The 54,538-nt window shown below is 67.3% G+C and carries 57 protein-coding genes and 1 tRNA gene (2 of these 58 only partly in view); 29 read left to right on the top strand and 29 right to left on the bottom strand.

The features are described 5' to 3' along the window. The 5 genes from mltG to DFO63_RS13955 form a co-directional block, all read left to right on the top strand. Positions 1-964, top strand: the 3' portion of a protein-coding gene (gene mltG, locus DFO63_RS13975) for an endolytic transglycosylase MltG (protein ID WP_101765031.1). 98 nt of this gene lie to the left of the window's left edge; only the last 964 of its 1,062 coding nucleotides appear in the window; its start codon lies beyond the left edge, outside the window; it ends in the stop codon at positions 962-964. Continuing rightward, complete coding sequence (gene tmk / locus DFO63_RS13970) at positions 961-1,626, top strand: dTMP kinase (protein WP_119007215.1); 666 nt, start codon at positions 961-963, stop codon at positions 1,624-1,626. Before mltG ends, tmk begins: the two co-directional genes overlap by 4 nt. Then, positions 1,623-2,579 carry a DNA polymerase III subunit delta' gene (locus tag DFO63_RS13965; RefSeq protein WP_119007214.1) on the top strand — a complete coding sequence of 319 codons (957 nt, stop codon included), beginning with the start codon at positions 1,623-1,625 and terminating at the stop codon, positions 2,577-2,579. Before tmk ends, DFO63_RS13965 begins: the two co-directional genes overlap by 4 nt. Beyond that, positions 2,576-2,929, top strand: a complete 354-nt coding sequence (locus DFO63_RS13960; RefSeq protein ID WP_005412452.1) for a PilZ domain-containing protein — start codon at positions 2,576-2,578, stop codon at positions 2,927-2,929. The genes DFO63_RS13965 and DFO63_RS13960 overlap by 4 nt, the downstream gene beginning before the upstream one ends. Before the next feature lie 135 nt (positions 2,930-3,064). Further along, a tRNA-Val gene (locus tag DFO63_RS13955) sits at positions 3,065-3,139 on the top strand. 56 nt (positions 3,140-3,195) lie between these two features. Here DFO63_RS13955 and DFO63_RS13950 read toward each other — a convergent pair. Next, positions 3,196-3,624 (bottom strand): hypothetical protein, encoded by a 429-nt coding sequence (locus DFO63_RS13950; protein WP_119007213.1) that lies wholly within the window; start codon positions 3,622-3,624, stop codon positions 3,196-3,198. 566 nt (positions 3,625-4,190) lie between these two features. On the opposite strand from DFO63_RS13950, the gene DFO63_RS13945 reads away from it, so the two are divergent. Continuing rightward, the gene (locus tag DFO63_RS13945) at positions 4,191-4,571 is read left to right on the top strand and encodes a tautomerase family protein (protein WP_119007212.1); all 381 of its coding nucleotides are present in this window, start codon (positions 4,191-4,193) and stop codon (positions 4,569-4,571) included. Positions 4,572-4,605: 34 nt separating this feature from the next. Here the strand turns inward: DFO63_RS13945 and DFO63_RS13940 are convergent, their stop codons facing one another. Both DFO63_RS13940 and DFO63_RS13935 read right to left on the bottom strand, forming a co-directional pair. Then, positions 4,606-5,703 (bottom strand): XVIPCD domain-containing protein, encoded by a 1,098-nt coding sequence (locus DFO63_RS13940; RefSeq protein ID WP_119007211.1) that lies wholly within the window; start codon positions 5,701-5,703, stop codon positions 4,606-4,608. A 41-nt stretch (positions 5,704-5,744) separates the two neighbouring features. Then, the gene (locus DFO63_RS13935) at positions 5,745-6,320 is read right to left on the bottom strand and encodes a hypothetical protein (protein WP_119007210.1); all 576 of its coding nucleotides are present in this window, start codon (positions 6,318-6,320) and stop codon (positions 5,745-5,747) included. 241 nt (positions 6,321-6,561) lie between these two features. Here DFO63_RS13935 and DFO63_RS13930 point away from each other — a divergent pair, with 241 nt between their 5' ends. The 3 genes from DFO63_RS13930 (at position 6,562) to DFO63_RS13920 (ending at position 10,741) form a co-directional block, all read left to right on the top strand. Then, positions 6,562-6,957: a DUF2946 family protein gene (locus DFO63_RS13930; protein ID WP_119007209.1), complete on the top strand. Its 396-nt coding sequence runs from the start codon at positions 6,562-6,564 to the stop codon at positions 6,955-6,957. 128 nt (positions 6,958-7,085) lie between these two features. Then, positions 7,086-9,224: a TonB-dependent receptor gene (locus DFO63_RS13925; RefSeq protein WP_182474425.1), complete on the top strand. Its 2,139-nt coding sequence runs from the start codon at positions 7,086-7,088 to the stop codon at positions 9,222-9,224. 11 nt (positions 9,225-9,235) lie between these two features. Beyond that, on the top strand, positions 9,236-10,741 hold the full coding sequence (locus tag DFO63_RS13920; protein WP_119007208.1) for a PepSY domain-containing protein: 1,506 nt from the start codon (positions 9,236-9,238) through the stop codon (positions 10,739-10,741). Positions 10,742-10,750: 9 nt separating this feature from the next. On the opposite strand, the gene DFO63_RS13915 is transcribed toward DFO63_RS13920, so the two are convergent. Together DFO63_RS13915 and DFO63_RS13910 are read right to left on the bottom strand one after the other, a co-directional pair. After that, on the bottom strand, positions 10,751-11,884 hold the full coding sequence (locus tag DFO63_RS13915) for an MFS transporter (RefSeq protein ID WP_119007207.1): 1,134 nt from the start codon (positions 11,882-11,884) through the stop codon (positions 10,751-10,753). Between the two features lie 11 nt (positions 11,885-11,895). Next, entirely contained in the window at positions 11,896-12,672 is a 777-nt protein-coding gene (locus DFO63_RS13910; protein WP_119007206.1) for a DeoR/GlpR family DNA-binding transcription regulator, read from the bottom strand. 159 nt (positions 12,673-12,831) lie between these two features. Here DFO63_RS13910 and smqnr point away from each other — a divergent pair, with 159 nt between their 5' ends. Then, positions 12,832-13,479: a SmQnr family pentapeptide repeat protein gene (gene smqnr / locus DFO63_RS13905; protein WP_119007269.1), complete on the top strand. Its 648-nt coding sequence runs from the start codon at positions 12,832-12,834 to the stop codon at positions 13,477-13,479. A gap of 3 nt (positions 13,480-13,482) precedes the next feature. Here smqnr and DFO63_RS13900 read toward each other — a convergent pair whose 3' ends face one another. Together DFO63_RS13900 and DFO63_RS13895 are read right to left on the bottom strand one after the other, a co-directional pair. Continuing rightward, positions 13,483-14,157 (bottom strand): class I SAM-dependent methyltransferase, encoded by a 675-nt coding sequence (locus DFO63_RS13900; protein ID WP_119007205.1) that lies wholly within the window; start codon positions 14,155-14,157, stop codon positions 13,483-13,485. Positions 14,158-14,255: 98 nt separating this feature from the next. Next, positions 14,256-15,635: a PLP-dependent aminotransferase family protein gene (locus tag DFO63_RS13895; protein WP_119007204.1), complete on the bottom strand. Its 1,380-nt coding sequence runs from the start codon at positions 15,633-15,635 to the stop codon at positions 14,256-14,258. A gap of 132 nt (positions 15,636-15,767) precedes the next feature. Here DFO63_RS13895 and DFO63_RS13890 point away from each other — a divergent pair, with 132 nt between their 5' ends. The 3 genes from DFO63_RS13890 to DFO63_RS13880 all read left to right on the top strand — a co-directional run bounded on the left by DFO63_RS13890 (position 15,768) and on the right by DFO63_RS13880 (position 18,602). Further along, positions 15,768-16,631 (top strand): DMT family transporter, encoded by an 864-nt coding sequence (locus DFO63_RS13890; protein ID WP_119007203.1) that lies wholly within the window; start codon positions 15,768-15,770, stop codon positions 16,629-16,631. Positions 16,632-16,848: 217 nt separating this feature from the next. Then, positions 16,849-17,685: an SDR family oxidoreductase gene (locus DFO63_RS13885; RefSeq protein WP_259337431.1), complete on the top strand. Its 837-nt coding sequence runs from the start codon at positions 16,849-16,851 to the stop codon at positions 17,683-17,685. A 38-nt stretch (positions 17,686-17,723) separates the two neighbouring features. Then, a complete protein-coding gene (locus DFO63_RS13880) occupies positions 17,724-18,602 on the top strand; it encodes a LysR family transcriptional regulator (RefSeq protein ID WP_119007202.1) in 879 nt (292 codons plus the stop codon). A gap of 13 nt (positions 18,603-18,615) precedes the next feature. Here DFO63_RS13880 and DFO63_RS13875 read toward each other — a convergent pair whose 3' ends face one another. Continuing rightward, the gene (locus tag DFO63_RS13875) at positions 18,616-19,515 is read right to left on the bottom strand and encodes a LysR substrate-binding domain-containing protein (protein WP_119007267.1); all 900 of its coding nucleotides are present in this window, start codon (positions 19,513-19,515) and stop codon (positions 18,616-18,618) included. 107 nt (positions 19,516-19,622) lie between these two features. Between DFO63_RS13875 and DFO63_RS13870 the strand changes: the two genes are divergently transcribed. Then, positions 19,623-21,140, top strand: coding sequence for an MFS transporter (locus DFO63_RS13870; protein WP_119007201.1), 1,518 nt, complete (start codon positions 19,623-19,625; stop codon positions 21,138-21,140). On the opposite strand, the gene DFO63_RS13865 is transcribed toward DFO63_RS13870, so the two are convergent. After that, positions 21,124-23,211 (bottom strand): TonB-dependent siderophore receptor, encoded by a 2,088-nt coding sequence (locus DFO63_RS13865; protein ID WP_119007200.1) that lies wholly within the window; start codon positions 23,209-23,211, stop codon positions 21,124-21,126. The genes DFO63_RS13870 and DFO63_RS13865 overlap by 17 nt on opposite strands. Before the next feature lie 331 nt (positions 23,212-23,542). Next, the gene (locus tag DFO63_RS13860; RefSeq protein WP_049443405.1) at positions 23,543-23,947 is read right to left on the bottom strand and encodes a GFA family protein; all 405 of its coding nucleotides are present in this window, start codon (positions 23,945-23,947) and stop codon (positions 23,543-23,545) included. 171 nt (positions 23,948-24,118) lie between these two features. Here DFO63_RS13860 and DFO63_RS13855 point away from each other — a divergent pair, with 171 nt between their 5' ends. Further along, the gene (locus DFO63_RS13855; protein ID WP_101765043.1) at positions 24,119-25,093 is read left to right on the top strand and encodes a DUF4105 domain-containing protein; all 975 of its coding nucleotides are present in this window, start codon (positions 24,119-24,121) and stop codon (positions 25,091-25,093) included. Continuing rightward, positions 25,093-27,114 carry a hypothetical protein gene (locus DFO63_RS13850; protein WP_101765044.1) on the top strand — a complete coding sequence of 674 codons (2,022 nt, stop codon included), beginning with the start codon at positions 25,093-25,095 and terminating at the stop codon, positions 27,112-27,114. The genes DFO63_RS13855 and DFO63_RS13850 overlap by 1 nt, the downstream gene beginning before the upstream one ends. 86 nt (positions 27,115-27,200) lie before the next feature. Here DFO63_RS13850 and DFO63_RS13845 read toward each other — a convergent pair whose 3' ends face one another. Then, positions 27,201-28,622 (bottom strand): MFS transporter, encoded by a 1,422-nt coding sequence (locus DFO63_RS13845; protein WP_049443408.1) that lies wholly within the window; start codon positions 28,620-28,622, stop codon positions 27,201-27,203. Positions 28,623-28,651: 29 nt separating this feature from the next. Between DFO63_RS13845 and soxR the strand changes: the two genes are divergently transcribed. After that, complete coding sequence (soxR, locus tag DFO63_RS13840; protein WP_014036217.1) at positions 28,652-29,086, top strand: redox-sensitive transcriptional activator SoxR; 435 nt, start codon at positions 28,652-28,654, stop codon at positions 29,084-29,086. A gap of 66 nt (positions 29,087-29,152) precedes the next feature. Here soxR and DFO63_RS13835 read toward each other — a convergent pair whose 3' ends face one another. Next, positions 29,153-29,755: a short chain dehydrogenase gene (locus tag DFO63_RS13835; protein WP_049443409.1), complete on the bottom strand. Its 603-nt coding sequence runs from the start codon at positions 29,753-29,755 to the stop codon at positions 29,153-29,155. A gap of 100 nt (positions 29,756-29,855) precedes the next feature. Here DFO63_RS13835 and DFO63_RS13830 point away from each other — a divergent pair, with 100 nt between their 5' ends. Beyond that, on the top strand, positions 29,856-30,731 hold the full coding sequence (locus DFO63_RS13830) for a LysR family transcriptional regulator (protein ID WP_049443410.1): 876 nt from the start codon (positions 29,856-29,858) through the stop codon (positions 30,729-30,731). Positions 30,732-30,788: 57 nt separating this feature from the next. Here the strand turns inward: DFO63_RS13830 and proC are convergent, their stop codons facing one another. Then, positions 30,789-31,610: a pyrroline-5-carboxylate reductase gene (proC, locus tag DFO63_RS13825; protein ID WP_049443411.1), complete on the bottom strand. Its 822-nt coding sequence runs from the start codon at positions 31,608-31,610 to the stop codon at positions 30,789-30,791. An 18-nt stretch (positions 31,611-31,628) separates the two neighbouring features. Next, on the bottom strand, positions 31,629-32,306 hold the full coding sequence (locus tag DFO63_RS13820) for a YggS family pyridoxal phosphate-dependent enzyme (protein ID WP_119007199.1): 678 nt from the start codon (positions 32,304-32,306) through the stop codon (positions 31,629-31,631). 87 nt (positions 32,307-32,393) lie between these two features. On the opposite strand from DFO63_RS13820, the gene DFO63_RS13815 reads away from it, so the two are divergent. The 4 genes from DFO63_RS13815 (at position 32,394) to DFO63_RS13800 (ending at position 36,532) form a co-directional block, all read left to right on the top strand. Beyond that, entirely contained in the window at positions 32,394-33,431 is a 1,038-nt protein-coding gene (locus DFO63_RS13815) for a type IV pilus twitching motility protein PilT (RefSeq protein WP_004147099.1), read from the top strand. Positions 33,432-33,531: 100 nt separating this feature from the next. Further along, positions 33,532-34,674, top strand: a complete 1,143-nt coding sequence (locus tag DFO63_RS13810) for a PilT/PilU family type 4a pilus ATPase (protein ID WP_005408369.1) — start codon at positions 33,532-33,534, stop codon at positions 34,672-34,674. An 86-nt stretch (positions 34,675-34,760) separates the two neighbouring features. After that, positions 34,761-35,438 (top strand): hypothetical protein, encoded by a 678-nt coding sequence (locus tag DFO63_RS13805; protein ID WP_119007198.1) that lies wholly within the window; start codon positions 34,761-34,763, stop codon positions 35,436-35,438. Between the two features lie 110 nt (positions 35,439-35,548). Next, positions 35,549-36,532, top strand: coding sequence for an aldo/keto reductase (locus tag DFO63_RS13800; protein WP_049443414.1), 984 nt, complete (start codon positions 35,549-35,551; stop codon positions 36,530-36,532). Between the two features lie 44 nt (positions 36,533-36,576). Here the strand turns inward: DFO63_RS13800 and DFO63_RS13795 are convergent, their stop codons facing one another. After that, complete coding sequence (locus DFO63_RS13795) at positions 36,577-37,476, bottom strand: LysR family transcriptional regulator (RefSeq protein ID WP_101765046.1); 900 nt, start codon at positions 37,474-37,476, stop codon at positions 36,577-36,579. A 93-nt stretch (positions 37,477-37,569) separates the two neighbouring features. Here DFO63_RS13795 and DFO63_RS13790 point away from each other — a divergent pair, with 93 nt between their 5' ends. From DFO63_RS13790 to DFO63_RS13775, 3 genes are all read left to right on the top strand, one after another. Further along, complete coding sequence (locus DFO63_RS13790) at positions 37,570-37,782, top strand: DUF4287 domain-containing protein (protein ID WP_049443416.1); 213 nt, start codon at positions 37,570-37,572, stop codon at positions 37,780-37,782. Positions 37,783-37,878: 96 nt separating this feature from the next. Beyond that, the gene (locus DFO63_RS13780) at positions 37,879-38,328 is read left to right on the top strand and encodes a GNAT family N-acetyltransferase (RefSeq protein WP_049443417.1); all 450 of its coding nucleotides are present in this window, start codon (positions 37,879-37,881) and stop codon (positions 38,326-38,328) included. A 93-nt stretch (positions 38,329-38,421) separates the two neighbouring features. Next, complete coding sequence (locus DFO63_RS13775) at positions 38,422-39,129, top strand: YitT family protein (RefSeq protein ID WP_049443418.1); 708 nt, start codon at positions 38,422-38,424, stop codon at positions 39,127-39,129. Between the two features lie 86 nt (positions 39,130-39,215). Here DFO63_RS13775 and DFO63_RS13770 read toward each other — a convergent pair whose 3' ends face one another. Together DFO63_RS13770 and DFO63_RS13765 are read right to left on the bottom strand one after the other, a co-directional pair. Continuing rightward, a complete protein-coding gene (locus DFO63_RS13770) occupies positions 39,216-39,761 on the bottom strand; it encodes a DNA-3-methyladenine glycosylase I (RefSeq protein WP_049443419.1) in 546 nt (181 codons plus the stop codon). Beyond that, a complete protein-coding gene (locus DFO63_RS13765) occupies positions 39,758-41,545 on the bottom strand; it encodes a DUF4153 domain-containing protein (protein WP_101765047.1) in 1,788 nt (595 codons plus the stop codon). The genes DFO63_RS13770 and DFO63_RS13765 overlap by 4 nt, the downstream gene beginning before the upstream one ends. Before the next feature lie 91 nt (positions 41,546-41,636). Here DFO63_RS13765 and DFO63_RS13760 point away from each other — a divergent pair, with 91 nt between their 5' ends. The 4 genes from DFO63_RS13760 to DFO63_RS13745 all read left to right on the top strand — a co-directional run bounded on the left by DFO63_RS13760 (position 41,637) and on the right by DFO63_RS13745 (position 44,463). Then, positions 41,637-42,203, top strand: coding sequence for a YqgE/AlgH family protein (locus tag DFO63_RS13760; protein ID WP_014036231.1), 567 nt, complete (start codon positions 41,637-41,639; stop codon positions 42,201-42,203). Then, entirely contained in the window at positions 42,196-42,690 is a 495-nt protein-coding gene (gene ruvX / locus DFO63_RS13755; protein ID WP_049443421.1) for a Holliday junction resolvase RuvX, read from the top strand. The genes DFO63_RS13760 and ruvX overlap by 8 nt, the downstream gene beginning before the upstream one ends. Positions 42,691-42,705: 15 nt before the next feature. Further along, complete coding sequence (locus DFO63_RS13750) at positions 42,706-43,656, top strand: aspartate carbamoyltransferase catalytic subunit (protein WP_119007197.1); 951 nt, start codon at positions 42,706-42,708, stop codon at positions 43,654-43,656. A 315-nt stretch (positions 43,657-43,971) separates the two neighbouring features. Then, positions 43,972-44,463, top strand: a complete 492-nt coding sequence (locus DFO63_RS13745) for a transposase (RefSeq protein ID WP_075675162.1) — start codon at positions 43,972-43,974, stop codon at positions 44,461-44,463. Between the two features lie 105 nt (positions 44,464-44,568). Here DFO63_RS13745 and DFO63_RS13740 read toward each other — a convergent pair whose 3' ends face one another. From DFO63_RS13740 to lptB, 12 genes are all read right to left on the bottom strand, one after another. After that, the gene (locus tag DFO63_RS13740; RefSeq protein WP_119007196.1) at positions 44,569-45,384 is read right to left on the bottom strand and encodes a prolyl oligopeptidase family serine peptidase; all 816 of its coding nucleotides are present in this window, start codon (positions 45,382-45,384) and stop codon (positions 44,569-44,571) included. Between the two features lie 71 nt (positions 45,385-45,455). Further along, positions 45,456-45,722, bottom strand: coding sequence for a hypothetical protein (locus DFO63_RS13735; RefSeq protein ID WP_014036236.1), 267 nt, complete (start codon positions 45,720-45,722; stop codon positions 45,456-45,458). A 60-nt stretch (positions 45,723-45,782) separates the two neighbouring features. Next, entirely contained in the window at positions 45,783-47,144 is a 1,362-nt protein-coding gene (mgtE, locus tag DFO63_RS13730; RefSeq protein WP_008266103.1) for a magnesium transporter, read from the bottom strand. Between the two features lie 187 nt (positions 47,145-47,331). Further along, entirely contained in the window at positions 47,332-49,101 is a 1,770-nt protein-coding gene (ptsP, locus tag DFO63_RS13725) for a phosphoenolpyruvate--protein phosphotransferase (protein WP_119007195.1), read from the bottom strand. A gap of 2 nt (positions 49,102-49,103) precedes the next feature. Then, positions 49,104-49,373: an HPr family phosphocarrier protein gene (locus tag DFO63_RS13720; protein ID WP_014036238.1), complete on the bottom strand. Its 270-nt coding sequence runs from the start codon at positions 49,371-49,373 to the stop codon at positions 49,104-49,106. Beyond that, positions 49,366-49,758, bottom strand: a complete 393-nt coding sequence (locus DFO63_RS13715; protein ID WP_014036239.1) for a PTS fructose subfamily transporter subunit IIA — start codon at positions 49,756-49,758, stop codon at positions 49,366-49,368. Before DFO63_RS13715 ends, DFO63_RS13720 begins: the two co-directional genes overlap by 8 nt. Before the next feature lie 292 nt (positions 49,759-50,050). Then, positions 50,051-50,935 carry an RNase adapter RapZ gene (gene rapZ, locus DFO63_RS13710; RefSeq protein WP_049443426.1) on the bottom strand — a complete coding sequence of 295 codons (885 nt, stop codon included), beginning with the start codon at positions 50,933-50,935 and terminating at the stop codon, positions 50,051-50,053. A 27-nt stretch (positions 50,936-50,962) separates the two neighbouring features. After that, positions 50,963-51,913 (bottom strand): HPr(Ser) kinase/phosphatase, encoded by a 951-nt coding sequence (gene hprK, locus DFO63_RS13705; protein ID WP_005408388.1) that lies wholly within the window; start codon positions 51,911-51,913, stop codon positions 50,963-50,965. Continuing rightward, the gene (locus tag DFO63_RS13700; protein WP_032130191.1) at positions 51,910-52,362 is read right to left on the bottom strand and encodes a PTS sugar transporter subunit IIA; all 453 of its coding nucleotides are present in this window, start codon (positions 52,360-52,362) and stop codon (positions 51,910-51,912) included. The genes hprK and DFO63_RS13700 overlap by 4 nt, the downstream gene beginning before the upstream one ends. 21 nt (positions 52,363-52,383) lie before the next feature. Continuing rightward, on the bottom strand, positions 52,384-52,701 hold the full coding sequence (raiA, locus tag DFO63_RS13695) for a ribosome-associated translation inhibitor RaiA (RefSeq protein ID WP_005415556.1): 318 nt from the start codon (positions 52,699-52,701) through the stop codon (positions 52,384-52,386). Positions 52,702-52,759: 58 nt separating this feature from the next. Further along, positions 52,760-54,181 (bottom strand): RNA polymerase factor sigma-54, encoded by a 1,422-nt coding sequence (locus DFO63_RS13690; RefSeq protein WP_119007194.1) that lies wholly within the window; start codon positions 54,179-54,181, stop codon positions 52,760-52,762. Positions 54,182-54,221: 40 nt separating this feature from the next. Then, positions 54,222-54,538 carry the end of an LPS export ABC transporter ATP-binding protein gene (gene lptB / locus DFO63_RS13685; RefSeq protein ID WP_005415558.1) on the bottom strand. Its footprint extends 403 nt past the window's final position, so only the last 317 of its 720 coding nucleotides appear in the window; its start codon lies off the right edge, out of view; it ends in the stop codon at positions 54,222-54,224.

Raw genomic sequence — 54,538 nt, 5'->3', positions numbered from 1 at the left:
GACCCGGTTCGCCGACGCCCCCATCACCCCGTCCGCCGAGAGCATGGTCATCGCCAGTGGCGATGGCATGAACAGCGTGCTGCGCAAGCTGCGCGATGCCGGTGTGGATGAAGGCCAGGACGCGCAGTGGCAGCTGCTGGCGCGCCAGCTCGATGCTGCCGGCAAACTGAAGGTGGGCGAGTACGCGCTCAGCGCTGACCTGACCCCGCGCGAGCTGCTGCTGCGCATGCGCGCCGGCAAGGTGCTGCAGCACCGCGTCACGATCATCGAGGGCTGGAACATCCGCCAGCTGCGTGCCGCGCTCAAGCGCGCCGAGCCGCTGCTGCACACCACCGATAATCTTGATGACGCGGCGCTGATGCAACGCCTCGGTTTCGGTGGCCAGCATCCGGAAGGCCGCTTCCTGCCGGAGACCTACGTCTACCAGCGCGGCGACAGCGACCTCGATGTGCTCAAGCGCGCCCACGCCGCGATGGAAAAGGCACTGGACGAGGCCTGGGAAAGCCGCGCGCCGGACCTGCCGATCAACACGCCCTACGAACTGCTGACGATGGCGTCGATCATCGAGAAGGAAACCGCGCTGGCCAGCGAGCGCCCGCAGATTGCCGGCGTGTTCATGCGCCGCCTGAAGATCGGCATGCGCCTGCAGACCGACCCGACCGTGATCTACGGCATCGGTGCTGCGTATGACGGCAACATCCGCCGCCGCGACCTGACCACCGATACGCCCTACAACACCTATACCCGTGCCGGCCTGACCCCGACCCCGATCGCCATGCCCAGCCGCGATGCGCTGATGGCGGCCGCACAGCCGGCACCGGGCGACGCGCTGTACTTCGTCGCCGTGGGCGATGGCAGCGGCGCGCACGTGTTCTCGCCCAGCCTGGATCAGCACAACGCCGCAGTGGCCCGCTACCTGCAGCAGCTGCGCCAGCAACGTACCAAGGAGACCCCGGCGCAATGAGTCCCGCGCTGCTTCGCCACCCGCGTTTCGTCAGCCTGGAAGGCGGCGAGGGCGCAGGCAAGACCACCGCCATCAATGCCATCCGTGACTGCCTGCGCAGCCATGGCCATGAGGTGGTGCTGACCCGCGAGCCGGGCGGTACGCCGCTGGCCGAGCGCATCCGCGGCCTGGTGCTGAAGCCCGATGCCGAGATCGCCGCCGAACCGCTCAGCGCCGAAGCCGAACTGCTGCTGGTGTTCGCCGCACGCGCGCAGCATGTGCGCCAGGTGATCCAGCCGGCGCTGCAGCGCGGTGCCTATGTGCTGAGCGATCGCTTCACCGATTCCAGCTACGCCTACCAGGGCGGTGGCCGCGGCCTTGATCCGCAGTGGATTGCCGACCTGGAGCGCCGCGCCGTCGGCCTGCTGCCGGGCCTGACCCTGCTGCTGGACGTGGACGTGGCCGTCGGCCGCGCACGCGCCAATGGCCGCGACCTGTGGCCGGACCGCATCGAAAGCGAACAGGACGATTTCTTCCAGCGCGTGCGCGAAGTGTTCCGCAGCCGCGCGCAGCAGGACCCGCAGCGCTTTGCGCTGATCGACGCCGGCCAGGTACAGGAACGCGTGGCGGCCGATGTGGTCGCGTGCGTCGAGCGCTGGCTGCAGGACGGGGAGGCCGCATGAGCACGTTCTCGCCCTGGCAGCAGCGCGCGTTCGACCAGACCGTCGCCGCGCTCGATGCCGACCGGCTCGGCCATGGCCTGCTGATCTGCGGCCCGGCCGGGCTGGGCAAGCATGAGGTGGCGCTGGCCCTGGCCGACCACGTGCTGGCGCGCGGCGATGCCGCGCATGCCACGCGCACGCGCCAGCTGATCGCCGCCGGTACCCATCCGGACCTGCAGCTGGTCAGCTTCATTCCGAACAAGAGTGGCGACAAGCTGCGCACCGAGATCGTCATCGAGCAGGTGCGCGAGATCACCAACAAACTGGCGCTGACCCCGCAATACGGCGTGGCGCAGGTGGTGATCGTCGATCCGGCCGATGCGATCAACCGCTCGGCCGCCAATGCGCTGCTGAAGACCTTGGAAGAGCCGCAGCCCGGCCGTTACCTGTGGCTGATCAGCAGCGACCCGGCGCGCCTGCCGCAGACCATCCGCAGCCGCTGCCAGCGCCTGGAGTTCAAGCTGCCACCGCAGCACGAAGCGCTGGCCTGGCTGCAGCAGCAGGGCCACAGCGAAGCATCGGCGCGCGAAGCGCTGGACGCCGCGCGCGGCCACCCCGGCCAGGCCGACAACTGGCTGCGCGAAGATGGCCTGAGCCTGCGCCGCGACGTGGGCCGCGAGCTGGAACAGCTGGCTGCCGGCAAGACCGGCGCGGTGGAGCTGGCGCAGAAGTGGTGCGCCGATGACAACGCGGCGCTGCGCCTGCGCTTTGCCGCCGACCTGGCGCTGGCCCAGGCCAGCACCGATGCCTTGACCACGCCGGAGCGATTGCACAAGCTTGCAGCCTGGTTCGATGCGGCCAACCGCACCCGCGACCTGCTGCGCACCACGGTGCGTGCAGACCTTGCGGTGGTCGAGTTGCTGCTGGCCTGGAACAAGGTGAACGAGCGGCCTGCCGCAAGGGGAAATCGATGAGTGCCAGCAACGCCCGCCAGGGCATCCTGTCCCTGGCTGTGAAGGACAAAGCCGCGCTGTACAGCGCGTACATGCCGTTCGTGAAGAATGGCGGCATCTTCGTGCCCACGCCCAAGCGCTACTTCCTGGGCGACGAGGTGTTCCTGCTGCTGACCCTGCCCGATTCCAGCGAGCGCCTGCCGGTGGCCGGCAAGGTGATCTGGGTGACCCCGGCCGGCGCACAGGGCAACCGCACCGCCGGCATCGGCGTGCAGCTGGCCGACGGTGCCGAAGGCGAGGGCGTGCGTCACAAGATCGAGACCCTGCTGGCCGGCCTGACCGGCTCGGACAAGCCGACCCATACGATGTAACTGGGCGCGGATCACCGCCACTGGTAGCGCCGGGCCATGCCCGGCGGCGATCGCCGAAACACCCGTGAACACGAATGTGAAAAACTGTTGACGGCCTCTGAAAAGCCCCTATAATGAGCGGCTCAGCAACACACCGGGCGGTTAGCTCAGCGGTAGAGCATTGCCTTCACACGGCAAGGGTCACAGGTTCGATCCCTGTACCGCCCACCATGTTGCAGAACGAAAGAAGCCTCCAGCAATGGGGGCTTTTTTGTTGCCTCGCATAATCAGCGAGGCCTTGCGCCAACCGGCGCCAGGGCATCACCCAGTCCATCCTGTGCAGCGCGCGCGATCTGGCGTGCGGCAACGATCAAGCCGTCCCGATGGAAGTCACCGAGTTGATCCTGTGGATCGCCAGCCAGGCGCGCGCGTTCGGCAGCATGCAGTAGATCCAGTACGGCATTCAATGCGACCAGCGAGCGGTCGAGCGAGTCGAAGCCTGTGGCGCTGAGTGTCTGCGGGGTACACGCGCGCCCGGCCTGGTCATCACCGGCGCGGATGGCATCGAGGCATGAAAGGAACGTTGGGCGCGAAGGTGGCAGCAGTCGCTCCGCCAGTGCGCATTCGATCTCACGCGCAAGGTCCTCGGGCACGTCGGCGGCGACGTCGCCGATAAGCGCGTGCAGGCGGGGATGGATGGCGGTTTGGTTGGTCATGGCGAAACCCTCACTGGCGTAGGGCCACCTTCCAAAGTGAAGGTGGCGGACGGTGCGGGTTGGCGTGCCAAGGCAAACAAGCTTCAAGGGAGAAGAACGCCTGGCGGATCTTGCGATCCCCACGCACCGCCCGCCATTGAGGGCAGTCGATGCATTCTCTCAACTGCGATTTCTCTCGCAGTCCTTGAAGCCTGTTCGTTTATTCGAGACGCCAATCCCGGCCAAGGCTTCTTGCCTCGGCGCGGCGATCTTCAGGCCGGGCAATCACATCGGTCTGTAAGGAAAATTCTCAACTGTCCCTAGGCAGGCCAGACATTTCCCGATGTGTGCCGTCCGACACCTGCGAGTAGTGCGGCCCATCACTGATGGCGCACATCGCCGCCCCTACCGACCGTGCACAAGACGACTCCAGAGCGGCGCCGCCACGGCAATCGCGTCACCCCGCGCGGCGGAGGCGGAACCGTGCCACGGGTCGACGCAGAGGGTTCCATTCCTGCGCTGTCCCGCCGCCCCAGGCAGGCGTAGTCTCAGCCCGTTGCCGTGCCCATCCACTCTGGAGTGCCACCATGCCGCTCGCCCGTATCGATCTTCGCAAAGGTAAATCCGTCGACTACCTGCAACGCGTCGGCGAAACCATCTACCAGGCCATGCGCGCGGTGGGGGTGCCGGAAAATGATCGCTTCCAGATCTTCCAGCAACACGAGCCAGGTACGTTGATCTACGACCCCGGCTATCTGGGCGTGGACCGCACCGACGATTTCATCTGTATCCAGATCACCTGGAACGAGGGGCGCACGTTGGAGCAGAAGAAGGCGCTGTACGCCGGCATCGCCGATGGACTGCACGCGGCGGTGGGTATCCGCCGCGAGGATGTGTTCATCAATCTGGTGGAAGTGAAGAAGGAGAACTGGTCGTTCGGGAACGGGCAGGCGCAGTACGTGAGTTGATGCGGGAACGGCGTCTGCGCCTGACGCGGTTTGCTCAGGCCATGCGCGGCGATGCCTGCTGTTGTGCCTGTTGTTCGTCCTGCGTCGGTCGGCTTGCGTCGCGGGATTGCTGCTGCACGTTGGCCTGCTGATACAGCGTATCCGCGTCGCCCTGCTGCGTATCGAGCAGGGACAGGCGCTGGCGATTGGCGGCAGGGTCCGGCGAGGCGGTGTCGCCGCTGCGATGCAGGAATACGTAGCCGGGTACCTCGGCGGTGCTGTTTGAACTGAATGCCACGTGCAGCGTGTCCTTTTCGCTGAAGCCGGCCTGCACCGCCGCGTGGGTTAGATGGCCGGCCAGTCGTTCGTGCTCCTGCCCGGCAGGCAGTCCGCGCTGTTCGCCGGTCTGGGCGAGCGCAGCACGCACCTTCTGGTCCAAGGCGTAAAGGCTATGCCCCGGCGTGCGCGCATCCGCAGCCAGACGCTCGCCCAAGGAGCCATCAATGCCATCGGTTTCGCTGAGCAGACGCTGCTTCAAGCTGCGCTCGGGCAGGGGATGAGTGGTGGTGCGGTTGAGTTCGCTGTTGGGGAAAGGGGGCTCAATGCTGTCCACGCCATGGATGTTGCGCAGCGGACGATAGCCGTCCTTGCCCTGTGACTGGACGCCCAGCGGAATGCGGACGTCTGGCAGCAATTGGCCAACAGGGCCGCCGATGCTGTTCACGTCCAGGCTGTGCTTGCGCTGGATACCAGCATGATTCAATGCGCCCCAGGTGAAGTCCACGCAGTTGTGACGCACGTCGGCATAGTGCTTGCTGAAGCCGTGCGCTACTGGATCTTCGCCGAACGCTTTGAGCTTGTTGTACTGGGCTTCGGTGATTTCCAGAGAGCGCGTGTAATGCGGGTTCTTGTAGGTCTTTGCATCGTTGTCCACGATGTCACCTGGGCCGTTCATGCTGCCGTGCTCGATCGGTGCAAAGCCGTAGCTTGCCGGATCCTTTCCCGGTGCTCGAAGGACGTAGAACATGTGTCCCGGCCCGGACGTCTGCGCCGAGCCATCAGGATTGCGCAGCGGTTGCTGCGTAACGGGGTGGAGAAGCGGTGTTCCCGGTGCCGCAATGACGATATCGACGATGTAGCGTGGCTTGTCCATGTGCGTGGTGATCCTCCTGGAAGGTGTACGAAGGCGCTGCGCTACTTGGTGAGCGGACGCGATTCGTGAATCAGTATCCTGGCGCTTGCGCCACGAAGTGGTGCGATGTCTTCAACCGTGCTGATCTGTACGCGGTAGCGACTTTGCGCCTGCAACGGCAGCAGCGCGACATGGAGTCGATAGGCCCCATCGCTGCCTCGCTGGGTCTGGGCGTAGTTCAGACCCTTACCGCGGTGCCAGTCTGGCAGAGGCTGGCCAGATTGCGACTGTGCGATCTGGTAGGCGTCGGGGCTTGCCAGCGGCTGCCAAGTGCCGCCGGACCATTGCTGAAGTCCTACGCGTAAAGGAATGTGCAGGTCGCGCGGAGAAGCAGCATCTGGCGATGAGGAAACGTGCTGCAGATCCAGCTCCACCGCATATGTGTGGTAGCTGGCAAAATTGCGCGCCGTGGTTTCGAACTCGAACTGCACCTGCTGGCCGGGCGCGTCCACGGCGATGGGCTGTGAGAGTTCCAGCGGCTCTGGCGGTGGGGGCGGCCCCTTGTCGGCGCAGGCGGCAAGCAGCGCGGTCAGGCCGAGGAGGCTGATGCGCAGCCGGTGTGTGATGCGGGTGGTCATGCGGATCCCTCTGGCTCCTTGCCGTGGCCATCTGAACCCTAACGTTGGCGAGGCGGAGCCTGCAAGCGCCGGGACCGCGGTGCGGTGCATTCACATGTCGCCGCCGGAGGCGAGCCCCTGCGTCACCGTGTCGCAGGGGGTAAACCCTGAACGGGGTCCAAGGTTGGCCATGGCCCCGTAGAATGGCGGCGTGCGCCGTTCTGCTCTCCACCGCCGGTTCCAGGCCCTGGCATGGCTTGCCATGCTGCTGGTGCTGCTCGCCCCGCTGGTGAGCCGCTGGCTGGCGCACGGTCACGTGGCTGCAGCTGTACCGGTGGCAGCCCTGGACCACGCAATGCATGCAGAGCATGCGCAGCACGCGATGGAAGGGCACCACGACCATCACGCGATGGCGATGCCGCACGGCGAGGCCGCAAAGAAGCCGGCCGCCGATCCACATGCCGAGCATGAGATGGGCGTGGACTGCGACTACTGCCTGATCGCAGCGCGGTTGATCACCCTGCTGGTGGCGGCAGTGCTGCTGTTGGCGCCGATGGCACCGGTGTGCCGCGCGCTGCGCGGTGCGGTGCGGGCGTTGCCGCAACGGATCAGCGGCACGTTGGGAGCGCGTGGGCCGCCGGCTTTCATGGCCGCCTGAGCCGCACGCGCGTTGCATTGAACATTTTTCCATGAGGTTGCCGGCCACGGCCGGTGCCCGCACGCGCGTGTTTGTCCCTTTCTGATTGCTGCCCTGCCATTGCGGGGTGGCCTTGCATGCCGTGAAAAATGAAAACGAACCCCAACTCCGCGCGCCTGCGCCGGGCGACGCTGCCTGTCCTGTGCGCGTTGCTCCTGCACACCGCCCCCGTACTTGCCGCCGATGCGGCACCCCCGACCACGCTGGATACCGTGCGGGTGGTCGATACCCGCAGCGGTGAACTGTCGTCCTCCGCCAACGCCGGTTCCGCGCTGGGCCTGAGCGTGCTGCAGACACCGGCCAGCCTGACGGTGATTTCGCGCGAACAACTGGAGCAGCGCGGCGACAGCAACCTCAACGATGCCATCAGCCGGGCGGGTGCGATCAGTGCGATGCCGCACCCGGGCAATGGCCTGAGTGCGCTGTCCAGCCGCGGCTTCACCGATGGCGCTTCGGTGATGCGGCTGTACGACGGGCTGCGACAGTACGGTGGCGTGGGCATCACGTTCCCGTTCGATACCTGGTCGATCGAGCGCGTCGAAGTGCTGCGCGGGCCGGCGTCGGTCATCCATGGCGACGGTGCGATCGGCGGCGTGATCAACATCGTGCCGAAGAAGCCCACGCGTGGTGCGATCGAGAACGAGATCAGCGTAACCGTGGGCAGCGAGGACACCGCGCGCCTGGGCTTCGGCAGCGGTGGCGCGCTGACGCCCGAGCTGGCCTACCGGCTGGACGTGAGTGGCAACTACAGCGGTGGTTGGGTCGATCGTGGGCGCAACAGTGACGCGACATTCTCCGGTGCGTTGCTGTGGCAGCCGCGCGCGGACCTGCAGCTGACCCTCACCCATGCGCAGGGCTACCAGCAACCGATGCGTTACTTCGGCACGCCGCTGGTCGAGGGCCGCCAGCTGGAGGCGCTGCGCCACCGCAACTACAACGTGGACGACAGCCAGATCCGCTATCGCGACCGCTGGACCCAGCTCGATGCGCTGTGGACACCGAACGCGAACGTGGAATGGCGCACGCGCCTCTACCAGATCGGCAGCCAGCGCGATTGGCGCAATGCCGAGGCCTATGTCTACAACCGCGCTACCGGCTTGATCGATCGATCTGGCAATACCGAGATCACCCACAACCAGGACCAGACCGGACTGACCTCGACGCTGCGCGTGCAGGGAACCGCAGGTGGCCTGCAGAACAGCTTCGCGGTGGGCCTGGACGCCAACCGCGCGCACTTCAAGCACACCAACAACACCTATGCCGGCAGCTCGGGCCCGGTTGATCCGTTCGATCCGGTGCCGGGGCAGTTCGCCAGCGACGCACCGAACCTGCCGCGCTACCGCAACCGTGCCGAGCAGTACGCGCTGTTCGTGGAAGACCGGTTGGCGCTGAGCGAGCGCTGGTCGGTGCTGGGTGGGCTGCGCCACGATCGTGCGCGCATCGACCGTACCGATCTGATCAGCGGCCAGAACGCGTTCTCGAAGACCTACAGCAGCATCGGCTGGCGTGCAGGCACGGTATTCGCGCTGCAGCCGACGTTGAGCCTCTATACGCAGTATTCGCAGGCGGCAGACCCGGTCAGTGGCCTGTTGATGATCAGCCCGGCCAACGGGGCATTCGACCTGACCAAGGGGCGGCAGATCGAGGTGGGCCTGAAGCAGGTCTTCGATGGCGGCGAGTGGACGCTGGCGGCGTATCGCATCCGCAAGACCGGGCTGCTCAGCCGCGATCCGCTGGTGCCGGACCGCCGTGTGCAGGTGGGTGCGCAGACCTCGCGTGGTATTGAAGCGTCCTTGAATTGGAACTTCGCGCCGCACTGGTCGTTGGATGCCAACGCGACGGTGCTGAAGGCCGAGTTCGAGGACTTCCTGGAAACCACGGGTTCGCCGCCGATGCTGGTGTCGCGCGATGGCAACGTGCCGCCGAACGTGGCCGAGCGCCTGGCCAGTGTGTGGTTGAGCTGGCAGTTCGCGACGGATTGGAGTGCGGCGGGTGGCGTTCGCTATGTCGGCAAGCGCTACGCCGACAATGCCAACACGCTGGAGTTGCCCGGCTACAGCACCACCGACCTGGCGCTGACGTGGCAGGCAGCACCGCGCACGCGATTGTCCGCGCGCCTGTTCAACGTGTTCGACAAGGCGTACTACGCCACCGCGTACTACACCAGCACGCAGTGGCTGCTGGGTGCGGACCGTCGCGTTGAGTTCACCGTCGACCATCGCTTCTGAGGACGCGCACCATGTCGCTGCGATCCACCGCCAAGCGTTGGACCTACCTGGTGCACCGCTGGCTCGGCATCGGCGGATGCCTGCTGATGCTGCTGTGGTTCGTCAGCGGCATGGTGATGCTGTTCATCGGCTACCCGAAGCTGACGCCGGGCGAGCGGCTGGCGGCATTGCCGGTGCTGGCTGAGGCCCGCGATCTGCGGGGGCTGTCGGTACTGCCTGCCGCCGTGCAGGCCGAGCCGGAAAGCGTGGCGCTGACCACGCTGCGTGGCGAGCCTGCGTATGTGGTGCGCAATGGCAGCAACGTGGGCACCTGGTCGGCGTACACCGGCCAGGCCCTGCTGCCCGTATCGGCACAGCGTGCCGAAGCATCCGCTGCACAGTTCGCCGGCGGCCAGGCCTTCGTGGGTGCGACGCGCGTGGACGAGGACCGCTGGACGCATTCGCGTGCACTGGACGCGCACCGGCCACTGTATCGCGTCGAAGTGGGGGGCGCGCAGCCCGGCGACCTGTATGTGTCCTCGCGTACCGGTGAAGTGGTGCTGGACGCACCGCATGTGCAGCAGCGCTGGAACTATGTGGGCGCCTGGCTGCACTGGCTGTACTTCCTGCGCATGCAGTCGGTGGATCCGGTGTGGGCGTGGGTGGTGATCGTGCTGTCCGCACTGTGCACGTTGGCGGCGGTCAGCGGCATCGTGGTGGGGGTGTGGCGCTGGCGCTTCCGCGGGCGCTACCGCTCCGGCGCGAAGACGCCCTATGTCGAACCATGGATGCGCTGGCACCATCTGATCGGGCTGGTGGCTGCGGCCTTCGTGTTCACCTGGATCTTCAGTGGGCTGATGTCGATGAATCCATTGGGCGTCTTCAGCAGCACGCGCGAGGCGATCGACAGCGGGCGCTATCGCGGTGACGCGGTGGCGGTGGATGGCGCGCTTGACGAGCCGGCGACACTTCTGACGGTAGCCGATGCCGAGCACTTTCTGCCGGTGGAGATCCAGTGGCGACGGATCGGTGGTGAGCTGTTCGCGGTGCTGCTGGATGGGAAAGGCGATACCCGCATCGTGTCTGGCAGCGATGGGCATCTGCAGGTGGCGCGCCTGCTGCCGGCGACGTGGCTGCAGCAGAAGGTGCGTGCACTGTCCGATGCGCCGATGCAGGGTTTCGTGGTGCAGCGTGCAGCAGACGCCTACTTCTATCCGCGTGCGCCCGAGGCCATGAATGGTGCGGCGGTACGCCGCTTTCCGGTGGCGGTGGTGGACTTCGGCGATGCCGAGGCGACGCGCGTCTATATCGATCTGGCTACTGGCGATCCGTTGCTGACGATGGGGCATCGCGAGAGGGTGGGGCGCTGGCTGTTCTACTTCCTGCACAGCTGGGATCTTCCGGCGATGCTGCGCCAGGAAGGTGCCCGGCTGGCGGTGTTGCTGCTGCTGAGCGCTGCCGGCACCGCGTTGTGTGCCACGGCGACGGTGATCGGCTATCGGCGATTGCGGATGAAGCTGCGGCGCAGGCGGCGCTGATGCCGCGGGCTACACCCGCAGCCAACGCGTGGACATTGCCACCAGCAACAAGGCCGTGGCCACGCCGATGAAGGCGGCGATCAGGCCGAAGTGGTTGGCAGCGAAACCGATCAGCGCCGGTCCGGCAAGGATGCCCGCAAAGCCCAGCGTGGAAACGGCGGTGATTGCCAGCGCACCCGGCATGCGCGTCTGGTGGCCGGCCAGCGAGAACAGCGCCGGTGCGATGTTGGCGCAGCCGAGGCCAACCAGCACATAGCCGAGCAGTGACGCCGGCCACGGCGTGACCAGGGTCAGTACCAGTACGCCCGCGGCGGCGAGCAGCGCGCCGAACACGATCGCGCGCTCACGGCCTACGCGTGCCACCAGTGCGTCACCGAACAGGCGCGCGACGGTCATGGTCAGGGTGAAGACTACATAGCCGATACCGGCGAGGCTGGCATCGACGCGACGTACATCGCTGAGGAAGACCGCGCTCCAATCCAGCATCGCGCCTTCGCCGAGGAAGGCGACGAACGCCAGCACGCCGATGAACAGCACGATGCCATGCGGCAGGGCCAGCATCGGTGTGTCGTGTGGCATGCGTTCGCTGTGCCAGTGCGATGCCGACAACAGCATCACCAGCAGCATGGCGCCGACGCCGATCAGCACGGATGCCAAGGGAGGCAGCTGTGCGGACAGCAGCACGGTCATGGTGGCCGCGCCGAGGAAACCACCGATGCTGAAGAAGGCGTGGAAGCCGGACATCATCACGCGCCGTGCTTCGCGCTCGACGATGACGGCCTGCACGTTCATCGTGCAGTCCATCGCGCCTACGGCGGCGCCGAACACGAACAGGACCAGCCCTAGAATCCGGGCCGAACCAGCTAGGGCCAGGCCGGGCACGGTCAGGCAGATCAGCAGGCTGCTGGCCACCATCACCCGCCGGCAACCGAGGCGCGCGGCCAGCACGCCGGACAACGGCATTGCCAGCAGCGAACCGGCACCGAGGCAGAGCAGCACCAGCCCCAGCGTGGCGTCGTTGATCTCGGTGCGTGCCTTTGCGAACGGCACCAGGGTGGCCCACAGCGCGGTGGCGAAGCCGGGAATGAAGAACGCAGCGCGGGTCGCGTGCTGTTCGGCACGCGCGCGGTTGGCAAGGGACATGAGCGGTACGGTCAGGGGGGAGTGGGGTGTACCGCGATGCCTGCGGCGCGGAAGCGTGCCGCCAATGCGGGGGGGGCGGTGGTGGTCAGCACCAGGTCGTCGATCTCGTCCAGGCTGGCGATCTGCCAGTTGCCGCGGGCACCCAGCTTTTCAGTAGTGGCGGCGACGATGACACGGCTGCTGCAGGCCACCATCGCGCGTTTCAGCGTGGCTTCTTCCGCATCCATTGCCCACACGCCGGTGTCGCCGTCCACCGCGCAGGGGCCGGGCAGGTACACGTCGGCACGCAGGCGCTGCACCTGGGCCAGTGCTTCTGCGCCGACCGCACCACCGCCACGGGCCAGGCGCCCGCCGATCAACTGCACTGAGGTGCCTTCAAGCAGGCTGGCGGCCGTGGCGATCTGTGGCGCGTTGGTGATCACCGTCAGGCCGAGGGCGGCCGGCAGCTGCTGGGCGATCGCCAGGTTGGTTGAACCGGCATCGAGCAGCACGACCTGGCCGGGTTGCAGCAGCGCGCAGACGCGGGCGGCCAGTTCGGCCTTGTCGCCGCGATCGCGGGTCAGTCGTTCGCGTAGTGGGCGTTCCTTGGGCGGCGGCAGCACGGCGCCGCCGTAGACGCGCTGGCACAGGCCCTGCGCAGCCAGCTCGCGCAGGTCGCGGCGGATCGAATCTTCGGAGACGGCATAGCGGCGCGCCAGCTCGGCGGCGACCACGCGGCCCTGCTGGCGCAGTTCGTCGAGGATCTGCTGGGTGCGCTGGGCGGGGAGGGGGCTGAGATCGGTGCTCATGCCAGGAGTGTGCATGTTCGTGCATTAACGTGCAACAACGTGCGATCCGGGCGAGTGGCCACAGACCGGCTGGACTGCCGGTGAACCCGACCGCGCCAGCGTCTATGGATCGCCCTCGCGGCCCGGCATCATGGCAGGGCACTTGGCATGGAATTCCTGATGTCCCCCATCGTTCACCGCAAGCTGCGCATCGGCGCGGACCAGTACATCGGCCAGAAGGTGGTCGACCAGCAGTTCCACGAGTGCGATTTCTCCGGCGCGGACCTGACCGGCACCGAGTTCATCAACTGCAGCTTCTACGATGCCGACAGTCGCGCCGGCTGCCGCTTCAACGGCGCCACATTGAAGGAAGCCAGCTTCCGCAGCTGCGACATCAGCATGTGCCACTTCAATTTCATCAAGGCGCTGGGCCTGGAGATCAGCGAGTGCCGCGCGCAGGGCGCGGATTTCAGCAACGCCAGCTTCATGAACCAGATCACCACGCGCAGCTGGTTCTGCAGCGCCTTCATCAAGAAGTCGAACCTGCGCTATGCCAATTTCTCGCGGGTGACGCTGGAGAAATGCGAACTGTGGGAAAACCGCTGGGATGGCGCGAATGTGAGCGGCGCCAGCTTCGCAGGCTCGGATCTGTCCGGTGGCCAGTTCGAGGGCATCGACTGGAACAGCGCCAACTTCACCGACTGCGACCTGACCCACTCAGAGCTGGGTGAGCTGGACCTGCGCAGCACCAACCTGCGCGGTGCCACGCTGGATGTGCAGCAGGTGGCACTGCTGATGCAGCGCATCGGCATCACCGTGGTTCCGTAGGCATCACCCGGCGTACGCCACCCAACCCTTGAAGCTGAAGCCTGCGTAGAACAGCTCCACGCCGTCGAAGTCGGCCTCCTGCAGCAGCGCGACCTCCTGTTCGGGCGACAGCAACGGCAGCCGCTCGGCAATGGCGTCGATTGCGCGCTGTGCATCGGCGTGGGCAACGCCCGAGGTTTCGGCGAACGCTGCGTAGCGCTGCAACCAGCGCAGCTTGCCGGCCGGATCCTGCGGCACGCTGTGGTGGGCGACGATCAGAGGGGCGCCCTGGCGCAGTCGCTTGTGCAGTTCGCGCAGCGTATGCAGGCGTTGCGTAGCGTCGAGGAAGTGCAGGGTCAGCAGGCAGCTGGCACCATCGAAGCGCACGTCCGGGGCATCGTCGATGTAGCCTTCCAGCAGCTCAACGCGTGCGTTCAACGGGCCCAGTGTCTGCTCGGCCAGGGCCAGCATCGGCGCGGCCGGGTCCACGCCCAGCAGCTGCCAGCCCGGTTGCGCCTCGGCAAAGGCCTTCAGCTCCAGGCCACCACCGGCGCCCAGCACCAGCACGCGCCCCTGCACGTGGACACGTTCGGCCAGCAGCAGGTGAGTCATCTGCTGCAGGGCGAGGAAACCCGGCACCTGGCGCAGCGGGCCCTCGGCATAGCGGGCAACGGCCTGCGGATCGGAAAACGAAGACATGCGTGCATTCCTGCAACAGGGACATACCACTGTACCGTGGCATGCAAGTGCCTTTGCCGCGGGACACTCCCGCCTGCGCTGACCGGCTTGCATCCCGCTCAGCGCAACTCCCGCGCCAGCACCTGCCAGATCCTCGCGTCCTGGCACTGCGAAACGTTGAAGCGCAGATAGTCGGCCGCGCGCTGCGACTGGCTGAACGCGTTGCCAGGCGCCAGCACGATGCCTTCGCGCAGGCACTGCCGCGCCAGTGCGGCGGCATCGCGGCCATCCGGCAGTTGGCACCACAGGAACAGTCCGGCTTCCGGCTGCAGCCACGGCGTGATGCCAAGCGTGTGCAGCTTGCGCAGCGTGTGCCGGCGCACATCGGCCAGGCGCGAACGTATTGACTGCATGTGGCGGCGGTAGCCGCTGTCGGTCAGCGCGATGTGCATCAGCTGCGCGGCCAGGTGGCCACCGCCGAAGCTGGTCGCCAGCTTCAGGTCGGTCAACGCTTCGATCCAGTCATGGCGCGCAGCGATGTAGCCGCAGCGCGATGCGGCCGACAGTGTTTTGGAGAAGCTGCCGACGTGGATCACCCGTGACAGCCCATCGAGCGCGGCCAGCCGCGGTGCAGGCTGCAGTTCGAAGTCGGCGAAGATGTCGTCCTCGACGATGATCACCTCGCTGCGTTCGGCCAGGCCCAGCAGGCGGTGCGCGGTGCTGGCAGAAAGCACCGCGCCGGTCGGGTTGTGCAGGCCGGAGTTGGTGATGTACAGCCGCGGCGAATGCTCCTGCAATGCGCGTTCGAACGCTTCCAGGTCCGGGCCGGTGGGCGTGTACGGCACACCCACTGCCTGCACCTGGTGCGCCTTCAGCAGCGCGTGGTAATTGAAGTAGCTGGGGTCATCGACCAGCACGCAGTCACCGGGCTTGAGCAGGAAGCGGCAGATGAGGTCGACCGCGTGCGTCCCGGATTCGGTCAGCAGGATCTGCTCCATCGGTGCATCGATGCCGAGCGTGGCGCTTCGCCGTTGCAGCAGCTGGCGCAACGCGGGCAGCCCGAGCGGGCCGGCGTAGTCGGCCAGATGCATGGCATCGGCACGCGCCAACCGGCGCAGGCCGCGGCGCACGCCATCGTGATACAGCCAGTCGCTGGGCATCCAGCCGCACCCTGGCTTGAGGTGGCCCGGCGGGGTTTCCAGCGATTGCCGCGACACCCATAGCGGGTCCACGGCGCGGTCCAGCCGGGGCTCCATCTCGGCCAGTGCCAGCGGTGCGGCGGGCCCACTGACATAGAAGCCGGATCCTGCGCGCGCCGTGATCAGGCCTTCGGCCGCGAGGCGCTCGTAGGCTTCGACCACGGTGGAGACTGAGACTGCCATCGCTGCGGCTTGCGCGCGCACCGAAGGCAGGCGGGAGCCGGGACCATCCACGCGTGCGGTGATGCGGTTGCGGACGGCCTGGATGACCGATTCGATGCGGGTAAGCGGACGTGGCATGACAGCACTGTAGTGGAAGTGTGGGCAGTACAGTTCTTTGCGACTGTACTGGATTGTAGCTGGGGCGGTTCCGCGCTGGATGCTTCCATACAGGCTCCGCCAGGCATCGCCCGGCACTTCAGGATTACAGGCGTGGAACGGTCGGCGAGCGGTTGTATCAATGGCTTCATCGGGGTGGTGATTTTCGCGGGCTCGTTGCCGGCCACCCGCTTGGCGGTGCTTGAACTGGATGCCGGGTTCGTCACCGCCGCACGCGCCACCATCGCCGCTGTGCTCGGCCTGGGTCTGTTGTTGCTGCTGCGCCAGCCGTGGCCGCGCCGCAGTGACCTGCCAGGCCTGGTGGTGGTCAGCCTCGGCGTGGTGGTCGGCTTTCCGTTGCTGACTGCGCTCGCTCTGCGTCACGCCTCATCGGCGCACACCATCGTGTTTGTCGGCCTGCTGCCACTGAGCACCGCAGTATTCGGCGTGCTGCGCGGTGGCGAGCGGCCGCGTCCTGCCTTCTGGCTGTTCTCGTTGCTGGGCAGTGCCTGCGTGGTCGGCTATGCGGTGCGCAACGGCATCGAGGCCTCGCTGCAGGCCGACCTGCTGATGCTGGCGGCGATCGTGGTGTGCGGGCTGGGCTATGCCGAAGGCGGCCGGCTCGCCCGCCATCTCGGCGGTTGGCAGGTGATCAGCTGGGCGCTGCTGCTGGCGTTGCCGGTGATGCTGCCGCTGACGGTACTGATGCGCCCGGCCTCGTTCACTGCGGTCGGTGCGTCGGCGTGGTGGGCGCTGGGCTACGTGGCGGTGTTCAGCATGCTGATCGGTTTCCTGTTCTGGTACCGCGGGCTGGCGCAGGGCGGCATCGCCGCTGTTGGCCAGTTGCAGTTGCTGCAGCCGTTCTTCGGCCTGGCCCTGGCCGCGCTGCTGCTGCACGAATCGGTCAGCCTCAGCATGGTGCTGGTGACCGTGGTCGCGGTGATCTGCGTCGCCGGCGCACGCCGCTTCAGCCGCTGAGCGAAAAAGGGGACCGAAAAAGGGGACGGAGGGGATTAAGTCGTAATCGGTCCTGCTGTGCCTGAAACGACTTAATCCCCTCCGTCCCCTTTTTCAGTGATAGCGCGGGCGTATCGTGGGCTGTGGTCAACGGTATTGGCCGGACGCGGTGCGCTTGGCCGAAGCTGTGCCGATGCAGCCAATTTCCCGAATTTCCTTTGAAGGCCAGGTTGGCCTGGTGACGGGTGCCGCCGGTGGACTGGGCCTGGCCTACAGCCGCCTGCTGGCCGAGCGCGGGGCGCAGGTGCTGATGCATGACGTCGGTGCCGGTACCGATGGCCAAGGCGTTGATCCGCAGCGCATCGTGCGCAGCGTCGAAGTGCTGCAGGCGCAGGGGCTTTCGGTGCAAGCGGCGAGCAACCCCATCGACCATCGCGCCGGTTGCCATGCGCTGGTGCAGGAACTGCTGCAGGCGCATGGCCGCATCGACTTCCTGATCCACAACGCGGGCTGGGTCGAGTACCAGGCGCTGGAAGTGATCGAGGACGACGCGCTGGAGCGGATGCTGTGCCTGGCGGCGAAGACGCCGTTGTGGCTGGCGCAGGCGGCGTGGCCGGCCATGCGCGCAACGGGCGGCGGGCGCATCGTCATCACCACGTCCGATCGCGCGCTGTATCCCCAGTACGCGCAGCGCGGGCTGTCCGCCTATGCGATGGGCAAGCTGGCCGCGCTGGGCCTGGTCAATGTGCTGGCGCTGGAAGGTGCCGAGCATGGCATCGTGGTCAACGCGGTTTCGCCGGTGGCAAAGACCCGCATGTGGGGCATCGACGGCGAGCCCGACGAACTGCATCCGGAAGCCGTTGCGCAAGGCGTGGCCTATCTGGCATCCACGCGTTGCCAGGACGGCGGGTGGGCGCTGCGTGCCAGCAACGGGCAGTTCCATGCGCTGCGCCTGCAGGAAGCCGAGCATGTGGCGTACCCGCGGGATCTGCGCGCGGTGACTGCTGACAGCATCGAATCGGTCGCGCTGCAGTGGCCGGCCATCGCCCGCGCGAGCGTGGACGTGCGCAGCTGAGAGCGTACCCTAGGCGGGTTTCCGCTGCCTGCACCGAGATGATCGACCTGCGCCTGCTTCGCCAGTTCGTGGCCGTGGCCGAAGAGCTGCATTTCCACCGCGCCGCCGCCCGCCTGCACATGTCACAGCCGCCGCTGACGGCGGCGATACGACGGCTGGAAGACGCGCTCGGAAGTGAACTGATCGTGCGCGGCAACCGTACCCTGGGCCTGACCGTGGCGGGGCAGACGCTGCTGGTGGAGGCGCGGGCAACGCTGCAGCAGGCCGAGCAGGCGCTGCAACGCACCCGCGAGGCTGCAGCGGGGCAGTCCGGCAGCCTGCGCGTGGGCTATGTGGGCAGTGCGCTGTATGGACGCCTGCCAGGTTTGATTCGCCGCTTCCGCCAGCAATACCCGCAGGTACAGCTGCACCTGCAGGAAGCGACGTCGCGCCAGCAGCAGTTGTGGCTGCGTGAGCAGCGCATTGATGTCGGCGTGTTGATTCCACCGATTCCCGCCGCCGAGCTGCTGCTGCACGCCTTCGACCACGACCGCCTGGCGATTGCGCTGCCGCGTGCACATGTGCTGGCCGACGCGCCGGAGGTCAGTGTGGCGATGATGGCTGACGAACCGTTCGTTTCATGGCCGGCAGGCGAGGGCATCGGCTTCCATGCGCAGGTGCTGGGCCTGTGCACCGCTGCGGGCTTCACCCCGCGCGTGGTGCAGGAAGCGCAGGGCATGCATGCGGTGCTGTCGCTGGTGGCGGTGGAGGCGGGCGTGGCGATCGTTCCGGCCAGCATGGTCAGCTTCCGCCCGCAGGAGATCGTCTATCGCGTGCTGGAGAGCGAAGCAGCGCGCTTTGACCTGCCGTTCTGCATGCGGCCGGAATCACCGTCGCCGGTGCTGCGCAATTTCCTGCAGACGGCGGGCACCAACTGATTCTGTGGACCCGCTACGCCTCGTCGCCGCGGAACAGGTTGGCAACGGCATAGTCGATGAACACCCGCAGGCGTGCACTGGGATGGCGCCCACCGGGCCACAGCAACGAGAACTGCCCCTGGTGCGTGGGCAGCGCAGGCAGCACCCGTTGCAGGCGGCCATCGGCCAGCGCGTCAGCGGCGAGGAAGTCAGGCATCCAGGCCAGGCCCATGCAACCGATCGCAGCGGCCAGCACGGCTTCCATGTTGTTGCAGGTCATCGCCGTGGGAAGGCGTGCCCCGGCATCGCCTTCGATGCCCGGCAGCTGCCACGGATGCAGCTTTCCGGTGGTGGGGTAACGGAAGCGCAGCGCGGTATGCATGCGCAGCTCGCTCACATCACCGGGCGTACCGTGCGCCTGCAGATAGCCCGGCGCCGCACAGAGGATGAAACGAAAGCCACCCAGCCGTCGTGCGGTCAGGCTGGAATCGGCCAGTTCACCGCTGCGTATCACCGCATCGAGGCCTTCGCTGACCACATCGACGATGCGGTCGTTGAAGTCCAGTTCCAGCTGCACCTGCGGGTAGCGTTGCTGGAAGCCGGGCAGCACCGGCAGCAGGAAGCGGTAGCCGATGGTGGGCAGGCCGATGCGCAGCAGCCCGCTGGGGGCGTGCTGTCGCTGCGCCAGGTCTGCCTGCGCTTCGGAAAGTTCATCCAACGCACGCCGGCAGCGCTGCAGCAGCAGTTCGCCTTCATCGGTGAGGTGCACGCGGCGGGTGGTGCGCTGGAACAGGCGCGTGCCGAGTTCCTGTTCAAGGCGGGCGATGCGCTTGCCGACCGCCGATGCGGACAGGCCGAGTACGCGGGCGGCACCGATGATGCTGCCCGCCTCCGCGGTGCGGACGAAGGCGAGCAGGGCAGAGATGGAGTCCATGAAGGGCATGATTGCGGAACAATCGGCCGCAATCAACGTCCATCGAGCCTGTTTTTCAGCAATAGCGGCCTGTCCATCATCAATGCCCCTGATGGATGGAGGCCCGCATGGCCCCGGTTTCGATGCTCCCCGTACGTTCCCGCACACATCAGCGCTGGACGCTGCTCGCGGTCTGCCTGGCCGCGCTGGCGCTGCCGTTGTCCTTCTCGGCCGGGGCGGTCGTGGTGCCCGCACTGGCCCATTCCGTGGCGGCGTCGCCGACTGCGCTGGCGTGGGTGACCAACGCCTTCATGCTGACCTTCGGCAGCCTGCTGCTCGCTGCCGGTGGCCTGGCCGACCGCTATGGCCGACGGCGGTTGTTCCTGCTGGGCACAGCGGGTTTCACCATCGCCACGGCCGTTGTCTGCCTTGCGCCGACGCTGTTGTGGCTGGATCTGGCGCGCGGGTTGCAGGGTGTTGCCGCTGCAGCGGCATTGGCATCCGGTACGGCGGCGCTGGCGCATGCGTGGCAGGGGCCGGTGCGTGCCCGTGTGTTCGCCCTGCTGGGCACCACGTTCGGTGCTGGGTTGGCGCTGGGGCCGCTGCTCGCCGGACTGCTGCTGCAGGTACTGGGATGGCGCAGCGTGTTTGCGGCGGGCGGTGTACTGACGTTGGCGGCCTTCGCGCTGGGCGCACGCGTGTTGCCCGAAAGCCAGGGCGAGCGCGGGCGGCTGGATGTCGGCGGCATGCTGGGCTTCAGCCTGATGCTGGCGGCGTTGACCCTGGCCCTGCTGTGGCTGGGGGAATTCGGCCTGCATGCCGTGCGCGTGCAGCTGGCGCTGCTGGCGACGGTGCTGCTGGGCGCGGTGTTCGTCTGCACCGAACGGCTGCAGCGCTCACCGTTGCTGGACCTCTCGCTGTTCTCGCAACCGGCGTTCCTGGGTGTCCAGCTGCTGCCGGTCGCAACCTGCTTCGGCTACGTGGTGCTGCTGGTGGTGCTGCCCCTGCAGCTGCTGGGCGTGCACGGCCAGAGCACGACCCTGGTGGGGCTGCAGATGCTGGCCCTGTCCGCGCCGATGCTGGTGCTGCCGATGCTGGCCGCACGCTGGGCCGAGCGCGTTGGAAGTGCGCGGCTGTGCGCACTGGGCCTGCTGGTCTGTGCCTCTGGCCTGTACCTGTTGTCGCGCTACGCATCGCACCCGTCGCCCTCGCAGTGGGTGCCGTTGCTGATGCTGATCGGTGCGGGCACGGCCTTGCCGTGGGGCTTGATGGATGGGCTGTCGGTGAGCGTGGTGCCGGTGCAGCGCGCAGGCATGGCCGCCGGCATCTTCGGAACGGTGCGGGTGGCCGGTGAGGGCATCGCATTGGCCGCAGTCACGGCCTTGCTTGCGCTGCTGATCGGCCACCAGCTGCAGGGAGCATCGCCGGCATCGCTGGCGCGTGCCGGTGCCTATCTGGCGACGGGGGCGCATGCACAGGCGCAGGCACTGCTTCCGGCGATGAGCGGCGCACAGCTGCAGCAGGCCAGTGCCGAGGCGCTGGCGATACTGCTGCGTGTCCTGGCGCTGCTGACCGCCGCATGCGCTGTGCTGTTGCACCTGCTGCTGCGGCGGCCAGCGTTGACTGTGATCAGAACCGGTAGCTGATGGTGCCGGTCACTACGCGCGGGTAGCCGGCGAAGCAGTCGCCGAAGGTACGGCACGGCGCGTAGTAGCGCTTGTCGGTGAGGTTGGTGATGTTCAACGCCATCGTCCAGTCAGTCACCTGTACTTCCACCAAGGCGTCTGCCAGCGTGTAGCTGGGGGTGATGATGCGCCCGCCGTTGCCCAGCGAGACCGTGTTGCCGACATGGCGCACGCCCAGGCCCAGGCGCAGGCGTGCGGCATCGTCCAGCTGGAAGCCCTTCGAAATCCATGCCGAGGCCAGGTCCTGCGGGGTGTCGTTCAGGCGCTGGCCCACTTCCAATGCGAAGTTGCTGCGGCTGACCTCGGCCTCGTTGCGCGCAACGGCGGCGGTGACGGTGAGGTCGTTGGCGAACTGGAACTGGCCTTCCAGCTCGATGCCCCTGGAGCGGATCTGCCCGGTCTGCACTACGTTCAGTACGTTGTCCGGGTCGTTGGTCTGCCGGTTGGTTTCGGTGATGCGGTACGCCGCCATCGTCAGCAGCAGGTTGCGCGCGGGTTGCCACTTGATGCCGGCCTCGCTCTGGCGGCCACGCATCGGCTTGAAGGCCTGGCCGAACAGGTCCTGGCCAGTGACCGGCAGGAACGATTCGCTGTAACTCAGGTAGGGCGACACCCCGGCACCCAGTTCGCCGATCAGGCCGGCGCGATAGGTGGTGGCGTTGTCGGTCTGGCTGGGCTGGCCTTCCGTCTTCGAGCGCGCATGGTCGCGGCGCGCACCCAGTACCAGCGACACGCGGTCGGCCCAGCGGATCTGATCCTGCACGTACAGACCCAGCTGCGTGGAGGTCTGGTCGGGTTGGCGGTCCCAGCCACGCAGCGTCGGCGCCACAGATACCGGGGCGTAGATGTCGATCGGCGTGCCGGTGGCATCCAGGCGCTGCAGCTGTTCCTTGTATTGGCTGTAATCCACGCCGGCCAGCAGCAGGTGCTGGAAGGCGCCGGTGGCGAAGTCGAACTGCAGCGCGTTGTCGGCGCTGAGGATCTGCACGTCCGGGCGGGTGCCATAGGCCGTGCGGTTGACCACGCGACGTGCGGCGTCGATGAACGGATCGGCCGGGTTGCTGTAGCTGTCCACGTACATCTGCTGCAGCGTCGTTTTACCATCGATGTAGCGCACGGCCGAGCGCAGGCTGAGCACGTCGTTGAAGCTGTGGTCGAACAGCGCGGTCAGGCTGTAGACGCGGGAGTCGATGCGGTCGAAGCCCGGGTCGCCGATGAAGGTGGAGGGATCCAGGCGGCGGCCGGGTGGCGCCAGCAGGGTCGCGGCCAGCGGCAGGAACTGCTGGCTGGAGCCGGTCTTGTCATGCTGGTAGCTGGCCAGCAGGGTCAGGGTGCTGCGTTCGCCGCGCCAGCTGATCGATGGCGCCAGGTAGACGCGATCATCCTTGAGCGTGTCGGTCTGCATGTTGGAGGCGCGTACCAGCCCGACCAGGCGACCGGCCACGGAGCCGTCCGCGTTCAATGCACCGCCGACGTCACCCTGCAGCTGCCTGCGATCGAAGCTGCCCAGCTGCACGGCGAGCTCGCCGCGTGCCGCACCGAAGGTGGGGCGCTTGCTGATGGCGTTGATGATGCCGCCGGTGGCGCCGGCGCCGTACAGCACCGAAGACGGTCCGCGCAGCACTTCCACCCGCTCCAGGCCGTAGATCTCCGGTCGCGCCAGCGGGCTGAAGCCGTAGCTGCGGCGCAGGCCATCCACGTACTGCACCGGGTCCAGGCCGCGTACCGAAGTAGCGTCGTTGCGCGTATCCAGGCCCCAGGCATCGGCGGTGACGCCCGCGCTGTAGCGCAGCACTTCCTGCAGGTTGTGCGCGCCGCGATCGGTGAACAGCTGTTGGGTGACCACGCTGATCGCCTGTGGCGTCGCGGTCAGCGCGGTATCGGTCTTGGTCGCGGTACTGGCGCGATCGGCAACGACGCTGACGCGGTCCAGGGTCCGGGCGTCCGGTGTTTCCGCAGCCACAGCCAGTGGTGCGATGAGGGCACCGGGCAGCGCCAGGGCAAGGGAGAGCAGGGTGTGGCGGGCAGGCATGGCGGTCGGTCCATGGAAGATCGCCGCGGATTATCGGGATTGCCTCGAATTGATGCAAATGATTATCAATATCGCGTCATCCGGCGGTCGCCTTCGCATCACGCTCCCTATGCCGGCCCGCGCCTAGCCTTGATCGTCCCCGTCCCCCACGGAGACCCGCCATGTGGCTGCTCGACCATCTCTGGCCCGGCCGTAGACCACTTCCTCCCCCGGTCGCGGACGCGCCGCAGGCGCCGCCACGCCGCCCCTGGCTGAAACGCCCTGCGCGGGCCGGGCGCAGCGGCATGGCGCCCTGGCAGAAGGTCGCCACGCCGCCGCGGTGCGCGCGCCACTAGCCGGTGCGGTCGGCGGGGTGGTTGACCCCGTCGTTGACCGGGATCACACCCAGCGCGAACGGGTCGATGCCTTCCAGGCAGGCCACGTTGTAACCGTACTGTTCCGGGTTGGAGCGGCGCCGATGATGGGTGTAGATGCCGCACACGCCGCAGAAGTAGTGCTCGGCCACATGGGTGTTGAACTGGTACAGCTGCAGGTGGTTCTGCCCGCGCACCACCTGCAGGCCCGCGCGGGTAACGCTGGCTGCAATGGCACCCCGGCGCCGGCACATCGAGCAGTCGCAGCGGCGCGGGTCGACGATGCCGTCCGGCAGGTCCAGCAGCAGTTCAACCGTGCCGCAATGGCAGGTGGCGCGGTGCTGGGGTTGGACCGGAACGCCGGCCACGGAAGTGATGCCCATCGTTGCTCCTGTGAGATGAACCTGGCCGCATGGACCGCCGCAGACGGTGCGCCGGCGTGCCTGAACGGGCCGTAGATGCCACGGTGAACCCGCTTGTGGCTAACTATGCGGCTTCGGGACCGCGACAGGATGCCAGTGAGAGCCGCAGGACGTTGGATGACAGGAAGTGCCATGGCGCTGGCAGCGTTATGGGTGACCGGGCTGCTGGCCTATCAGATGCCGGGGCCGGGCTGGCTGGCGAACGGCATTGCGGTGCTGTGGCTGCTGCTTGCGCTGTGGGCGTCGTGGCGGGTCGCGCGTGGCCGTGGCCATCGTCGCCTGGGCCTGGCGTTCGGCGCCTCGCTGGCACTGGCTGGCCTGTGGTGGCTGCTGCTGACCCCGCGGCAGGACCGCGTGTGGGCCGATGACGTGGCCCAGCGCCTGCATGTGGTGTCCTTCGACGGGCGCCAAGTAGTGTTCGACAACGTGCGTGATTTCACCTGGCGCAGCGAAACCGACTACGACGCGCGCTGGGTGCGCCGCGAATACGACCTGGACCAGCTGCGCTCGGCCGACCTGGTGCTGTCGTACTGGATGGGCCCGGCGATCGCCCACACCCTCATCTCGTTCGGTTTCGAGGATGGGCGCCACGTGGTGTTCTCGCTGGAGATCCGCAAGGAACGTGGTGAATCGTTCTCGGCGCTGGGCGGCTTCTTCCGCAAGTTCGAGATGACCCTGGTGGCCTCGGAGGAGACCGACATCATCCGCACCCGTACCAACGCGCGCGGCGAGGATGTCTACCTGTACCGCCTGCACGGCATGGACCGTGCGCAGCTGAAGGAGCTGTTTGCCGCGTACATCGCGCAGGCGCGCGAACTGGATGCGAAGCCGGGCTTCTACAACACGCTCACCAGCAACTGCACCACCATCGTCTTCGACCTGGCCCGGCACATCGCGCCGCGCCTGCCGCTGGACTATCGCCTGCTGCTGTCCGGGTATCTGGCCGAGTACGCGCAGGAGGTGGGTGCGCTCACTCCGGGTGTGCCGTACGCCGAACTGCATGACAAGGGCCGCATCACCCAGCGTGCGCTGGACCTGGGCAGCGGCGACCACTTCTCCACCGTGATCCGCCAGGGCGTGCCCGGCACCGAGCAGGACCCGCAGTAATGACCCGACTCTTCCTGATCCGCTGGCAGCGCCTGCTGCCGGCGTTGTTCGCCGCCTTCCTGCTGCTGGGCAGCAGCGGCTGCGCGATGGTGACCGTCAAGCAGGTCAAATCCAGCGATTCGCTGGTGAACAAGCGTGCCGACGTGCTCAACACCGGCAAGCTCAGCCCGGCCGCGCGCGAGACGCTCAGCGCGGCGGGCCTGGACGAGTCGCAGTGCGAGAAGGACTTCCTGGTCTGCCGCAGCACGTTGTTGATGACCGATGACCTCAATGTCGAGCAGCGGTTGTCGGCGCTGTCCGAACTGTGGGTGAAGGCCGCACTGGCGTTGACGCCGAAGAAGACCGCCGCCGGCGATCCGCCGATGAGCGATGCGGCGCTGGACGCCTGGCTGGAAGCCGCGCGCTATGCCTATGCCTACCTGTTCTACAGCGGGCGCTCACCGTCTGACCGCGCCTTCGAGGACCGGCAGACGCAGGTGCGCGACTACTACAACTACGCGGCCGAGAAGGCGGCAGTGGTGTTGTTCGTGCGCGCACGCGCCGCTGCGCTGGCGGGCGAGGACTATACGAAACCGCTCACGGTCGGCAGCTGGTCGCTGGCCTCCAACTACCAGCAGTTGAACCTGAAGAGCATTCCTGCGCAGCTGGTACCGGCCGGCACGGTCAGCTTCGTCGGCCTGCGCAGCACCTATCGCCGCGATGGTTTCGGCGCCGAGCTGGTGATGGTGATGGACCCGCCGAAGCTGGTCGCGCCGGTGATCGCGCCGGATGGCCCGAAGGCCGATACGCCGCCGGAGGATGAGGACGACGCGCGTCGTGGCCGCCGCCATCGCCATGACGATTCGGTGCCCGAGTTCAGCGAGATGTCCTCGATCAACGTCACTGCGTTGCTGCGGTTCGAGGGCAGCAGCCTGGACGATGTGATGCGCACGCGCCGGGTCGAGCTCGATGCCTATTCGCCGGAAGCCACCGAACGCATCACCCTGCACGGCGAACAGGTACCGCTGGCCGGCAATTTCACCGCCGCCTACGGCCTGTGGCTGGCGCAGAGTGGCTTCGCCCGGCAGTCACTGCGCACCCTGTTCGGCATGAGCGAGGGCATCGGCGAACCGCACATCTACCTGATGCAGCCGTGGGACCCGAACCGCCGCATCATCTTCATGTTGCATGGCCTGGCCAGCAGCCCGGAAGCCTGGGTGAACCTGGCCAACGAGATCATGGGCGATCCCGAGCTGCGCCAGCAGTTCCAGGTGTGGCAGGTCTACTACCCGACCAATGCACCGATCGCGCTGAACCGCTACGAGATCGCCAACGCGTTCAACGACACGCTGAAGCATTTCGACCCCAACGGCAGCACGCGTGCGTCGAAGGACATGGTCTATATCGGCCACAGCATGGGCGGCGTGCTCGCGCGCCTGCTGGTGAGCGACTCTGGTGATGTGCTGTGGGATGACCTGCTGGCCAACTACGATCTGAAGGGCGAGCGGCTGAAGCGGGTGCAGACCAAGCTGGGGCCGCTGCTGCATTTCAAGGCGCAGCCGAACGTGGAGCGCGCGATCTTCATCGCCGCGCCGCACCAGGGAACGGATATCGCCGGCAACAAGGTCGGGCGCCTGATCGGTCGCCTGGTGCGCCTGCCGCTGACCATCCTCGGCAAGTTCGAGGATGTGTTCATGGCGCTGGCACAGGCCGAACAGCAGGTCGATGGCACGGCCAAGCCGAAGATTCCCAACAGCATCGACAACCTCAAGGCCAGCGACCCGTTCGTGAAGGCCGCCGCACAGCTGCCGATCGAAGCGGGCCTGAAGTACCACTCGATCATCGCCCAGCGCAAGCCGGAGTTGCCGGTGGAAAAGTCCGATGACGGGCTGGTGCCGTACTGGAGCGCGCACCTGCCGGGGGCGCTGTCGGAGAAAGTGATCATTTCCGGCCACAGCGTGCAGGAGACCCCACAGGCCGTGCTGGAAGTGCGGCGCATCCTGCATCGGGATATCGATGACATGGGCGCCGCTGCCAGGTAGTGCCGGCCGCTGGCCGGCATCATCACGGCATTCCTGCGTGCGTGGAGGTTGCCGGCCAGCGGCCGGCACCACCGTAATGCGGCGGCCTACACCCGCCGCGCGATCACTGCGGCCAGCACCGCCAGGCCGAAAGTGATCGCTAGGCACAGCAGGTAGCCGGTGTGCGGCGCGCTTTCCACGAAGAGGGCGAACAGCGCACCGGAGACCGCCAGCGCGGTGGTCACCGACAGCGCCTCGCTCAGCTGCAGCGCCGAGGTATTGGCACCCTGCTCATGCGGCGCTGACAGCGACAGGGTCAGCACCGACAGGCTGGCGTAGATCATGCCCATGCCGAAACCGGTCACGGCCCAGCCGACCAGCGCGACCGGCAGCGGCATCTGCTTGAACAGCACCGCCAGCGTGGCGGCGATGCCGACCGTCATCATCACCGTGCCAACGCGCAGCAGCTGCTGGCGTGACCAGCCGCGCTGCTGGTGACCCTGCAGCCAGGAGCCGGCGAACCAGCCCAGCGCACCGAGGCTGAGCACCGCGCCGGCCCAGCTGGGCGAAAGCCCGCGTTCGCGCTGCAGCAGCAGGGGCAGGTAGGCTTCGCAGGCGAAGAACGCCGCCGCAGCGATGCCGCGCAGCGCGATCACGCTGGGCAGGCCGCGGCGCAGAATCAGCGTTCCGGCCGGCAACAGCCGGTGCACGCAGAACAGCAGCGCCAGCATCGCCACGCCGATGCAGAGCAGGGCGGCCATGCCCTGTTGCTGGCCGCCGACGTAGAGCAGCAGTGCGGCCAGTGAGGCGCCACTGGCCCAGCGCACCACGTTGCCGCGTTCGCCATCGTTGCCGGGCGCAACGGGAGACTGCATGCGCGCCAATGCCGGGCGCAGCAGCAGTGCGGCCGGTATCGCCAGCAGTGGCACTGCCAGGAATACCCAGCGCCAGCCCAGATGCTGCACGATCAGGCCACTCAGCGCCGGGCCGACCATCGACGGCACCACCCAGCCTGCGGAGAACGCGGCGAACACCTTCGGCCGCAGGTGTTCGGGGTAGCTGCGGCCAACCATCACGTACAGCGAGACCGAAATCGCGCCCGCGCCCAGGCCCTGCATCAGGCGCCCGGCCACCAGCATGCCCATGCGCGTCGCAAAGCCGGCCAGCAGCAGGCCCAGCACGAAGCAGGCCAGGCCGTACCAGAGCGGGCGCGCGGGGCCGTGGCGATCCGCCCAGCGCCCGGCCAGGGTCATACCGATGACGCTGGTGGCCAGGGTGCCGCCAAAGGCCAGCGCGTACAGGCGCAGGCCATCGAGCGCTTCGGCCACGGTGGGCATGGCGGCGGCGACGGCCAATGCCTCGAAGGCATGCAGCGCGACCAGCGCGACCATGCCGATGGTGGTGGCGCGGTAGCGCGCGGACAGGATCGAGGTGTCAGCCGGCAGGTGGGCGTCGGCGGGAGAGAGGGTCGGGGTCATACGGGTCAGGTGCAGGCCGCGCTTGTCAACGGGCGGCGAAGATAGCAGCATGACACCTCAACTGTAGTTGAGGTCAAGCAATGGCATCCCAGGAACTCAGCGTTGGCGAGGTCTCCCAGCGCAGTGGCGTGGCCATTTCCGCACTGCATTTCTACGAGCGCAAGGGGCTGATCAGCAGCCTGCGTACTTCGGGCAACCAGCGCCGTTACAGCCGGGATGTACTGCGCCGGCTGGCCGTGATCCGCGTGGCGCAGCGGGTGGGCATGCCGCTGGAAGCGGTCGGCCGTGCCTTCGAGAGCCTGCCTGAAGGCCGCGCGCCGACCAAGGCCGACTGGGCTAAGCTGTCCGCGCGCTGGCGCACCGAGCTGGAAGAGCGCATCCACATGCTGCAGCTGCTGCGCGATGAACTGACCGGCTGCATCGGCTGTGGCTGCCTGTCGCTGCAGCATTGTCGCCTGGCCAACCCGGGCGACGTCCTCGGCGAACGCGGCGACGGCCCGATGCGCTGGGAGTGAAAAAGGGGACGGAGGGGATTAGGTCGCAAGTGCACAAACGACTTAATCCCCTCCGTCCCCTATTTCTTACCAGACCGTGATCGTCTCGCCGCTCTGGATGCCTTCCACCGCGCGCTGGAAGGCCAGTGCCGCGCGCTGCGCGCTCACCGCCTCGAAGCCCGGGAAGTAGGGGCCGTAGGCGGCCATCGATTCGATCAGCACGTTCGGGCTGACCACGTTGATGCGCAGGCCGCGCGGCAGCAGCTCGAGTGCGGCGGCACGCACGAAGCCTTCCAGTGCGGCATTCACCGAGGTGGCGTTGACGCCATCGCGGATCGGCTGTGCGCTGACGATGCCGCTGGTCAGGGTGATCGAACCGCCGGCGTTGAGGTGGTGCTGCGCGGCCAGTGCCAGCCGCACCTGGCCCAGCAGTTTGTCCTGCAGGCCGATGTTGAACTGCTCGGGCGTCATCTCCTGCAGCGGGCCGAAGTACAGCTTGCCAGCGGTGGAGATCACCGCATCGACCGGGCCGGTACGCGCGAACAGTTCGGCAACGCTGGCGTCGTCGGTCAGGTCGACGCGCAGCTCACCGCTGTGGCGGCCGGCCGCGAGGATCTGATGCTGCTGGCCAAGCTGGCGGGCGACTGCCTGGCCGAGGGTGCCGCTGGCACCCACGAGGAGGATCTTCATGGCGGTTCCTTGCGGGAGTGGGAATGGGCGCAGTCTGCGCCGTCACAGTGGGGTTAGGTAAGAAGCGTATGCTTCGCAGATTCCTAACTCAGGGTTAGTAATGGATACCCTCCGATGCATGCAGGCCTTCGTTGCCGTGGCCGAGCGTGGCAGTTTCGCCGGCGCCGCCGAACAGCTGCAGGTCTCGGCGGTGATGGTGGGCAAGTACATCCAGCAGCTGGAGGCGCACCTGGGGACAGCGCTGCTGCAACGGAACACCCGCCGCCAGCGCCTGACCGAAGCCGGCAGCGCCTATCTGGCCGGCTGCCGGCAAGTGCTGGAGCAGGTGCAGCAGGCCGAGGCCGACGTGGCCGGCCTGCAGGTACAGCCGCGTGGCCTGCTGCGGGTCAGTGCGCCGACCACCTGGGGCAGCTGTGTGCTGGCGCCGCAGCTGGCCGGCCTGCTGCGCGCGCAGCCGCAGTTGAACATCGAGCTGGACCTGAGCAACCGCCGCGTGGATCTGATCGAGGACGGCTTCGACGTGGCGATCCGGGTCGGACCGCTGCCATCGCAGGAGGTGGTGGCGCGGCCGTTGCCGCCCTATGCAATGAGCCTGTGCGCGGCGCCTTCATACCTGCGCCGGCGCGGCACGCCGCGCACGCCAGCGGATCTGCAGGGGCATGACTGCCTGAGCCATCTCGCCTGGCGTGGTGGCCATGGCTGGCAGCTGGCCAACGGCGAACAGGTGGACTGGGAGGCGCGGCTGACCTGCAACGACGGTGTTGCGCTGCGCGAGGCCGCGGTGGCCGGGGCAGGGCTGGTGCTGCAGCCGACCGCACTGCTGGCCGGCGAGATCGCGGCCGGGCGGTTGAAGCCGCTGCTGCGCGACTACCTGCCCGAACCGCGGCCGATGCACCTGATCTACCTGCCGGATCGACGGCCGCGCCCGCGCTTGCAGTGCTTCGTCGATTTCGTCATGGCCACATTGGGGCAATGAGCATCTACGCCTTGCGTGGATGATGGTAGGTGCCGACCGTTGGTCGGCACGCCTGTTTCAATCATTCGCCGCAGACAGTTCCTGCCCACGCACCTGCGCGGCGCGCAGCGCGGTGTCCACCAGTGCCTCGAAACCACCGGCCTGGAAGCGCTCGATCGCGGCCTGGGTGGTGCCGTTCGGCGAGGTCACGCGGCGGCGCAGTTCGGCGGGGCTTTCACCGGCCTCGTCAAGCATGCGCGAGGCACCCAGCAGGGTCTGCACCACCAGCGTGCGCGCGGCCTCGGCCGGCAGGCCCTGGGCAATGCCCGCCGCTTCCATCGCTTCGGCCAGCAGGAACACGTAGGCCGGCCCGCTGCCGGACACGGCAGTGACCGAATCCATCAGCGCCTCGTGCTCGATCCACACGGTACGGCCGGCACTGGCCAATACCTGTTCGGCCTGCGCGTGCTGCTGTGCATCCACCGACGGCGTGGCATACAGACCGGTCACGCCGGCGCCGAGCAGGGCCGGCGTGTTGGGCATTGCACGCACCACCGGCAGGTTGCCGCCCAGCCAGCGTTCCAGCTGCGCGCTGGTGATGCCGGCGGCAATGGACACCACCAGCGGTCGGTTCGCCTGCGCCAGTGCTTGCAGCGACTGGCAGACCTCGCGCAGCACCTGCGGTTTTACCGCCAGCAGCCAGGTGCGGCCCTGTGCGGCGGCATCGGCGGCGTTGTCGTGTACCTGTACGCCGAAATCGGTGGCCAGCGACTCGCGCAGTGCGGCAACCGGTTCGGCCACGTGGATGTGCGCGGCGGGCACGCCCTGGCGGATCAGGCCGGCGATCAGGCTGCGCGCCATGTTGCCGCCGCCGATGAAGGTGATGGAATCAGCTGCCATGGAAGTCTCCTTGGAAAATCAGGCCGGGCGCGGACGCGCGCCGAACAGGGCGGTGCCGATGCGCACCAGGGTGGCGCCCTCGGCGATGGCTTCGGCGTAGTCGCTGCTCATGCCCATCGACAGCGTGTCGACCTGCTCATACTGGGCGGCCAGTGACTGGAAAAGGGCGCGCATGCGCACGAATGCATCCCGACGACGCTCGGCCTCCGGCCACGGCGCCGGAATCGCCATCAGGCCGCGCAGGCGCAGCTGGGGCTCGGCGGCGATCGCGGCGGCCAATGCGTCCACGGCCTCCGGCGCACAGCCGTGCTTGCTGGACTCATCGTCGATGTTGACCTGGATCAGCACGTTCAGCGGGCCGCGCGTGGCCGGGCGATGGCGCGCCAGCGCCGTCACCAGCTTGGGCCGGTCCACGCTCTGCACCCAGTCGAAATGGGTGGCCACGGCATCGGCCTTGTTCGACTGCAGGTGGCCGATCAGGTGCCACTCCAGCGCCAGATGCTGCAGCGCCTGCATCTTGGCCAGCGCTTCCTGCACATAGTTCTCGCCGAAGGCCTGCTGGCCCTGTGCGGCCAGCGCGGCCAGGGCCTCGGCCGGTTGGGTCTTGGAAACGGCCAGCAGGCGCGGATCGGGTCGGCCGGCCGCCTCGGCGGCAGCATGCAGGTTGCTCAGGATCTGGGGCAGGGGAGTGGCCACGTAACGCGTTCCGTTGAATCAGGAGGCTATACTGCCGCCCGGGGAAAGATCCTTCCAGTCGAAGCCGTTATTGGGGAGTAGCCGCTCATGGATATCGCCGAACTGCTGGCGTTTTCCGTAAAGAACAAAGCGTCCGACCTGCACCTGTCCGCAGGCCTGCCGCCGATGATCCGCGTGGACGGCGATGTTCGCCGGATCAACATCCCAGCCCTGGACCACAAGCAGGTCCACGCGCTGGTGTACGACATCATGTCCGACAAGCAGCGCCGCGATTACGAGGAATTCCTCGAAGTGGACTTCTCCTTCGAGATCCCGTCGCTGGCGCGCTTCCGTGTGAACGCGTTCAACCAGAACCGCGGCGCCGGTGCGGTGTTCCGTACCATTCCGTCCGAGGTGCTCACCCTTGAGGACCTGGCCTGCCCGCCGCTGTTCCGCGAAGTGATCCAGCAGCCGCAGGGCCTGATCCTGGTGACCGGCCCGACCGGCTCGGGCAAGTCGACCACGCTGGCGGCGATGATCGACTACATCAACAAGAACGAATACGGCCACATCCTCACCGTCGAGGATCCGATCGAATTCGTGCACACCTCGCAGAAGTGCCTGATCAACCAGCGCGAAGTACACCGCGACACGCATGGCTTCAACGAAGCCCTGCGCTCGGCACTGCGTGAGGACCCGGACATCATCCTGGTCGGCGAACTTCGCGACCTGGAAACCATCCGCCTGGCGCTGACCGCCGCGGAAACCGGCCACCTGGTGTTCGGCACCCTGCACACCAGTTCGGCGGCCAAGACCATCGACCGTATCATCGACGTGTTCCCGGCCGGCGAAAAGCCGATGGTGCGTTCGATGCTGTCCGAGTCGCTGCGTGCGGTGATCTCGCAGGCACTGCTGAAGAAGGTCGGCGGCGGTCGTACCGCTGCGTGGGAAATCATGGTCGGCACCCCGGCCATCCGCAACCTGATCCGCGAGGACAAGGTGGCGCAGATGTACTCGGCCATCCAGACCGGCCAGCAGTACGGCATGATGACCCTGGACCAGCACCTGCAGGACCTGGTCAAGCGCAGCCTGATCACCCGCAACCAGGCCCGCGAGTACGCCAAGGACAAGCGCCTGTTCGAGTAAGGCGGGGCAGCAGCGGGGCGGCGTGCGCCAGTGCGCCGCCGTACCCGCGCCGTTTCCTCCACCGACCGTTTCCTGGTACATGCCCCATTGGGAGCCCGCCGTGAACACCACCGCGACCACCATCGATTTCACTTCGTTCCTCAAGCTGATGGCGCACCAGCGCGCCTCGGACCTGTTCATCACGGCCGGCATGCCGCCGGCGATGAAGGTCAACGGCAAGATCTCGCCGATCACGCAGACCCCGCTCACGCCGCAGCAGAGCCGCGACCTGGTCCTCAACGTGATGACCCCGGCGCAGCGCGAGGAATTCGAGAAGACCCACGAATGCAACTTCGCCATCGGCCTGTCCGGTGTCGGCCGCTTCCGCGTCAGCTGCTTCTACCAGCGCAACCAGGTCGGCATGGTGCTGCGTCGCATCGAGACGCGCATTCCGACCGTGGAAGAACTGAGCCTGCCGCCGATCATCAAGACGCTGGCGATGACCAAGCGCGGCATCATCCTGTTCGTCGGCGCCACCGGTACCGGTAAGTCGACCTCGCTGGCGGCGATGATCGGTTACCGCAACCAGAACTCGACCGGCCACATCATCACCATCGAAGACCCGATCGAATTCGTGCACAAGCACGAGGGCTGCATCATCACCCAGCGCGAGGTCGGCATCGATACCGACAGCTGGGAAGCGGCGCTGAAGAACACCCTGCGCCAGGCGCCGGACGTGATCATGATCGGCGAGGTGCGTACCCGCGAAGGCATGGACCATGCCATCGCGTTCGCCGAAACCGGCCACCTGGTGCTGTGCACCCTGCATGCCAACAACGCCAACCAGGCGATGGACCGCATCGTCAACTTCTTCCCGGAAGACCGCCGCAACCAGCTGCTGATGGACCTGTCGCTGAACCTCAAGGGCGTGGTCGCGCAGCAGCTGGTGCCGTCGCCGGATGGCCGCTCGCGCAAGGTGGCGATGGAGATCCTGCTGGGCACGCCGCTGGTGCAGGACTACATCCGCGACGGCGAGATCCACAAGCTGAAGGAAGTGATGAAGGACTCGGTCCAGCTGGGCATGAAGACCTTCGACCAGAGCCTGTTCGAGCTGTACCAGGCCGGCGAGATCAGCTACGAGGACGCGCTGCGCTACGCCGATTCGCAGAACGAGGTGCGCCTGCGCATCAAGCTCAGCCAGGGCGGCGACGCGCGCACCCTGTCGCAGGGGCTGGACGGCGTGGAGATTTCCGAGATCCGGTGACTGGACGGGCGCCTGCGGGCGCCCTCTGCTCCGGGATGACCGCAGCGCCGGATGCACGCCGGCGTGCACCTGCCAGGGAGGCGTGCATGCGTGTGACTGCGAGCGTGGTACTGGCCATCGCCGTGCTGCTGCAGGGCGGTTGTGCTCGTACCCCCGAACCGGCTGCCCCGGCCGAGGGCTGCGACGATCCGGAGGCGCATGCCTGGTATCTGCTGCCACCGCCTGCACAGAGGCGTAGCAGGGGCCCGCTTCCCTTCCTCGATTTCACCGGGTTTGCGAGGGCATCCTACAGAGACGCGTTGCGGGATCTCGATGGCTTGCCGGAGCCGTCGTTCCGCTGTGGCAGCGTACCGGTCCAGGCGTATCGCTTCGTCTGGCATACCCCATTCTTCCCGGGCGTGGTAGTACGCGCGCAGCGCAACGCAGCCGGCCAGGCGTGGATCGTCGGGCGCAGTGCACGCGATTTCGAGATTCCCGGATCGTCGCCCGGGCGTCCATCCAGCGTCATCAAGGGCGGCACGTGCGCGCCACCGCGCGCGCTGAGTACGCAGGAATGGAAGGCCATCGCCGCCGCGTTTGCGCTTTTGCAGGGCGAAGACTCGAGCGCTGGGCTTGATGGCTCAACGTGGATGTTCGAGTCCGTGGTGGACGGCGAGCAGCGTTGGTTCGCGCGATGGGTGCCGCGGGATCCGGCGTTCCGCAACACTGGCAGGATGATGGTGGAACTGGCGGGGTGCACTGACACCGTGCCGGGCATGGAATGACCCGCGCGCCGCCGATTGATGAATTCCAGTCATGACCGACTGCCATCCAGCCGGTTCAATCCACCGCCAATGCAGGCGTATCGTCAGCGCTCCCCCTCTGGAGCACGACGATGCAGACACGTGAACTCGGCCGCAGTGGCCTGAAGGTTTCCGCCCTGGGCCTGGGCTGCATGGGCCTGACCCACGCCTACGGCCAGCCGGTGGAGCGCAGCCAGGGCATCGCCCTGCTGCAGGCCGCCGTCGAGCGTGGCGTGACCTTCTTCGACACCGCCGAGGTGTATGGCCCGTACACCAACGAAGACCTGCTCGGCGAAGCGTTGGCGCCGTATCGCGACAAGCTGGTGATCGCCACCAAGTTCGGCTTCAAGGACGCGCGCGTCGATACCGGCCTGGACAGCCGCCCGGAGAACATCCGTGCGGTGGCCGAAGCCAGCCTCAAGCGCCTGCGCACCGACCATATCGACCTGTTCTACCAGCACCGCGTGGACCCGAACGTGCCGATCGAAGATGTGGCCGGCACCGTGCGCGACCTGATCGCCGAAGGCAAGGTCGGCCACTTCGGCCTGTCCGAGGCCAGCGCCGCCACCGTGCGCCGTGCGCATGCGGTGCAGCCGGTCGCCGCCGTGCAGAGCGAGTACTCGCTGTGGTGGCGCGAGCCGGAGCGCGAGCTGCTGCCGACCCTGCAGGAACTGGGCATCGGCTTCGTGCCGTTCAGCCCGCTTGGCCGCGGCTTCCTGACCGGCGCGATCAACGCCGACACCACCTTCGACGCTAACGACTTCCGCAACAGCGTGCCGCGTTTCCAGGTGGAAGCACGCCGCGCCAACCAGGCGCTGGTTGATCGCATCGGCACGATTGCTGCGGCGCGTGGCGCGACCCCGGCACAGGTGGCGCTGGCCTGGCTGCTGGCGCAGGCGCCGTGGATCGTGCCGATTCCGGGCACGACCAAGGTCCATCGCCTGGAAGAGAACCTGGGCGCGGCCGACCTGCAGTTGGCACCGGAGGATCTGCAGCGCATCGCGCAGGCACTGGACGAAGTGTCGATCGTCGGCGAGCGCTACAACGCGCAGCGTGCGGCGCAGGCCAAGGGCTGATCACCAGGTGGGTGCGGTGGGTGCGGACCGTTGGTCCGCACTCCTCAACTTCCCATCGGCCCGCGCAGCGCTTCAAGCACCGTGCGCATCGCCACGGTGACGTGGCGGCGCGATGGGTAATACGCGTAGTAGCCATCAAAGTGCGGGCACCAGTCGTCCAGCACCGACTGCAGGCGACCATCGTCCAGCATCGGCTGCACCTGGTCTTCCGGCAGCCAGGCCAGGCCGCTGCCGGCCAGCGCCGCGGCGCGGGTCATACCCATGGTGTTGAAGGTCCACTGGCCGGTCACGCGCACGCTCAGTTCGTTGCCGTCCTGGCCGAAATCCCACGGCATCAGTCCACCATGCGTGGGCAGGCGCAGGGTCACGCAGTTGTGCCCGGCCAGGTCGTCCGGATGCTGCGGCACCACGTGCTGGCGGAAGTAGCTGGGCGCGCCGACCACGCGCATGCGCAGCGGCGGGCTGATCGGCACCGCGACCATGTCGCGGGCCAGCCGCTCGCCGAGGCGGATGCCGATGTCGTAGCGTTCGGCGACGATGTCGGCCAGGCCGTAGTCGGTGGTCAGTTCCACCTTCAGGTCCGGATAGCGCTGCAGCAGCGGCGCCAGCCGCGGCCAGGCCAGGTACTCGGCAGCATGGCCGGTGGCGTTGATGCGGATGGTGCCGGCCGGGCGCTCGCGGTACTCGGCCAGCGCGGCCAGTTCGTCCTCGATCTCGGCCAGGCGTGGGGCGAGGGTTTCGAGCAGGCGGGCGCCAGCTTCGGTGGTGGACACGCTGCGGGTGGTACGGGTCAGCAGGCGCACGCCGAGGCGCTGTTCCAGGCCGCGCATGGCATGGCTGAGCGCTGACTGGGACACGCCGAGCTGGGCGGCGGCCCTGGTGAAGCTGCCTTCGCGGGCAACGTGCACGAAGGCCTGCAGGTCGTTGAGGTTTTCACGGGGCATGACGGGATGATAAGGCTCCCGGATTGAACGGGCCTGTCGATTTCCGGCGCCCCGGTTCGTCGTACCGGTACATCCAACGCAAGGAGCTTCCGCATGAGCACTGACACCAAGCCGAAAGGCCCGGCCTCGTATTTCCCCTCCATCGAGAAGGCCTACGGTCAGCCGGTGGCGCACTGGTTCGGCCTGCTGGCGAAGCAGCCTGGGCTGAGGCACATGGAACTGGTCAGCTTCCTTAAAAGCGAGCATGGGCTGGGCCATGGCCACGCCAACGCGCTGGTGGCGCACCATCTGGCCGAGAAGGGATGAGGCAGGCAACGCTGCGCTGAACGGTCGTGTGGGGCCTGGCCACACGGCATCCAGGGTCAGGCAGACTGGGCGTTCATCCCGAGGCAGGACGCCCATATGCAGGTCACGTTGGACGCGATCACCGTCGACAACTACGAAGCCGTGTGCGACCTCGAGGTCAGTGAGGCGCAGCAGGATTTCGTCGCCGGCAACACCTGGTCGCTGGTGCAGGCCGCATTCCATCCCGGCTACCAGACCCGTGCCATCCAGGCCGATGGCGAGCTGGTCGGGTTCTTCATGTGGGTGCCGGAGACGCCGCAGCGCATCTCGATCTGGCGCTTCATGGTCGACCAGCGCTGGCAGGGGCGAGGCATCGGGCGCCGCGCGCTGGAACTGGCGCTGGCGCAGATCCGGGCCACGCCCGGGCTGGCCGAGATCGAGATCTGCTACAACCCGCGCAATCCGGTGGCCGGCGCCTTCTACGGCAGCTTCGGGTTCGTCGAGACCGGCATGGATGACGATGGCGAGGACATGCTGGCCGTGCTGCCTGTTGCGGGTCTGGAATAATCTGAATGGGCGAGGGTGGCTGAACGATTTCATCTGCAACTGTCATGCAGATCGTGTCTAATACCGCTCCCCACCCGCTGTTCCCCCACCCGCATGTCCCCTCCTTCCCATGGCCCCGCGCCGTGCGACGACGCTGACGGCCACCTGGTCACCGCCGGTCCGCTGACCCCACCGCCCGACAGTGCCGGCACCACCGCCGACGAAAAAGCGCTGCGACACTCGATCGCCGAGGACGTGCAGGGCATGGTGCTGGCCACGATGGTGGCCTCGCTGGGCCTGGCCATCTTCGCCAAGGGTGGGCTGATGATCGGCGGCATGGCCGGCATGGCGTTCCTGCTGCACTACGCGATGGGCTGGAACTTCGGCCTGGTGTTCGTGCTGGTCAACCTGCCGTTCTACTGGGTGGCGCTGCGGCGCATGGGCTGGGAATTCACCCTGAAGACCTTCGCCGCGGTCACCGCCTGTGGCGTGCTGACCGACCTGCTGCCGCGCTGGATCGACTTCTCGCATATCAACCCGCTGTACTCGGCGATCGTGGGCGGCGCGCTGTCCGGCCTGGGCATCCTGTTCTTCATCCGTCACCGCGCCAGCCTCGGCGGCATCGGCATCCTGGCGGTGTACCTGCAGCGCACCCGTGGCTGGAGCGCCGGCAAGGTGCAGATGTCCTACGACGCCTGCCTGATGGTGGCCGCGTTCTTCGTGCTGTCACCGTCGAAGGTGCTGTACTCGGCCATCGGCGCGGTGGTGCTCAGCCTGGTGCTGATGTTCAACCACCGCCCCGGCCGCTACATGGGCGTGTGATCGCGCTTTCCGCGTTCGCCGTGAACGTGTAGATCACCCGCAGCATGCAGTAGAGCCACGCCATGCGTGGCTGGCGCGGACGCCGATCAAGCGCCGGAGGCCTTCAACCACGGCGGCGACAGCGTCAGCAGCCGTGCATGCACCGGGCAGTCCGCGGCGTGCGCACCGGGCAGGTAGCCCAGGCTCATCAGGAATTCGCCGGTGATCTCGCCGCCGGTGAAGCGGAACGTCTTCTTGAACAGCTTGACCCAGTCGGCCTTGCTGCGCGGGTGATGCGCATCCAGCCATGCCGCGAAGCTGCCATGGCTGGCCCGCAGCTGCTGGATCACCTGCGCGTTGTGGATCGCCGCCAACACCTTCAGCCGGTTGCGGATGATGCCTGCGTCCGACAGCAGGCGTTCGATGTCCTGCTCGGCATAGGCCGCCACGCGGTCGACATCGAAACCGTCATAGGCCGTGCGGAAGCCCTCGCGCTTCTTCAGGATCGTTTCCCAGCTCAGCCCGGCCTGGTTGATCTCCAGCACCAGCCGCTCGAACAGCTCGCGCTCGTCACGCTGCGGGAAGCCGTACTCGTTGGCGTGGTAGTAGTCGTGCACCGGATGGCCCGGGGCGATGAGGCAGTAACCGCTCATGGGGAGGACTCGTTGGATTCGGGTTCGGGATCGATGGCCAGCGCAGGGCGCCCGCCGATGGACAGCATCGGCCAGCGCGGCGGTTCGAGAGTGAGCTCGCCATCACGCAGGGCCTGGTTGATGGCTTCGGCCTGGCCGCTGACAGTGCCGAACAGCGAACCGGCCCGGCGCCAGTGGGCATCCCTGCCACGTGCATACAGCACGCAGTCCGGCCCACGGTGGGTGTACAGCTCGCACAGCAGCACTTCGCCGGTGCCATCGCCGTCCAGGTCGCGATGCACGATCAGGCAGTCGCGCTCGCTCTGGGCGCAGGATTCGCCATTGATCGAACGCGTGGCCAGCGCCTGCCACCAATCGTCCGGCGGCGAGCTGGATCCCTTGGCCAGCTTCAGCGCGCGCTGCAGGGCGGCGACGTCCTGCGGACCCTTGTCGAGGCGGTGGCCGTCGTCCCAGCGTGAGATACGTGCCAGTGCTGCAGCGATCACCTGTGGCGCGTTGGCATCGGTGGTGATGGCTGGATCACGCTGCAACTCGCGCAGCGCCTGCACGCCACGGCGCCCAAGATCGAAGCGCAGCACGTTGACGTCGCTACTGGTGATCGCCGGCGGATCCGCACGCAGGCGCGCCAGCTGGCTGGACAGGGTCAGCCGCACCGGATCCAGCAGCGGCGAGTTGCCCAGCAATGCCAGTGCCAGCACCGCCCAGCACATCCAGCGGTTGACCGGCTCCAGCATCTGCAACCAGCGGCTCTGCCGGCGCAGCACCGCCAGCGCATAGCCCACGGCATAGCCGGCCACGGCCAATGCAACGAGTACCGCCCAGAACCGGTCCACGGTCCAGCCGTACTGCGTCACGCGCAGGCCCAATGCATACAGCGCCAGCGCGGCGTACACCGGCAGTGTCAGCAGGCTGGCCTCGACCAGCCTTCGCAGTACCAGAGGGTAGGGTGCACTGTCTTCCCCCTGCTGGTAGACCGCATTGGTGAACGTCACCAGCAGCAGCGACACCACCACCAGCAGGCTGGCGGCGGAACGGGTCTTCCACAGCGGTTCCAGCCCGGTCAGCGGCAGGCTCAGCACGAACAGCACGGCGATGAACGAGAGCAGCGGCAGCAGCCCGCGGCAGATCGCGAACAGCACCTGGCGGGTGATCTGGATCGCGCGGTGCTGGGTGCGCCCGATCAGCACGCCGAACCCGGCCAGGCTGCCGGTGGCCAGCGCGATGAACGCGTCCTGGCGGAACAGGTCGCGGAAGACGGTCACGTCGAGCAACTGGAACAGCGCCGCCCACAGCCACAGCAGCAGCCAGGTCAGCCCGGTGAACAGCGCAGCCAGGGCCAGGGTCAGGCCGTTCTGCCAGGCACGCTCGAACAGCTCCGGATAGCTGGCGCGCCAATGCCCATGCTGCAGCTGGAACTGCCACCAGGGCAAGGCCACGAATACCGCCACGGCAATGCCCAGGGTCAACGGGACCTGCAACGCGCCCGACTCCAGTGCGGTCTCGCCAGTGAGGTTCCAGCCGGTCCAGGCGGCCAGCGCCAGCACCACCGCTGAGCCGAGCACGGCCTGCAGCCACAGTCGGCGCTGGCCCAGCTCGACCAGGCTCAGCGCCGCCGCGCTCGGAATGGCCAGCACCCAGGCGTACCAGCAGTAGCGCCAGCCGATATCGCGGAACGGCCACGCATCGGACAGTTCCTGTGCGGCATACAGCATCAGGCCCTGCAGCAGGGCAAGCAGGACGATGGCGCTGCGTGCCGGCAGGGTCAGGGGCGATGAAGACTGCATCGAAGACCTTCCATGGCAAAGCACCATCCTAGCCCATCGCTGTTCCGCGCCATCGCGCGACCATCCCGCCCCCAGCAGGTAGAATGGGGGCATGCCTGTAACGCCGACCTCCCTTGCCGATCACCTGCTCGTCGCGCTGCCGTCGCTGCTCGACGCGACCTTTGCCCGCAGCGTCGCGCTGATCTGCCAGCACGACGAGAACGGGGCAATGGGCGTGCTGGTCAACCAGCCTTCCGAATACACGCTGGGTGAAGTGCTTGCACAGATGGACATCACCACCGGTGATGGCGACCTGCAGGCGCGCATGGTGCTCAATGGCGGCCCGGTGCATCCCGAGCGCGGCTTCGTCATCCATGACGACGCGCGGGCGTGGGATTCCAGCCTGACCGTGGGAGAAGGCCTGTACCTGACCACCTCGCGCGACATCCTCGAAGCGATGGCGCGCGGCGAAGGCCCGGCCAATGCCGTGGTCACCCTCGGCTGTGCCGGTTGGGGTGCAGGGCAGCTGGAAAGCGAGCTGTCCGAGAACAGCTGGCTGACTGTGCCGGCCGATGCCGAACTGGTGTTCCAGCTGCCGCTGGAGCAGCGCTGGCAGGGTGCGGCCTCGCGCATCGGCGTGGACCTGTTCCGGCTGACCGACTACAGCGGCCATGTCTGAGCCCATCATGCCCGCGCCGGATCCTGCTGCCCCGGCCATCCGCCGTGACGGCACCGTTCTGGGTTTCGATGTCGGCTCGCGGCGTATCGGCGTGGCCATCGGCAGTGCCTTCGCTGCGCATGCGCGCGCGGTGGCCGTGGTCGATGTGCACGGCAACGGCCCGGACTGGACCGCGATCGAACGCCTGCTCAAGGAATGGAAACCCGATGGCCTGGTGGTCGGCGACCCGCTGACCCTGGACGGCCAGGACCAGCCCAACCGCAAGCGCGCGCAGGGCTTCGCCCGCCAGCTGCGGGAACGTTTCAAACTGCCAGTGGTGATGATCGACGAGCGTTCCAGCTCGGTCGAGGCCGCACGCCGCTTCGCTGTCGAGCGCGCCGAAGGGCGCAAGCGCCGCCGTGATGCGGCCGCCCTCGATGCCGTGGCCGCGGCGGTGATCATCGACCGCTGGCTGTCGTCGCCGGACGACGCCACCCCCATTCCCTGACTGCCCGACACCGCCATGACCGCCCAGCAAATCGATGCCTCCGGACGCCTGCGCCACCTGCTGACCCTGGAGGGCCTGCCGCGCGAAACCCTGCTGCAGCTGCTTGATCGGGCGGGGCAGATCCGCGATGCCGCGGTCGGTCGCGTCGGCAACAAGCGCCAGGTGCTGGCCGGTTCGGCGGTGTGCACGCTGTTCTTCGAACCGTCCACGCGCACCCGCAGTTCGTTCCAGTTGGCCGCGCAGCGCCTGGGCGCCGACGTGCTGAACTTCGATGCCTCGACCTCGTCCACGCGCAAGGGCGAAACCGCCTGCGACACGCTGCGCAACCTGGAAGCAATGGGCGTGCGCGGCTTCGTGGTGCGCCACCCGGATGATGGCGCCGTGGCCGCGCTGGCCGACGCCGCGGGTGAGGGCACCGCACTGATCAACGCCGGCGACGGCCGCAGCTCGCACCCGACCCAGGGCCTGCTGGACATGCTGACCCTGCGCCAGGCCAAGGGCCCGGATTTCTCGAAGCTGAAGGTGGTGATCGTCGGCGACGTGAAGCACTCGCGCGTGGCCCGCACCGACCTGCATGCGCTGCGCACGCTGGGTGTGGGCGAGATCCGCGTGTGCGGCCCGCAGTCGTTGCTGCCGGACGACGAGACCCTGAAGGGCTGCGTGGTCGGCGATGATTTCGACGCGATGCTGGAAGGCGTCGACGCGCTGATGATGCTGCGCCTGCAGCGCGAGCGCATGGAAGAAGGCCTGGTGCCGTCGCTGGAGCAGTACCACGCGCAGTACGGACTGACCAACGAACGCCTGGCCCGCGCCGGCAAGGATGCCGCGGTGCTGCACCCGGGTCCGATCAACCGTGGCGTGGAAGTGACGGACGACGTGGCCGACGGCCCGCAGTCGTGGGTGCTGCGCCAGGTCGCCAACGGCGTCGCCGTGCGCATGGCCGTGCTGGAAACCCTGCTGGGCTGATCGCAATCTTGACGGCATGGGTGGGTGCCGACCGTTGGTCGGCACAATGGGAATTCGCCTTGAACTGCCTGGGTAGGTGCCGACCGTTGGTCGGCACAATGGGAATTCGCCTTGAACTGCCTGGGTAGGTGCCGACTGTTGGTCGGCACAATGGGAATTCGCCTTGAACTGCCTGGGTAGGTGCCGACCGTTGGTCGGCACAGAGCCATCAGTCCAGTGAAGTGGCGAGCGTAGCCATTGATTGGCTACAGGCCTACCTGCATCGGAGTGGTTGCCCGATAGAAGGTGACTGCTGGCAAGCACACGCTTGTGCCGATGAATCGCGCACGCCTACGCCTTGGCCGCCATTCCCGGATCGGGCAATCCTACATCCTGACCACCGTCACCCAGGGCCGTCGACACTACTTCGACGACGCCACTGCGGCGCAGGTGGTGATGGAGGTGATCCGTCGTCTTGATGCTGACGGTCTGACGCACTCGCTTGCCTATGTGGTCATGCCGGATCATGTCCATTGGCTTGTGGAGCTCCGCGCGTTCTCGCTGGACTACGTCATGCAACGCTTCAAATCGAGCAGTGCATTGCGGACCAACCGCATGCTGGGTAGATCAGGGCGATTCTGGCAATCGAGCTATCACGATCACGCCATTCGTTCCGATGAATCGCTGTTCCGGCACGCGATGTACATCGTCGCCAACCCGATCCGGGCGAACTTGGCGAGCTGTCTTGGGGAGTACCCGCATGCGTGGTGCCGATGGGAGATTGATGGGCAGTTCAATGCAGAGGAACAGCCTGGATCGGAGAGATAGTGCCGACCAACGGTCGGCACCCACCACCAACTCCCATGCCGACCAACGGTCGGCACCCACCAGCTCCCATGCCCACCAACAGATGTTTCCCGACAGGAGCTTTGGTCAGCGCTTCTGCGCGAACAGCCACGCCCACATCGCCGGGTCGGCGTAGGTGGCGTCCCAGGCGTTGTGGTTGCCTTCCGGGTACTCGGTGTAGCGCACGTCGCGTGCGTGGGTGCCCTGGAATGCGCTGTGCAGCCTGCGGTCGTCATCCGGCGGCACCACGTCGTCCAGGGCACCGTGGAAGATCCAGATCGGCGTGTGCTGCAGTCGCCTGGCGATCACGGCGTACGGATCGGATTCCTGGGCCACCTGTTCGACGAACAGGGTCGGCCGCTTGGCGCGCGGCGCGAACACGGCACCGCATACCGGCACGATCGCGGCAAAGCGGTGCGGGTCATCCAGCGCAATGTTCCAGCTGCCGTAGCCGCCCATCGACATGCCGGTCAGGTACTGCCGCGCCGGGTCGGCGCCGAACTCGGCAATGGTCGCGTCCAGTGCGGCCACGGCCATGCGGTTGTTGCGGCCGCTCCATTCCGAATGGCGCGGTGCCTGCGGGAACACCACCAGCGCCGGGAAGTCGGGATGCTCGCGCAGGTAGGGCCCCAGTCCCGAGTACGTCTGCTTGATGCCGTCGCCGCCGCGTTCGCCCGAGCCATGCAGGAACAGGACCACCGGGACGCCGCTGCCGTTGCCGGCGCCTGCCGGCTGTCCCGCCCGCACCCCGGCCGGGATGAAGACCTGGTAATAGGCGGTCTCGCCGTCCACCTTCACTGCGCGGCCCTCGAAGCGGCCGCGCGCGCTGTCCGGCATCGAGGCACAGCCGGTCATCATCAGGACCGCCAGCAAGGGCAGCCAGCGCGGAATCGAACGGAGCATGGCGTTTCCCGGGGCAGTGAAGTCAGCTGCATCCTAGTCCGCCGCAGGTCAACGCGGCATCATGCGCCGCGTCACTCCGGTCGTGGGAAGCTGGCGATGATGTCCAGCTGCTCCTGCGCCTCGGCATTGCCGTCGGCGGCGGCGGCCTGCACCTGCGCGATGTCCGGGTGCAGCACCACCAGCAGCGGGTTCTCGCATACCGGGCAGTCGTACTCGGTGGCGTCCTCGTCCAGCTCCATCTCCATGGCGCGCGAGCTGCCCTTCCATTCACAGGCCGGGCAGGTGTGCTGCTGGTCGCGCCAGCCGGGCTGGAAGTAGTTTTCGATCGTTGTTGCCATGGGTGTTCCAGTTGGGATCGGGTCAGAGCCCCGCGTGGCGGGGATCCGACCCTGCAGGGTTCAGTGCAGCAGCACCAGCGTGGCCAGGCCGAGGAAGGTGAAGAAGCCCATCGAGTCGGTCACCGCGGTCAGGAAGATGCCGCTGGCCAGCGCCGGGTCGAAGCCGAAGCGTTTCAGGGTCAGTGGCACCAGCACGCCGGCCAGTGCGGCGAACAGCAGGTTGCAGGTCAGCGCGATGGCGATCACCGCCGACAGCCCGGGCGAGTGGAACCAGGCCAGCACGATCAGCCCCAGCACCGAACCCAGCATCACGCCGTTCAACAAGGCGACCCGCACTTCCTTCCACAGCAGCGTGCGCGCGTTGGACGCGCCCACCTGGCCCAGTGCCAGGCCGCGCACCATCAGCGCCAGCACCTGGGTGCCGGCATTGCCGCCCAGGCCTGCCACGATCGGCATCAGCACGGCCAGCGCCACCAGCTTGTCGATGGTGCCTTCGAAGTGGCCGACCACGCTGGAGGCCAGGAAGGCGGTGCACAGGTTCACCGACAGCCACATCAGGCGCCGGCGCATGGCGCGCCAGACCGGGCTGAACAGATCCTCGTCCTCGTCCAGGCCGGCGGCGCCCAGCGCCTGGTGTTCGGCCTGGCCACGGATGATGTCGACCACGTCATCGATGGTGATGCGGCCGATCAGGATGTTGTTGTCGTCCACTACCGGCGCGGAGATCCAGTCATGGTCGGAGAACTGGCGGGCGACCTCCTGGTCGCTCTCGCCGACATCGATGGCCGGCTGCTCGTCGTCGATCAGGCGGTTGATCGGGGTGGTGTCCTCGTGGGTCACCAGTGCCGCCAGCGACACCCGGCCGAGGTACTGGTGGCGGCGGCTGACCACGAACAGGTGGTCGGTGTGGTCCGGCAGTTCGCCGCGCAGGCGCAGGTAACGCAGCACCACGTCGACGTTGACGTCGGCGCGCACGGTCACCACGTCCGGGTTCATCAGGCGGCCGGCGCTGTCCTCGGGATAGGACAGCACCTGCTCCAGGCGCTCGCGGTTCTCGCGGTCCATCGACTTGAGGACCTCGTCGATGACCGTATCCGGCAGGTCTTCGACCAGGTCGGCCAGGTCGTCGATGTCCAGGTCTTCGACCGCGGCGATGATCTCGTCCGGGTCCATGTCCGCGAGCAGGCTCTCGCGCACGTCTTCGCCGACGTGGACCAGCACCTCGCCGTCATCTTCCGGGTCGACCAGGCCCCACACCACCTCGCGCTTGCCTGGCGGCAGCGATTCCAGCAGGTTGCCGATCTCGGCCGGGGCCAGGGTGTTGACCAGCCGACGTACCGGGCCCAGCCGGCCGCTGTCCAGTGCATCGGACAACATCCGCAGTTGGCGCGCAGTCTTGTCGTGGCGTACAGCTTCAGCCATCGCAGCTCCCGCGGGATAAGAAAAGCCGCGATCCCGGCAAGGATGCGGCAACAGGGGTGTTCAGCGCGTCATTATCGCAAGGGGATGTTTCAACGCATACCCCGACGGGAGGCTGGGGTCAGATCCCTTTTCCACAGGAAAAGGGATCTGACCCCGCGCGTGCATGCCCGGCGAATCAGCAGGGCGCTCAGGGCGTATCCGCCACCAGCGCCAGCCAGCGTTCGATGGCGCGGCGGTCGCGCGCGGCCAGCAACTTCGGGGCACGGGCGCGCAGCGCACCCAGATCGGCTTCGCGGATTGCGCGGCGCACCTCCAGCAACGTACCGGGATGCAGGCTGAACTCGCTCAGGCCCAGCGCCAGCAGCAGCGGGGTCATCCGCGCATCACCGGCCATCTCGCCGCAGACCGCCACCGGGATGCGGTGGCGCGCGCCGGTCTCGATCACCATCTGCAACAGCCGCAGCACCGCCGGGTGCAACGGTGAGTACAACTCACCCAGCGCCTCGTTGTTGCGGTCGGCGGCCAGCAGGTACTGCACCAGGTCATTGGTGCCGATCGACAGGAAATCGACCAGGTCGATGAAACTCTCCAGCGCCAGTGCAGCCGCCGGGACTTCGATCATCGCGCCCAGCGGCACGTGCTCGGACACCATGTGGCCTTCGCTGCGCAGCTGTTCGCTCAGCTTGAGCATGCGCCGGCGCACCGCCAGCAGTTCCTCGCGGGTGCTGACCATCGGCACCAGCACGCGCAGCTTGCCGTAGGCCGAGGCGCGCAGGATCGCGCGCAGCTGGGTGTCGGCCACCTTGGGCCGTGCCAGCGACAGGCGCACGCCGCGCAGGCCCAGTGCCGGGTTCTCTTCGTTGCTCAGGGTCAGGCCGGTGCGATCGGCCTTGTCCGCACCCAGGTCGAGCGTGCGGATGGTCACCGGCCGACCGCTCATGCCCAACGCGGCATCACGGTAGGTCTGGAACTGTTCTTCTTCGTCCGGCAGTTCGTTGCGCTGCAGGAACAGGAACTCGGTGCGGTACAGGCCCAGCCCCTGCGCACCCAGCGCATGCGCCTGGGTGACGTCCTCCAGCGATTCGGCATTGGCGAGCAGGGCGATATCGACCTGGTCGCGGGTACGGCTGGGCTTGCTGCGCAGGCGGCCAAGCTCGCGCTGCTCGCGCGCGTGTTCCTTCAGGCGCGCGCGGTAGTCACGCAGGTTGTCGGCCAGTGGGTTGGCGGTGATGCTGCCGTCGGCACCGTCGATGATCAGCACGTCGCCGTCGGCGATGCGGCTGAGCAGCTGCGGCACGTTGACGATCAGGGGCAGGTGCAGGCTGCGGGCCAGGATCGCGCTGTGCGACAGCGCGCTGCCGGCGGCAGTGACGATGCCGACCACGCCCTGTGCCTGCAGCTGCGCCAGTTCGGACGGGGCGATGTTGTCGCAGACCAGGATCTCGCCGGCCAGGCCCTTCATCACCGGAGGGCGTTCGGGTTGCAGGAAGGCGTGGATGCGGCCGATCACATGGTCGAGGTCGTCCATGCGGCTCTTCAGGTAGGCATCGTCCATGCCATCGAAGACCCTGGCCAGGCGGTCACGCTGCAGGCGCAGCGCATAGCCGGCGCTGTACGGGCCGCTGCGGATCAGCTCATCCAGCCCGAACAGCAGCTCGGGGTCATCCAGCAGCAGCGCGTGCAGGTCGAGGAACTCGCCCACTTCCTGGTTCAGCGCACCCTGCAGGCGCTGCCGCAGTTCGTGCATTTCCGTACGCGCGGCATCCACCGCACGGTGCAGGCGGGCCAGCTCGGCCTCGACCTGGTTGGCGGCCACGCGTTGCTCAGCCACCTCCAGTGCATGCGGCAGTCGCACGCGGGCCCGACCCATCGCCGTGCCGCGGGCAGCACCGTGCCCGGCCAGCAGTTGTACCGGCCGCTGGCCGGAAGGGACCTGGCCGGCGCGTGCGCGTGGCACGCTCAGCTGTCCTCGTCGAAGCGGCGTTCGAACAGGCCGACCACCGCGTCCATTGCGGCGGCTTCATCTTCGCCGTTGATGCGCACGGTGACCGGAGTGCCTTGACCAGCGGCCAGCAGCATCACGCCCATGATGCTCTTGGCGTTGATCTCACGGCCCTTGGCGGCCATGGTCACGTTGCAGCGGAACGGCGCCAGGGTCTGCACCAGCTTGGCGGTGGCCCGGGCGTGCAGGCCCAGGCGGTTGCTGACGGTGAGTTCTCGTTCAAGCATCGTCGACTATCGCTCCATTACGGGTACCCGCCGCGGCTGTGGCGGGCAGTTGATCCAGTCCCTGTTCCGGATAATTCATCACCCGCAGCAACATCGGCAGGCTCAGCGCCGACACCCGGCGAACCGGGGTCCCCAGCCGGGCCAGCTGCCCGGCAAGGTTGGCGGGGCTGGCGCCGTACAGGTCGGTCAGGATCAGCACGCCTTCACCGCTGTCGACCCGCCGCAGGGCGGCCGAGGCGAGCGGGAGCAGGGCGTCCAGGTCTGCGTCGAACGGTACTTCGAAAGCTTCGGTTTTCAGCGGCAATTGCCGCAGGAGCCGGGTCGCCACGTCAAGCAGGGCGGTCCCGACCCCGGGATGTGTTACGAGGAGAATGCCACAGGTCATTACTGCACGTTAACAGGTCAAGGTGAATCGGCGATAGCAGCAGATGAGGGGCACTGTGTCCCGTATTCAGCGTTACCGGGGTCAGAGCCCTTTTCCCCTGACCCCATCCGTTTTTCGACGCCTGACCGGGATTCATCCACGCATGGCGTGGATCTACTGTGTCGACCAAGGTCGACACCTACCAACAGCACACCGCACCGCCATCCCACGGAAGCCGCTTTTGCTGTTGCTGTTGCCGGCCAGCGGCCGGCACTACCGGCGGGTGCCGGGCGCAGCCCGGCCGGGGCCCCCCTCAATCCTGTTCGCGGTGGTACGTGGCCACGTCTTCCCAGCCCATCTCGCGGGCATGCCGGGCCATGCGCTCGGCCAGGAACACCGAACGGTGCTTGCCGCCGGTGCAGCCGAATGCCACGGTCACGTAGCTGCGGGTGCCATCGCCCAGTTTCGGCAGCCAGGTATCGAGGAAATCCATCAGCTGGGTCAGGTAGCGCTGCACGTCCGGCTGCGCTTCCAGGTAGTCACGCACGCCCGGCTCGCGGCCGCTGAGCGCGCGCAGGTCCGGGTCCCAGTGCGGATTGGGCAGCACGCGGGCGTCGAACACGAAGTCCGCCTCGGCGGGCACACCACGCTTGTAGGCGAAGGATTCGAACAGCAGCGACAGGCCGGTGGCATGGTCCATCGCGAACTCGGTGATGATCCGCCGCCGCAGCTGATGCACGTTGAGGTTGCTGGTATCGATCACCGCGTCGGCCTCACGGCGCAGCGGCGCGGTCAGCTCGCGCTCGCGGGCGATCGCTTCGGGCAACGACAGGCCCAGCTGGCTCAGTGGATGGCGACGACGGGTGTCGGCGTAGCGCTTGAGCACCGTTTCGTCGCTGGCCTCGAAGAACAGCACCTTCACTTCCACGCCGGCATCGGTGGCCAGCTGCCGCCAGTTGCCCAGCTGGCTCAGGTCGGACTGGCCACGCACGTCGATGCCTACCGCCAGCCGGCGCGGTGCGCTGCCGTCGTGGTTGGCCAGCAGGCTGCGCACGAAGTCCGGCAACAGGTGGATCGGCAGGTTGTCCGAGCAGTAGTAGTCCTGGTCCTCGAAGGTCTTGAGGGCGACGGATTTACCCGAGCCGGACAGGCCGCTGACGATGATCAGGGTCGGGGCGGTGGGGGTTGCGGTGCTCATGGACAGGCTCTTCGAGGGGCAGGGGAATCAGGGTGTTCGCCGTTCCAGCAGATTGCTGTGGCGGGCGATGAACATCGCCGCCGGGTCGATCCCCTTGGTGCGCAGGATGTGCAGGCGGGTCGCGGCCTCGGTCAGCACGGCCAGGTTGCGGCCGGGCATCACCGGCAGGGTGATCAGCGGAACGTCCAGGTCCAGCACATGGCGCGTGCCCGAGTCGCCGGTCAGGCGCTCGTAGCCATGCGGGGTGGGTTCGGTCATCGGCTTGGTCAGGTGGACGATCAGCCGAAGGTACTTGTTCTTCTTTACAGCCGTGTCGCCGAACATCTCGCGCACGTTCAGCACGCCCAGGCCGCGCACTTCCAGCAGGTCCTGCAGCAGTTCGGGGCAGGTGCCGTCGAGTACATCAGGCGCGATCTGGGTGAATTCGGGGGCATCGTCGGCCACCAGTCGATGGCCGCGGCTGAGCAGTTCCAGCGCCAGCTCGCTCTTGCCCGATCCGGCCTCGCCGGTGATCAGCACGCCGATGGAGTAGATCTCCATGAACACGCCATGCAGGATCACCCGCGGCGCCAGCGTACGCGCCAGGTGGTAGGACAGGTGGTTGAGCAGTTCGTGGCCGCGCTTGGGCGACAGCCACAGCGGTGTACCGGATTCATCGGCGGCCGCGCGCAGGTCTTCCGGGCACGCCTGGTTGCGGGTCAGCACCAGCGCCAGCGGGTGCGACTGCATGATCTTTTCGATGGTTTCCCAACGCTGGCGCGGTTCCAGCGCATCCAGCCAGGACAGTTCCTCGGTGCCCAGGATCTGCACCTTGTTGGGATAGATGGCATTGAGGTAGCCGGCCAGCGAGGGACGCCGCGAGACCGTGTTGCCGGCCTCCAGCTCGCGTTTCTCACCGGATTTGCCGGCGGCCCAGCGCAGCCCCAGCCGCTCGCGCTGCTGTTCGAACAGTTCACGGGCGGTGATGCTGGTATTCATGCGGCACTCGCAGGTGGGGTCATGTCCAGCGCTTCGCGCAGCGCCCGGGCATCGCCGGCTTCGCGCAGGGCCTGGCGGATGTCCGGTGCGGAAAACAGCTCTGCCAGCTCGGACAGCAGCATCAGGTGCTGGTGGGTGTAGTGGGCGGGGACGGCCATCGCGAACACCAGGTCCACCGGCTCATCGCCGCCGAAGTCGACCGGGGTCGCCAGACGCAGCAGCGCGCCACGGGGGCGGTCCAGGGTCGGCGCGCGGCCGTGGGGGATGGCGATGCCGTGGCCGATCGCGGTGCTGCCCAGGGCTTCGCGCTGGCACAGGTTCAGATAGATCTGTTCGGCGTTGGCCTGGCGGCAGGCCAGCAACCCGGCGGCGGCCTGCAGGACGCTGTCACGGTCGGTGGCCGTGCAGAGCTGGGTCTGCACGGCCGCCAGGAGGTCAGTCAGGGGCATGTCTGCGGGGAACGGTGGCGATCAGCCACCATTGTCGCCCACCGGCAGCGGTGCGTGCTGCTGTTTTTTCTCCTTGTGCTTGATGACCAGGCGGTCAAGCTTGTCCGCAAGCAGGTCGATCGCGGCATACATGGTCTGGCCGCCGGCCTCGGCGTGCAGGGTCTGCCCCGGAATGTTGAGGCTGGCGTCGACGTGGTGTTCGGTCTTCTGCAGCTTGAGGGTCACCCGCGCTTCGCAGTGCTGGTCGAAGTGTTTTCCGATCCGGGCCAGCTTCTCCTCTACATAGGACTGCAGGGCCGGGGTGACTTCGACGTCTTTGCCAAACGTTTCGATGCGCATCGGGTTTCTCCTGTGTTCGGATGTGCCAATGAACCTCTCCGCCGGGCGCGGCGGCGCGTCAAGCGATTCTGACCCTTTCGTGCGAGGCGGAGATGTTCATGGCTTCACGATACTTCGCCACGGTGCGTCGCGCCACTGGAATTCCCGACGATTTGAGCAGGTCAGCCAGCTTGGCGTCAGAAAGCGGCTTGCGCGGGTTCTCATCGTCGATCAGGCGCCGGATCATCGCCTGGATGGCCGTGCTGGATGCCTCGCCACCGCCCTCGGTATCGATGCCCGAGGCGAAGAAGGCGCGCAGCGGCAGGGTGCCGCGCGGCGTGCGCACGTGCTTGCGGGCGATCGCACGCGACACCGTGGATTCGTGTAGGCCCAGCTCGGCGGCGATCTCGCGCAGGGTCAGCGGGCGCAGCGCTTGCTCGCCGAATTCGAGGAAGCCGGCCTGTTGCAGGATCAGGCTGCGCATCACCCGCAGCAGGGTTTCGCCGCGCTGCTGCAGGCCCTTCAGCAGCCAGCGCGCCTCCTGCAGCTGGGCGCGCAGGTAGCCGGCGTCGGCCTCGCCACAGCGGCGGATCAACTGTTCGTAGCCGCGGTGGATCACCACCTTCGGCCCGGCATGGCCGGCCAGTGCCGCGCGCCAGATGCCGTTCTGTCGCCACACCACGACGTCGGGCACCACGTAGGTGTCCTGCGAAAGCGGCGCGATCTGCGTGCCCGGACGCGGGTCCAGCGAGCGCAGCAGCGCGACCGCCGTCTCGACCTCGTCCAGGGGCTGTTTCAGTTCATGGGCCAGCCCGGCGACGCCGCTGCGCGGCAGCCGTTCCAGCGGGCCTGCGGCAATCTGTCGCGCCAGCGCCAGCCCCGGCGTGTCGCCAGGCAGCACGTCCAGCTGCAGCTGCAGGCATTCGCCGAGCGTGCGCGCGGCAACGCCGACCGGGTCGAAACGCTGGATGCGATGCAGCACCGCGAGGATTTCATCCTCATCGGCATGGACCGCCGGCAGCAGGGTTTCGGCGATGGTGGCCAGCGGTTCGCGCAGGTAGCCGTCGTCGTCCAAGGCATCGATCAGTGCCGCGCCGATGCTGCGGTCATGCGTGGAAAGATGCGACAGGTGCAGCTGCCACAGCAGGTGGTCGGCCAGCGTCTCGGTTTCGGCCACGCGCTCGGCGGCGCTGCCGGTGTCATCGTCATCGTCGAAGCTGCCGCCACTGCCGGCGGCACTCCAGTCGAGTTCGGCCGGCGCCCAGTCGTCGCCGTTGTCGGTGCGTTCGGCGGGGGCGTCGGCATCCGTGCTGTCGCTGCCCTCATTGGCGGCACTGCTGTCGTTGCTGTCGGCCCAGTCCAGCAGCGGATTGCTCTCCACGGCCTGGGCGATTTCAAGCTCCAGCTCGGTCGTGGACATCTGCAGCAGCTTGATCGCCTGCTGCAGCTGGGGCGTAAGCACCAGCTGCTGTCCCAACGATGTCTGCAGCCGAGTCTTCATGCCTGTGCCGAACGGAAGGAAAGGGCCCCGGCGCCTGCGGTCACAGCTTGAAGGAATCCCCAAGGTAGACGCGACGTACGTCGGCGTTGTCCAGGATCGCCTCCGGCGAGCCCTGGGCCAGCACGGTGCCCTCGGCGAGGATATACGCGCGGTCGCAGATTCCCAAGGTCTCGCGCACGTTGTGGTCGGTGATCAACACGCCGATGCCACGCTGCTTGAGATGGGTGACGATGCGCTGGATTTCACCCACCGAGATCGGGTCGACACCGGCAAACGGTTCGTCGAGCAGGATCAGGCGCGGTTGTGCGGCCAGTGCGCGGGCGATCTCGCAGCGACGACGTTCGCCACCGGACAGGC

Source organism: Stenotrophomonas sp. AG209, from assembly GCF_003550055.1.
GTDB lineage: Bacteria > Pseudomonadota > Gammaproteobacteria > Xanthomonadales > Xanthomonadaceae > Stenotrophomonas.
The sequence above is the reverse complement of the archived record's forward strand: the minus strand, read 5'-3'. Positions and strand labels throughout refer to the sequence as shown.

Bases quoted from the DNA above. Each gene is read 5' to 3' on its own strand.
- tmk (WP_119007215.1), top strand. From the start codon at position 961: ATGAGTCCCGCGCTGCTTCGCCACCCGCGTTTCGTCAGCCTGGAAGGC.
- DFO63_RS13965 (WP_119007214.1), top strand. From the start codon at position 1,623: ATGAGCACGTTCTCGCCCTGGCAGCAGCGCGCGTTCGACCAGACCGTC.
- DFO63_RS13960 (WP_005412452.1), top strand. From the start codon at position 2,576: ATGAGTGCCAGCAACGCCCGCCAGGGCATCCTGTCCCTGGCTGTGAAG.
- DFO63_RS13950 (WP_119007213.1), bottom strand. From the start codon at position 3,624: ATGACCAACCAAACCGCCATCCATCCCCGCCTGCACGCGCTTATCGGC.
- DFO63_RS13945 (WP_119007212.1), top strand. From the start codon at position 4,191: ATGCCGCTCGCCCGTATCGATCTTCGCAAAGGTAAATCCGTCGACTAC.
- DFO63_RS13940 (WP_119007211.1), bottom strand. From the start codon at position 5,703: ATGGACAAGCCACGCTACATCGTCGATATCGTCATTGCGGCACCGGGA.
- DFO63_RS13935 (WP_119007210.1), bottom strand. From the start codon at position 6,320: ATGACCACCCGCATCACACACCGGCTGCGCATCAGCCTCCTCGGCCTG.
- DFO63_RS13930 (WP_119007209.1), top strand. From the start codon at position 6,562: ATGCTGCTGGTGCTGCTCGCCCCGCTGGTGAGCCGCTGGCTGGCGCAC.
- DFO63_RS13925 (WP_182474425.1), top strand. From the start codon at position 7,086: ATGAAAACGAACCCCAACTCCGCGCGCCTGCGCCGGGCGACGCTGCCT.
- DFO63_RS13920 (WP_119007208.1), top strand. From the start codon at position 9,236: ATGTCGCTGCGATCCACCGCCAAGCGTTGGACCTACCTGGTGCACCGC.
- DFO63_RS13915 (WP_119007207.1), bottom strand. From the start codon at position 11,884: ATGTCCCTTGCCAACCGCGCGCGTGCCGAACAGCACGCGACCCGCGCT.
- DFO63_RS13910 (WP_119007206.1), bottom strand. From the start codon at position 12,672: ATGAGCACCGATCTCAGCCCCCTCCCCGCCCAGCGCACCCAGCAGATC.
- smqnr (WP_119007269.1), top strand. From the start codon at position 12,832: ATGTCCCCCATCGTTCACCGCAAGCTGCGCATCGGCGCGGACCAGTAC.
- DFO63_RS13900 (WP_119007205.1), bottom strand. From the start codon at position 14,157: ATGTCTTCGTTTTCCGATCCGCAGGCCGTTGCCCGCTATGCCGAGGGC.
- DFO63_RS13895 (WP_119007204.1), bottom strand. From the start codon at position 15,635: ATGCCACGTCCGCTTACCCGCATCGAATCGGTCATCCAGGCCGTCCGC.
- DFO63_RS13880 (WP_119007202.1), top strand. From the start codon at position 17,724: ATGATCGACCTGCGCCTGCTTCGCCAGTTCGTGGCCGTGGCCGAAGAG.
- DFO63_RS13875 (WP_119007267.1), bottom strand. From the start codon at position 19,515: ATGGACTCCATCTCTGCCCTGCTCGCCTTCGTCCGCACCGCGGAGGCG.
- DFO63_RS13870 (WP_119007201.1), top strand. From the start codon at position 19,623: ATGGCCCCGGTTTCGATGCTCCCCGTACGTTCCCGCACACATCAGCGC.
- DFO63_RS13865 (WP_119007200.1), bottom strand. From the start codon at position 23,211: ATGCCTGCCCGCCACACCCTGCTCTCCCTTGCCCTGGCGCTGCCCGGT.
- DFO63_RS13860 (WP_049443405.1), bottom strand. From the start codon at position 23,947: ATGGGCATCACTTCCGTGGCCGGCGTTCCGGTCCAACCCCAGCACCGC.
- DFO63_RS13855 (WP_101765043.1), top strand. From the start codon at position 24,119: ATGGCGCTGGCAGCGTTATGGGTGACCGGGCTGCTGGCCTATCAGATG.
- DFO63_RS13850 (WP_101765044.1), top strand. From the start codon at position 25,093: ATGACCCGACTCTTCCTGATCCGCTGGCAGCGCCTGCTGCCGGCGTTG.
- DFO63_RS13845 (WP_049443408.1), bottom strand. From the start codon at position 28,622: ATGCTGCTATCTTCGCCGCCCGTTGACAAGCGCGGCCTGCACCTGACC.
- soxR (WP_014036217.1), top strand. From the start codon at position 28,652: ATGGCATCCCAGGAACTCAGCGTTGGCGAGGTCTCCCAGCGCAGTGGC.
- DFO63_RS13835 (WP_049443409.1), bottom strand. From the start codon at position 29,755: ATGAAGATCCTCCTCGTGGGTGCCAGCGGCACCCTCGGCCAGGCAGTC.
- DFO63_RS13830 (WP_049443410.1), top strand. From the start codon at position 29,856: ATGGATACCCTCCGATGCATGCAGGCCTTCGTTGCCGTGGCCGAGCGT.
- proC (WP_049443411.1), bottom strand. From the start codon at position 31,610: ATGGCAGCTGATTCCATCACCTTCATCGGCGGCGGCAACATGGCGCGC.
- DFO63_RS13815 (WP_004147099.1), top strand. From the start codon at position 32,394: ATGGATATCGCCGAACTGCTGGCGTTTTCCGTAAAGAACAAAGCGTCC.
- DFO63_RS13805 (WP_119007198.1), top strand. From the start codon at position 34,761: ATGCGTGTGACTGCGAGCGTGGTACTGGCCATCGCCGTGCTGCTGCAG.
- DFO63_RS13800 (WP_049443414.1), top strand. From the start codon at position 35,549: ATGCAGACACGTGAACTCGGCCGCAGTGGCCTGAAGGTTTCCGCCCTG.
- DFO63_RS13795 (WP_101765046.1), bottom strand. From the start codon at position 37,476: ATGCCCCGTGAAAACCTCAACGACCTGCAGGCCTTCGTGCACGTTGCC.
- DFO63_RS13790 (WP_049443416.1), top strand. From the start codon at position 37,570: ATGAGCACTGACACCAAGCCGAAAGGCCCGGCCTCGTATTTCCCCTCC.
- DFO63_RS13780 (WP_049443417.1), top strand. From the start codon at position 37,879: ATGCAGGTCACGTTGGACGCGATCACCGTCGACAACTACGAAGCCGTG.
- DFO63_RS13775 (WP_049443418.1), top strand. From the start codon at position 38,422: ATGTCCCCTCCTTCCCATGGCCCCGCGCCGTGCGACGACGCTGACGGC.
- DFO63_RS13770 (WP_049443419.1), bottom strand. From the start codon at position 39,761: ATGAGCGGTTACTGCCTCATCGCCCCGGGCCATCCGGTGCACGACTAC.
- DFO63_RS13765 (WP_101765047.1), bottom strand. From the start codon at position 41,545: ATGCAGTCTTCATCGCCCCTGACCCTGCCGGCACGCAGCGCCATCGTC.
- DFO63_RS13760 (WP_014036231.1), top strand. From the start codon at position 41,637: ATGCCTGTAACGCCGACCTCCCTTGCCGATCACCTGCTCGTCGCGCTG.
- ruvX (WP_049443421.1), top strand. From the start codon at position 42,196: ATGTCTGAGCCCATCATGCCCGCGCCGGATCCTGCTGCCCCGGCCATC.
- DFO63_RS13750 (WP_119007197.1), top strand. From the start codon at position 42,706: ATGACCGCCCAGCAAATCGATGCCTCCGGACGCCTGCGCCACCTGCTG.
- DFO63_RS13745 (WP_075675162.1), top strand. From the start codon at position 43,972: ATGAATCGCGCACGCCTACGCCTTGGCCGCCATTCCCGGATCGGGCAA.
- DFO63_RS13740 (WP_119007196.1), bottom strand. From the start codon at position 45,384: ATGCTCCGTTCGATTCCGCGCTGGCTGCCCTTGCTGGCGGTCCTGATG.
- DFO63_RS13735 (WP_014036236.1), bottom strand. From the start codon at position 45,722: ATGGCAACAACGATCGAAAACTACTTCCAGCCCGGCTGGCGCGACCAG.
- mgtE (WP_008266103.1), bottom strand. From the start codon at position 47,144: ATGGCTGAAGCTGTACGCCACGACAAGACTGCGCGCCAACTGCGGATG.
- DFO63_RS13720 (WP_014036238.1), bottom strand. From the start codon at position 49,373: ATGCTTGAACGAGAACTCACCGTCAGCAACCGCCTGGGCCTGCACGCC.
- DFO63_RS13715 (WP_014036239.1), bottom strand. From the start codon at position 49,758: ATGACCTGTGGCATTCTCCTCGTAACACATCCCGGGGTCGGGACCGCC.
- rapZ (WP_049443426.1), bottom strand. From the start codon at position 50,935: ATGAGCACCGCAACCCCCACCGCCCCGACCCTGATCATCGTCAGCGGC.
- hprK (WP_005408388.1), bottom strand. From the start codon at position 51,913: ATGAATACCAGCATCACCGCCCGTGAACTGTTCGAACAGCAGCGCGAG.
- DFO63_RS13700 (WP_032130191.1), bottom strand. From the start codon at position 52,362: ATGCCCCTGACTGACCTCCTGGCGGCCGTGCAGACCCAGCTCTGCACG.
- raiA (WP_005415556.1), bottom strand. From the start codon at position 52,701: ATGCGCATCGAAACGTTTGGCAAAGACGTCGAAGTCACCCCGGCCCTG.
- DFO63_RS13690 (WP_119007194.1), bottom strand. From the start codon at position 54,181: ATGAAGACTCGGCTGCAGACATCGTTGGGACAGCAGCTGGTGCTTACG.